The organism is Vibrio sp. C8, from assembly GCF_054051265.1.
In genome coordinates, this window is the sequence record NZ_JBPAOE010000004.1 from 82,571 (window position 1) to 140,241 (window position 57,671).

Below are 57,671 nucleotides of genomic sequence, written 5' to 3' on the forward strand. Positions count from 1 at the left end.
GAAGTTTCCGTTTCAGCCTGAGTTTCTTTTTCTTCAGGTGCCGATTCTTGCTGCGCTTTACGAGCTTTGGCACGGGCGATAGCTGCTGCAACGGCTGCTTTTTTTGGATCGTCAGAAGTTTCCGTTTCAGCCTGAGTTTCTTTTTCTTCAGGTGCCGATTCTTGCTGCGCTTTACGAGCTTTGGCACGGGCAATCGCTGCTGCTACTGCTGCTTTCTTCGGATCGTCAGAATAGTCCGTTTCAGCTTGAGTTTCTTCTTCAGTAGATGCCGATTCTTGCTGCGCTTTGCGGGCTTTGGCACGGGCAATCGCTTCAGCGACGGCTGCTTTTTTATCGCTAGCTGGAGCTTCAGATGTGTCGGTTTGCTGCTCTTTTTCCAGCTTACGTTCACGAGCCTGACGCTTGCGCTCTTCTCGCAGTTTGATCATCTCAGCGTTATCAGGTTCAGCTGCGCCTGTTTTTGCTGCTTCTGCTTGTTTTGCTTTCGCTTTGGCAATAGCGGCGGCAACGGCTGGTTTAACCGCAGAATCGGACGTCGCTGTTGCTTGTTCTTTTTGTGCTTTCACGCGCGCGATGGCAGCAGCAATCGCGTTTTCACCATCGCTGGTGGTCATCTCTTGACGACGGTTTTCTGCTGCGGCTTTAAAGCGATTTTCTCTTTCCGCTTTATCGCGTTCCATACGCTCTTTTTTCTCTTCGAAGCGAATTTTTGCGCGCTCAGCCGCTTCAGATTCCTGCTTGCGAATACGGATTTCTGCTTTGGCTTGGCGATAGTATTGAACCAGTGGAATTTCACTAGGGCAGACGTACGCACACGCGCCGCATTCAATACAATCTTTTAAGTGCAGTTCTTCACACTTGTCGAATTCTTCTGCTTTTGCATGCCATTGAAGCTGCTGTGGGAGAAGGGATGCAGGGCATACTTCAGCACATTGACCACAACGAATACACGCCATTTCATAGGATTGTGGCGCAATTTCCTGACGCGTCGGAGCGAGAATACAGTTAGATGTTTTGGTTACAGGCACATTGGCATGTGGCAGGGTAAAGCCCATCATAGGCCCCCCCATAATCAGGCGCGGCAGTTTCTTCTCAGCCTGATAACCAAATTCATCAAGCAATGCTTGAACGGGCGTGCCAAGCAGAGTCCAAACATTTTTCGGTTTTTTAAAACTGTTACCAGTGAGAGTGACGACTCGGCGAATTAGTGGCTCGCCATCGACAACGGAACGTTTAATGGCTTGCATAGAACCGACGTTCTGCACCATCAAGCCAATATCAGCAGGGATTCGACCGTTGGGTACTTCAAGATTAGTTAAGATCTTGATCAGTTGCTTTTCGCCACCTGACGGGTATTTGGTTGGAATAACACGAATAACGATGTCTTTATTCAGCGCCGCATTTTGCAGCGCCTCAATCGCTTTTGGTTTGTTATCTTCAATGCCAATAATGGTCAGCTTGGGTTTTAGAATGTGCTCGACAATGCTGATGCCTTGAATGATCTCTTGAGCGTTTTCCCTCATCAGAACATCGTCGGCGGTAATGTAAGGTTCACACTCTGCAGCATTAATGATCAGAATGTCAGTGCGTGACAGACCTGATTGAATTTTCTTTGCTGTCGGGAAGCCAGCACCACCCATACCTGAAACACCCGCTTGGCGGATGATTTCAATCAGCTCATCAGGTGAAGATTGAGTAAAATCTTCAATGCATGTTTTCTCAATCCACTCATCTTTTCCGTCAGTTTCAATAACGACGCACAATTCAGCAAGACCGGAAGGGTGTGCTGTTGTTCTCGGTTCGATCGCTTTCACTGTGCCAGATGTCGGAGCATGAATAGGCAGCATAAATGTCGAGGTATATTGAGTTAATGCCTGGCCTTTTTTAACGCTGTCGCCAACAGTGACCAGTAGATCGCCCGGCTTACCGATGTGCTGCTTAAGAGGCAGTACTAATTCACTTGGAATACTAGCCTGAGCTATAGCGGATTGATTCGATTGTTGTTTGTTTTCTGGTGGGTGAATGCCGCCCGGAAATATCCACAGGCTACCCGTTCTGATTTGTTCGATTAATGACAACATATGAATCCTTAATCCCCGCTGTTTTGCTGAGTGGTTGCAGCGTTTGTAACATCAACCACAGGAATCGCATTTAGCTGCCATTTCCAAGTCTCAGTGGTTGTTGCAACAGGGATCATTTCAATACAGTCTGTAGGGCACGGAGCAACACAGAGATCGCAACCTGTACACTCGTCTTTAATTACGGTATGAAGTGCTTTTGTACCACCTACAATCGCGTCAACAGGGCAAGCCTGAATACACTTGGTGCATCCGATACACATATCTTCATGAATAAAAGCAACGGTTTTGACTTTGCTATTGAGATCGTGTGCGGACTCTTGAACGTCAACGCCCATTAAGTCGGCTAATTTTTCGATCGTTTGCTGACCGCCCGGAGGGCATTTATTGATTTGGTCACCATTGGCAATCGCTTCTGCGTAAGGACGACAGCCTGGGTAGCCACATTGACCGCATTGGGTTTGTGGCAAAATAGCATCAATTTGGTCAACGATAGGATCGGCTTCAACTTTGAAGCGGATTGAAGCAAAGCCCAAAATAGCGCCAAAAACGGCAGCAAGTACCGCGATAGCTAATACAGCAATTAATATCGTACTCATTACAACTTCACCAATCCGGTAAAGCCCATAAAGGCAAGCGACATCAAACCAGCCGTGATCATGGCGATAGATGCGCCTTTAAATGGTGCCGGTACATCTGCTACATGAATACGTTCACGCATTGATGCAAACAGGATCAGTACCAGTGAAAAGCCCACAGCAGCGCCGAAGCCGTAGATGATCGACTGTATGAAATTATGGTTTTCGTTGATGTTAAGTAATGCCACACCTAAAACAGCACAGTTAGTGGTGATGAGAGGCAGGAAGATACCTAACAAACGATAGAGTGTCGGGCTGGTTTTGTGCACCACCATTTCGGTAAATTGAACCACCACCGCAATCACGAGGATAAAACTCATGGTGCGTAAGTATTCAATACCTAATGGCTTAAGGATGTAACTTTCTACAAGATACGAACATACGGAAGCCAAGGTTAAAACGAATGTTGTCGCTAACCCCATGCCAATTGCAGTTTCTAACTTTTTGGATACGCCCATGAAAGGACACAAGCCCAAAAACTTTACCAGTACAAAGTTGTTCACCAGCACAGTGCCGACTAACAACAAAAGATATTCGGTCATAATTATATAATGTCTTCGTTCCGATCTCGGTATTATCCTGCTTTGCGTAGGCAATAACAACCAACCAAAGATAAGGTTTTCAATTTAAGAATAAAAAAAGTTTAAACTTTACACTCTAGATTGAACTCGTAGCCCGAATTAGCGTAGAACTCTCAGTTATGATGTTCCTCTGTATTGCATGACGACATGTTCAGAAAACACTGATTGTTCTTTATGTGTGACTAAGGTGTAATTTAGGTTCATGTACTTACAGTGTAGGGTTATTTATTGTATTTACTGCAAATCATCTTATTTATCGGCAGGTTTTTATGATTGATAAAATTCGTCAGTTTTTTAATTTTTTAGTCAGAGTAAACCCGAACATTGGTCAGGAAACTGACGGCATCGTAAAAGCTGTAGGCGGACTAGAAAACATCGTCCATTCAGGGGCGTGTGCGACAAGATTAAGATTGCAACTTAATGATTCGGCTCTGGTTGATGTTGACTACTTAAAATGCAACGGAGCTTTTGGTGTCGTTCTGCTGGACAAAAGCAACGTGCAAATTATCTATGGAGTAAAGGCGAACAACTATGCTCAAGAGATAGATGCTCGCCTTCAAGTGCTATAGGTAAAGCTAATAGAGCGGAGCTTATTGCGCTCTGCCTACTGAGGAACGACGAACTAAAGTCGGCATAAACAGTTTGCACTCTGAGCGTTCAACATTCTCATTATTTGCCAGTTGCAAAGAAAGTTTCACCGCTTCGTTTGCCATTAATTGAATGGGATAACGAATAGTGGTGAGTCGCGGGTAAACAAAGCGAGCCATGTGTCCGTCATCAAACCCAATTACGGACATCTCTTCAGGAATACGAATGCCATTCTCTTGAAGCAGCACCAAACAACCCGCCGCCATATAATCGTTGTAGGTAGAGACAGCAGTAATGTCGGTATTTTTTGCCATCAGGTTGACCATTGCCTGCTCGCCGCCAAGCTCATCGGGCTCACCGTACTCCACATACTCATCTCTGGCTTCTATACCGTAATCGCGCAGTGCATCAAAGTAACCTGCTAGTCGGTCATGGGCATCATCAATATTATGGTTAGAGGCAATATAGCCGATGTGTTTATGACCATTTTTAATCAGATACTCTGTAGCGATATAAGCACCTTTACGGTTATCTAATGCAATACAGCGCGAAGCGATGTCAGCCACAACACGGTTGATCAGCACCATACCGGGTACTTCTTTCGCGAGTTTTGTCAGCTCCTGATCGCTCATGCCTTTGCTATGCAGTACAAGCGATTCACAGCGGCTGTTAATTAACAGATTGATAGCGTTGCGCTCTTTTTCTGCATCATGATAGCCGCTACCAACCAGTAGCTGCTTTTCCTGCTCACTGGCGATAGTATCAATAGCTTTCACCATGATGCCAAAAAAAGGCGCAGACACATCACTGACCAAAACGCCAATGGCATTGGAAGATTTGCTTACCAGTGCGCGAGCATTTGCATTCGGGCGATAGCCCAGCTTTTCCATTGCTGCTTTAACCGCAATGATGGCGGTTTCACTGGTGTGTGGGGCGTTATTAATGACGCGAGAAGTAGTCGCGATGGATACACCCGCTTCCCGTGCAACGTCTTTTATGGTCGCCATAGTGATATTTACCTTAGGTTTCTAAGAGAACGTTTAGTACTTATGCCATACAAGCTTAAGTTGTTTTGCTTAAGTGATTTCAGCGGCTCTCTGAAGATGATTCTACTGTTTGTGAAAATGTTTTCAGGTTCTAAGACCTTAGCTGGCACTCATTAAATATCGGTTATTTAGACAACTCAAGTGCTTAAAGCCTAACTACTGCGCAAGCTCAAGCTTTTAAGCTTGTTTATGGTCAGCATTTCCCAAACACCATACTTTCTAACAAAAATAGCGAAAGTTGTAGATGTATGGAAACGTTTCCATGATTATGGCTTTAATCACAGAAAGTTTTTCAGTTTTGCTTATGATATCGAAAATTAAAAGGTTTGAAGGGAACAGACAGTGACGGAGCCAGTATTAATTAACTTAACCGGTAAACAGAGCCAAATCATCGTTGAGGTCGGAGAGTTTGCAGAGATTCTCTATTGGGGTAAACCCGTTCAAGGTGCTTTGGAAAACTATAGGAAGAGTTTGTATCGTCCTGTGCCTTTTGGCCGCCTCGATAAAGATGTCTCAATGACATTAAGCCCAGAATTGGGCCGTGGTGTTTTCAGTAGTCCGGGTGTCGAAGGGCATCGCGACGGCTTGGACTGGGCTCCGGTCTTCGTTGTTAAGCAAATAGTAGAAATTGACACTGGGGTGCGTATTGAAAGCGTTGATGAACTAGCAGGTTTGTCGCTAACTACGGAACTGTGTTTAGACGCTGATGACGTGGTGAAAACTCGTCATACTTTAACCAATATAAAAGCGGGTGTTTATCAGGTTAATCGCTTAGCCAATACTTTACCTTTGCCTGCTAGAGCCAATGAACTGATGACATTTTTTGGCCGCTGGGTTCACGAGTTCCAGACTGCTCGCCAGCCTTTAATGCATGGTGGTTATCAGCAAGAAAACCGTCGTGGACGCACGTCTCATGAACACTATCCGGCATTGATTGCAGGCCAGCAGCATTTCGATGAATTGCAGGGTGATGTGTGGGGCTTCCATTTTGCTTGGAGCGGCAACCACCGCATGCGTGCGGATGTTAAGGCCGATGGGCGTCGTTTTGTGCAAGCTGAAGTGATTTATTTTGCTGGTGAAGTTTCATTGTCGCAGGGAGAAAGTGTCACATCGCCATGGCTGTATGCCAGCTACAGCGATAAAGGTCTGAACGGCATGAGTCAGCAGTTTCATGCTCATGTACGTCATCGTATTTTACCGAAAGAGTTTGTAGCAAAGCCTCGCCCAATTCATCTCAATACGTGGGAAGGTATCTATTTCAACCACGATCCTGAATACATTATGTCAATGGCAACTCAGGCGGCAGCCATGGGTGTCGAACGCTTTATTATTGATGACGGTTGGTTTAAAGGTCGAAATGACGATAAAGCTGCATTGGGTGACTGGTTCCTTGATGAAAGAAAATACCCTCAAGGTCTGACTCCAGTTGTTGAGCATGTTAATCAACTTGGTATGGAATTTGGTTTGTGGTTTGAACCGGAAATGATCAACAAAAATTCCGACCTCTACAGACAACACCCTGATTGGTTGCTGGCTGTGGACGGCTATGAGCAGCCTACAGGGCGAAATCAGTATGTGATTGATCTGCAAAACCAAGAGGCCTTTGATTATCTGTTTGAGCGACTTGACCATTTTCTTTCCACTTACAACATCGCTTACATCAAATGGGATATGAACAGGGAAGTGGTTCAGCCTGCTCATGGGGGAATGGCTGCTGCTCATAAGCAAACGCAGCGTTATTACCAGCTGGTGGATAAAGTTCGCGCCAAGCACCCGAATGTGGAAATTGAATCCTGCGCCGCAGGTGGTGGGCGTATTGATTACGAGGTGCTGACACGAACACAACGCTTCTGGGCATCTGATAACAACGATGCTTTAGAACGTCAAACCATTCAGCGAGGAATGAGCTATTTCTTCCCGCCAGAAGTGATGGGGAGTCATATCGGCGCTAGCCATTGCCACAGTACACGACGTCAGCACAGTATTGAATTCAGAGGCTTAACGGCTCTGTTTGGTCATATGGGTATTGAGCTAGACCCTGTAAAAGAAAGCCAAGAAGAGAAGCAAGGCTTTGAACACTATGTGAAGTTACACAAAGCGCTGCGCCCATTGCTACACAGCGGCACAACTTGGCGAATTCCAAGCGAGGATAAAGCGCATCAAGTTCATGCGGTGGTGTCGCAAGATAAATCACAAGCTGTGGTATTGGTTTCTCAGCTCGCTATGCCAACGTATTCATTAAGTGGTCATTTGCGTATTGTCGGATTAGACCCAGAATCAACTTACCAAGTATCAGTTATTGATAGGCCGGAGAACTTCAACCACATTGTGGCTTGCCAACCTGAATGGACGGTTTCTGGCTGTGAAATGTCTGGTGAGTGGTGTCAGAACGTCGGCCTAGCTATGCCAATTCTTGACGCAGAAAGCGCAATCTTGATTGAGCTGAAGCGCGTGAGTTAGACATTTCTATCGATAATCGATAAATAAAATAAGCCGAAAATAGGATTTATTTTCGGCTTAATCGCATCATGACTATTTAACTATCGAACTGTTTCATCACGCATTTCACTCATGTACTGCGTTAAAAGGGTGGCACAGCTCTCTGGCAGAGACAGCTTCTCAGCAAGGGTCGCCTGTGGAGAATCAGACAACTTCATCATGCGAGCAAGCACCCAGACTTGTCCGTTCATTCAGGTTTTGTCACCGCACCCTCAGAGACGGGGCTAACGCTATTCTCAACATAGGTTATGTGGCCATTCGAATCAGACGAAACCACATCTTCAAGGTTTTGCATTTTATAGTTCTTGTTCACCCAAACTTTATTCACTTTATCCCAAGGAATGGGTTTGTTTTTTGCCAAAGAGGGATCTTTAGGTGGAACTGTTTTTGTCGGCTTATATTCATCAATATAGGTATAATAGTCGCAACCTTTAAGCCATAATTTTGCACGCCCATCCGGTAATAAACCAAAAATAAAATCTGTCTGATAACAACTTTGTCCTTCAAACGAGCCACTCTGATACGTATATTCCATTACCATCGCTGCTTTGATTTGAGGGGTGACGTCGACAACGGTGGTGTAGTCCGTGGAGTTATTACGCCAGTAGACATATAACTGATCTGGAAGAGATTTTTTACCTTTCCCCAATTGGTTTGGGGTAAAGTTTAATGCCCCCGTTAAAGGAAGCACGTTTCCGTCATAGTCTGGGTAAGTGTAACGGCGGTAGTTCTCAATTGTCAGACGAGGCTCAAGTACAAGATTCCCATATGGCAACATCATACTGGCCCAATCTTCTTTCTCATTGATCCCATAGGCTTGTAATACCCCTGATGGAAATTCATAAGAAATTGCCGCCCCAATCCGCCACGCTTGAAAATGGTCGTCATCGGGGTAACCTTGGTCGGTACATGCTGTGGTACTGATAAGCGCCGTAATCGTTAATATGAGCATTTTGTTCACACGTTGCGCTTTCTCATGCAAGGTATGTGGACAAGAGGGATTAAGATTTTTCATCACACATTTCACTTATGTACTGCGTTAAAAGAGTGGCACAGCTCTCTGAGTAAGAGCCGCCAGTGGATAATCAGACAAAGTCATCATGTGAGCAAGCCCCAGATTTGTCCCTTGTCACATCTTCAGTCCATTCAGGTTTTGTCACTGGGGATCCTCAGTGACAGGGCTAACTCTATTCTCAACATAGGTTATACGGCCATTCGAATCAGACGAGACCACATTTTCAAGGTTTTGCATCTTATAGTTCTTGTTCACCCAAACTTTATTCACTTTATCCCAAGGAATGGGTTTGTTTTTTGCCAAAGAGGGATCTTTAGGTGGAACTGTTTTTGTCGGTTTATATTCATCAATATAGGTATAATAGTCGCAACCTTTAAGCCATAATTTTGCACGTCCATCCGGTAGCAGTCCAAAAATAAAGTCTGTTTGATAACAATTCCGACCTTCAAGCCAAGGATGTGGATAAGGTTTCACCATCGCAGCTTTGATTTGAGGGGTGACGTCGACAACGGTGGTGTAGTCCGTGGAGTTATTACGCCAGTAGACATATAACTGGTCTGGCAGAGACTTTTTGCCTTTCCCCAACTGGTTTGGGGTAAAATTTAATGCCCCCGTTAAAGGGAGAACGTTTCCGTCATAGTCTGGGTAAGTGTAACGGCGGTAGTTCTCAATTGTCAGACGAGGCTCAAGTACAAGATTTCCATATGGCAACATCATACTGGTCCAATCTTCTTTCTCATTGATCCCATAGGCTTGTAATACCCCTGATGGAAATTCATAAGAAATTGCGGCCCCAATCCGCCACGCCTGAAAATGGTCGTCATCGGGATAACCTTGGTCGGTACATGCTGTGGTACTAATAAGCGCCGTAATCGTTAATATGAGCATCTTGTTCACACGTTGGCCGTTCCCATTCAAGGCATATGGGCAAAAGGAACTAAGATTTTTCATCACACATTTCACTCATGTACTGCTTTAAAAGAGTGATGCTGCTCTCTGACAGGGACAGTTCCTCAGTAAGGGCAGTCAATGGATAATCAGACAGGGTCACTAAGCGAGCGAGCACCCAGACTTGCCTCTCGTCATCACTTAGCCCTTGCTGTTTCGCTTCAGTCCATGCCTGTCGTACCGTTGCACTATCATTATATTCGTTTGGTAGGGCACCCATTAACTTGGTCGCATTATTCCAGAGTAAACGCAGCAACTGATATTCATCTGAGCCATGCGATAACGTGACAGGTTTAGATTCGGGTTTATCCGCCCAGCAACGACTTTCAGGCTTTGTCACCGCACCCTCAGAGACCGGGCTAACTCTATTCTCAACATAGGTTATACGGCCATTCGAATCAGACGAGACCACATCTTCAAGGTTTTGCATCTTATAGTTCTTGTTCACCCAAACTTTATTCACTTTATCCCAAGGAATGGGTTTGTTTTTTGCCAAAGAGGGATCTTTAGGTGGAACTGTTTTTGTCGGTTTATATTCATCAATATAGGTATAATAGTCGCAACCTTTAAGCCATAATTTTGCACGCCCATCCGGTAATAGGCCGAATAAAAACTCTGTTTGATAACAATGCTGCCCTTCAAGCCAAGGATGCGGATAAGGTTTCACCATTGCTGCTTTGATTTGAGGGGTGACGTCGACAACGGTGGTGTATTGAACATAGTTATTTGATGACCACCAATAAACATACAAAGTATCAGGCAATGACTTTTTGCCTTTCCCTAATTGATTGGGTGTGAAATTAATCGCACCAGTTAACGGCAACACATAGCCATCGTATTCGGGATAGGTATAACGTCGCATATTTTCTATATTTAAGCGGCTAGCGCCAGTTAGATTGCCATAAGACAACATCATACTGGTCCAGTCTTCTTTTTCATTGACACCATAGGCTTCGCCGACCACTGCTGGAAATTCTTTGGAAATTGCGGCTCCAATCCGCCACGCTTGAAAATGGTCATCATTGGGATAACCTTGGTCAGTACAAGCCGTGGTACTAATAAGCGCCGTAATCGTTAATATGAGCATCTTGTTCACACGTTGCTCGTTCCCATGCAAGGCATGTGGGCAACAGGGATTAAGATTTTCATTACACGCCTCACTTATGTACTCAGATTAAGTAACGATTAAAAGCGCTTACGCTTCTACCGGCTTACGCCAGTCGTCTGAGCCCGATGTACCCGCGTTCACGTGGTCCCACGTAATTTTGCGGTAAGACATCGATACGGTGAGGTTTTGCGTAAAATCTGATTTTGATGGGTCCTGACAGTGAGGCATCTCACATCGGATATCAATAATGGAGGCGTTCTCTAGCTTAGTGGTGAAGAAGTTCTCTTGCTTACCTTCGATGGAGGTGCGATACCATTTGAGCGTCACTTCACTCATTTTCTCACCGGAAGACAATGCGTTGTACAAAAGCGGCACCGCTTTATTGAGTGACACGGTAAACTTAAACGCTTTATGAACACGCTGACCGGAAGGTTGACCGGATTGTGGGTCGGTTGGCACGGTAAGGTCATGAGAAAATGCTTGAACCAGCATTTCATCTTCATGACCTTCAACAAAAGAATCACCGATTGAATCTGCAGTACAAGCGCCAGCGGTGATAAGACCCTGGGTTTCACCGTTAATTGAGATATAACATGGAGTTGGCATAACTTTTCCTTTTTTCTAAATGAGTAAGTTACTTGATATATCAAGGCTCGTGCCAACTTTTATTTCATTAATTATCAATGATTTATGGTTTTTCTCAAACTGATTGAGCAAGAAGTTGCTTGAACTGAGCAAGAAGTTGCCTGAATCGAGCAAGAAGTTGCTCAGTGGGCAAAAAATTTGTCAAAAGCACAATTTAATTCTGAATGTGAGTCACCTGATAGCCGTTTATGTAGTCACTTTTTCCGAAGATTTCAGAGTATTTGTTTTAAATTCAGGCGAATCTTTAATTTATTTTTCTTATCTGTCCACGGCTCACTTCGTGACTGTATTAGTGGTTTCGATTTTTTGTCTTCATACAGGCCATCATTAAGATAGAAGATCGGGCGATGGAGAAAGATCAACTCTTATTTTGAAGCCATTGCAGTCGTGTTGAATGCGGATCTGGACATCTATCAAGCACGTATAGTACAAGCTGAGATGTTATTTGGTTAATGCATGTATGATAGTTATTACATATACATAAAGTTTGTATTAAACAGGTAGAGTTTGATCTAAGTCGTATAACTAGAAAGTATTAGAAACTACATTACACTTATCTTTACATTCCAAATTTAAGCGGTTCTAGATATGTCGATAAAAAAAAGATACGTCGCTTTGTTAATGCTGGTGGGCATAGGTATCGGTTGGTTAACCTTGGGCGGTAGTGCGGCGATTATGCATTACACCTCAGATACAGAATTTTGCCTTTCTTGCCACTCAATGGAAATTCCTTATAAAGAATACCAAGGTTCCGTTCATTTCAGTAATGCAAAAGGGATAAGAGCTGAATGCTCAGACTGCCACATCCCTACCGATACAATGGATTACTTGTTTACTAAGATTCGTGCAACTAAAGATATTTACCACGAGTTTATCACTGGCAAGATAGATACCCCTGAAAAATATGAAGCTCACAGAAAAGAGTTGGCTGAGATGGTTTGGCAACAATTCCGTGAGAATGATTCAGCGACATGCCGAAGCTGTCATAATGCTGATGCTATGGAGCCATTTGCCCAGTCTAGAGAATCTGCAAAAATGCACGCATACGGTATCGAAGAAAATCAAACCTGTATTGACTGCCACAAAGGGGTTGCTCACTTTGCTCCTGAAGTCGAACTGGATAGCAAAGCTTTCGATACATTGATGTCGTTTACCAAACAAACCCCAGCTGATGCGAAAATTGTCTATCCAGTTACGGAAATTGCGATTGCAGATTTGGGTAAACTGAATCCAACAGCAGAGTTAGATGTGATCGATGTTAATGGTGATGAGCGTACAGTCAAACTCGATGCCTACCAGATGAAAGGTGCTGAACAAGTGCTTTACATGGGTGAAGGTCAACGCGCGATTGTGGCGACATTGACAGAAAAAGGGCAACAAGCTCTACAAGCTGGGGAGTACAAAGCGGATGATTATGACAATGAATGGCGCAAAGTGTCGTTAACAGGGGTAATTAACTCTCCGGTTGTCAGTTCACTAGACCCTGTTTGGTCATACGCAGAAGAGTTGGATAACGTTTACTGTTCGACTTGTCATGCAAAAATACCTTCGAATCACTTTACGGTGAACGCATGGGGACCTGTAGCGAAGAGTATGGGTGATCGTACAGATATTTCTGTCGAAAACTTAGAAATTCTCACTAAGTTCTTCCAACACCACGCGAAAGATGTGGTTGGTCACTAAGGGTATAAGAGAAGGATAATATTATGACTAATTTGACTCGCCGTAATTTTTTAAAAGGTACTGGTATTACTGCTGGTGCTATCGCGTACAGCTCTTTCTCACCTCTTTCAGTAGCTGCGTTAAATAGCCGTGGAAGTGGCGTTTTAACTGCTGGCCGAATGGGGCCACTGTTATGTGAAGTGAAAGATGGTAAGTTGGTTTCCTCGAAAAATGCACTGGCTCAAACCATGCCGAATAGCCTCCAGAGTACAGGACCTGATCAGGTGTACACTAAGGCTCGGGTAAAATATCCGATGGTGCGTAAAGGTTTTCTTGCCAATCCTAGCTCTCCGCAAGGTGTGCGAGGCAGTGACGAGTTTGTTCGTGTTTCATGGGAGAAAGCGTACAAGCTTATCCATGAACAGCATATGCGCATTCGTAAGCAATATGGCGCTGCGTCCGTTTTTGCTGGCTCTTATGGTTGGCGTTCAAGTGGCGTGTTACACAAAGCTCAAACCCTATTGCAACGTTACATGAGTATGGCTGGTGGTTATTCAGGTCACCTAGGAGACTATTCTACTGGGGCCGCGCAAGTCATTATGCCGCATGTGATGGGTTCCATTGAAGTGTATGAACAACAGACGACTTATCCTGTGATTTTGGAGAGCAGTGAAGTAGTTGTTCTGTGGGGATTAAACCCTGTAAACACTCTAAAAATCGCGTGGAGTTCAACAGACTGCGCAGGGCTTGAGTTTTTCCATCAACTGAAGCAGTCCGGAAAAACCATCATTGCTATAGATCCTATTCGTTCAGAAACTATTGAGTTTTTTGGAGAGAATGCACAATGGATCGCGCCTCATCCAATGACCGATGTGGCGATGATGATTGGTATTGCTCATACCTTAGTGAAAAAAGGTAAGCACGATAAAGCTTTCTTAGATAAATACACCACGGGCTTTGATAAGTTCGAAGCTTATCTGATGGGGCAAGAAGACGGGGTAGAAAAAACGTCTCAATGGGCATCTGAGATCTGTGGCGTTCCTGCGGAGCAACTTGAATTGTTGGCGGATATTTTCATTCAGAATCGAACCATGTTGATGTCTGGATGGGGTATGCAGCGTCAACAATATGGTGAGCAGAGACATTGGATGATTGCTACTTTAGCGGCGATGCTTGGCCAAATTGGTTTACCTGGTGGAGGCTTTGGTCTTTCTTATCACTATTCAAACGGTGGTAACCCAACTCGCGATGCGGGTGTGCTTCCTGCGATTTCAGCTTCACTGGGTGGCGGCTCTTCTGCAGGCAACGACTGGGCGGTATCTGGTGCAACTGAAAGTTTCCCTGTCGCTCGTATCGTTGAAGCTCTGGAAAATCCGGGTAAGTCTTATATGCATAACGGGCATGAGCTTAAGTTCCCTAATATTAAGATGATTTGGTGGGCGGGTGGTGCTAACTTCACCCACCATCAAGATACAAACAGGTTAATTAGAGCCTGGCAAAAGCCTGAGCTGATAGTTATTTCTGAACCGTATTGGACAGCAGCGGCGAAGCATGCCGATATAGTGTTGCCAATAACAACATCGTTTGAACGTAATGATCTGACTATGACGGGTGACTACAGTAATCAACATCTAGTGCCAATGAAAAAAGTGGTGGAACCAGAAGGGGAGTCACGTAACGATTTCGATGTGTTTGCCGACATGTCTGAACGGTTAGCGCCGGGTGGACACGATGTGTATACCGAAGGCAAAACGGAAATGGAATGGCTTTACGGATTCTATACCGCCGCGCAACAGGGTGGTCGTAACGCAAGAGTGGCTATGCCGAACTTCAGTAAGTTCTGGGAAGACAACGAGCTTATTGAAATGAAGTGGAATGAAAAGAACGCTAAGTTTGTTCGCCACGCAGCATTTCGAGAGGATCCCGTTCTAAATCCATTAGGTACGCCAAGTGGTAGGATTGAAATTTATTCCAAAACGATTGAAGGTTATAACCTCAAGGACTGTCCTCCTCATCCAACTTGGTTGGCTCCGGATGAATATACAGGTAATGCCAAAGATGGAGAGCTGCAGCTAATGACTGCCCATGCGGCGCACCGTCTGCACAGTCAGTTCAACTACGCAGCAATTCGAGAGCAATATGCTATTGCTGACAGGGAGCCTATTTGGATTCACCCTCAAGATGCGGCTGAGCGCGGTATTAAAACTGGTGACCTTGTTCGTGCTTTTAACCAAAGAGGGCAGGTGCTGGTTGGTGCTGAAGTCACTGACAGAATCAAACAGGGTTCAGTCTGTATTCACGAAGGTGCATGGCCAGATTTTGATAAACAGACTGGTTTATGTAAGAACGGTGGTTGTAACGTTCTTACTCTGGATATTCCAACCTCTCGTTTGGCAAATGGCTGTGCTGCTAACTCGGCGCTGGTGCGTATTGAGAAATATACAGGTGAAGCACTCAAACTCACGGCTTTTGAACCGCCAATGATCAGTTAGGTCATTTGAGTAAAGATCTGTACTCCCAAAAAGACGTCTTAGGACGTCTTTTTTAATGGCATGTAACCTCGGTTAAGCATGCCAACCCAAGATACTGAAAGGGCAATTTTGATTGCGTTGAAGGGAGTAGCTAGGTTTCTATATAGATAAAAAAGCTAGATAAATAAACAAAGCCGAAAATAGAATTTATTTTCGGCTTAGTCACGTAATGGTTATTTAACTACTGAACAGTTTCATCTAGGAAGCTTGCAGCCCAGAAGAATGGAGCATTCCAGTTGATCGTAATTTCATTGAGCGTCCACGCACCGATATCATCTTTCCAACAAGTTTGTCCAATACACTTGCCTTTCATTGATGCTGCAACAGGATCACTGAAGTTGATAGAGTTAGGGCCGCCGGACATAACTCCTGGAGCTACCAATGGAGATTCATTGTCAGCGGAATGAGCCCAGAAACGGTGATGAGGATTAAGTAGTGGACGGCTACCATAGCCTGAAACATAAGACTGATCCAAAGCGTTGCGGCCTAAGATATAGTCCATCGCATCAACAATACCGTCTACGTATTTGGTATTGTTTGTGAAATCATAAGCAATTCCCAAGAAGATACTGCGATTCATTAAATTTGAATTTGAACCCCAAGGATATTCTTCTGTGCTGTAAGGAATTTGATAGCCTTCTTTTTCAATAGCTTGGTAATAAGCGTCTGCAGTTTTAATGATGTTAGCGCGCGCTTTTTCGATTTCTTGACTTGGTAAGTTATTCGGAACGATAGCAAGGGACAATGTTCCTGCTGCGCTCACTCCTTGCCAGTATAGATCGCCAGTCGCCTTAATATCTCCTTTCGGTGTAGTTAGATAGTAAGGTGAAGATTGAACGGCTTTTTTGTACTCTTCTTTACCAGTTGTGATGAATAATTCAGCGGCTGCCCAGTAAAATTCATCGTCTAGTTGGGTATCATCATATGGACCTGATCCAACAAAATTGTCGTACGCATAAACATTTTTGTGTTGATTAGCCGCTTTCCACGCTTTTTCTGCAGAAGTCAGACAACGCTGAGCATAGCTAGGATCCAGTTCTTGCCAAACTCTCGCACATTGAGCGGCAGTTGCAGCCAAATTGAGCGTAGCGGCTGTTGTTGGATAGCTTAGGAAACGCTCGCGTGGATCTTTGTGAGGAGGTAAAGGCATTCCCGTCCAAGCATCATCAGCAACTTTGTGAAAAGCCATACCACTTGCATTAATTTGAGTAAGTTTCAGATGATCGAGTTTGTTGGATTGATCACCTACAGGAACCCAAACTTTACTGTTTTCAGGAGCTTGCATTGACATCAAGAAATCCATCATCCAGCTAGATTCATCGAGAAGATCGTTGAATTTGTTCTTATTTTCTGGAAGTTGAACTTTACCATCCGAAAATGCGTTGCTACGTGCAGCCTGCTTATCTCTTTCGTAGTAGTTAGTCAGTGTCCACAACGAAATACCACCGTTTACAACGTATTTCCCATGATCTCCTGCATCATACCAGCCGCCGGTGGCATCTAATGATAAATCACATCCTGGCCACTGATTTCCCTTCGCATCGGTTTTATTGAAGCAAGTAACCGTTTCTGGTTTGTGTCCAGCAGGTCGAGCAAGATCGGCTCTTTGTACGTATTCAGGAAGAATATCAATACCGCTTCGTTGCTGATAAAAGAAAGAGAGCGCGTCATATTTCATCTTGCTATAGATGGCGTTATCAATGACAAATGGGTGACTTTGATGTCCGTCAACTTCTAAGATCGCTTTTTTCGTCGGAGTTTGCACACTACTAAAATCGATTAATTGGACATGTTCACCAGAGGCTTTATTTAAGCCAAATGGCTTTGTTTGACCTTTCGCGATTATTTTCTTGTTAGCGTCTAAGAGTGCCCAAGCCATTGGTGAAGTTTCTTTGGTGACGACCGTGGCATGTTTAGGCCCGTGGACAAAGTAGCCGACTTGGTTAACTCTAACGCTAGCAAGGTCGCTTTCTTTAACATATTGAGGTCCGGTTAAAGATGCATTTTTGACGCAGACTGTTGTTGGTGTTTCTGTTCCCATTTGAAATTGAAATTGAACACTATCGTCATCACCAGATGGCTTGAATGAAAACTCAAATGGTTTCAGCTCTTGATTGAGATAAATATCCTTAACAAAGTGGTTGGTGTATGGCGCGCCATTATGTTGTACGAGCGCTTTGACGTTTATTGACTGCTTCGCTAACGCACTAAATTTTAGATGGTAGTCTTCGCCCTTTTTCAAGGCTAGTCCCGATTGTCCAAGGATAACATCCCAAGGGTTACTTCCCTTTTTGGTAAACGTTATGCAGCCCATTTCATCGGTAGCCTGCAAATCAGCTCCTGCTGCCCACCAACCGTCTGTACCTTGTGAAAAGTTGCCATTAGTGATGAGCTCTTCTTGACCCATGATGGCATTATTGGCCGTAGTTTTCTCAACAGCACAGCCACTAAGTCCAATAAAACCACAACTAACTATAGCAACGACACCTAGCCGTTTTTTATTCATTTTAACCTCGTGAAATTTTATCAATACAAATAGAAATCTTTGTTCTCGCCGTGAACCCTTGTGGGGTGGAAATGTATTTTTAGCTTTTTAAATTCGGATTTTTATAACACGACATGTCAATGAATATTACAAGTGGTGTGTATGTGTATTTGGCAATAGATTTTCGCCTATATGTGTATTTTGTACGTCAGTTAAATAATTTAATTACTTCCAAGAAACTATTTCATGGCGGTGAAGGAATTGTGATAGCACCTGTTTATTTAAATTTTTATAAATGACTTATTTGAGGTTTTCATAGCTAGGTATGGACAATTTTCAAGAAATAACTCTAGAGTTTATTCCTGAAGAAAAAGAAGAAACAAAGATATTTTGCTGTTGTGCTTTTTTCTTGAAAACGATGAAGTTATACATCGGTTATATTAACCTAGCTAAGAGATCAACCATGAACATTATTCTATGAAACTGTAGTTATGCGGTGCTACTTAATATTTTGTTTGCTTCTTCCAGTTACGCCCTTAATTGGAGCGGGATGAACTGGCTAGTTTCTGATGGTTGGAGAAATGGGGGAAGTGAGTTTGATTGTACATGGAAAGCACAAAATATTTGGCGCGAAGCTGACTTATTAATTATGCATGCAAAGCCAGAGTCTTATGGAAAGAGTTGCTCTGAAATTCGAACCGATCAATATGTTAGACGTGGTCGCTATGAAGTCGAAATGCAGGCAGGTGCTGTACCTGGAACTATAAGTTCATTTTTTACCTATGCAGGAGAAGCGGGCACATACAGTCATTATGAAGTGGATATTGAGCTAATGGGCGGAACCAAATTACTGCACACCAACGTATGGGTTGGCGGTCAACAGTCTCCTTTAGATATTGACTTGGGGCAGTATGGTATGTCGATTTGGAGCATGGAAAAATATGCATTCACAATAGACCAGTATGGTGTGACTTGGGAAGTATTCAGCCGCTATCAGAATCGATGGGTTCAAGTTCGTAGAGTCAATAAACAAGTGTCAGACTATATGCAAATTTTTATTAATAACTGGATCAGTGCCAATCCACAATTTCCACCAAGTTATTATAATGGCTATCCTGTTTATGCTAAATATCGACAAGTTAGGTTTTTACCTTACGAATAATAAAATTAATTTTTGTATTTGAATAAGCTCTGCTTCTATATGGAAGTAAGGCTTATTTTATCTCTATTGTTGAATTTATATTTCATGACAGTGAGTGTTATAGGACAAATTATGAATTGTGGGATAAAGATAATCAGTGTGGTCTATGTTAGTCTCTTCACCGTCATCGGGTGCGGTTCGGGTTCCAACAATAACGAAAACAAAGAACAATCTGTGGTTCTAGAAAAAAGCTATTACACAGATATGTATCACTGGAATGAAAGCAAGGGGTTGAGCACCACGCTACTTGGACGGGGCATCAATATGGGAAATTATCTGGAATCTCCCACTTACGAAGGAGAATGGAATAGCAACCTGACCATTAAAGCGAGTGATTTTAGAAACATCAGTCAATCAGGTTTTTCAAGTGTAAGGATTCCCATCCGTTGGAGCGCGCATACACTGCCTAGCGATCCCAATACTATCGATGACGCTTTCATGTCACGGGTTCAAGAGGTGGTTGATCAAGCAATCCAAGAAAACTTGAAAGTAATTATTAATACCCATCATTTTAATGAACTATTTTATGACGATAGAGATTATAGCTATCAGCGTTCACGGCTATTAAAGTTCTGGCAGCAAATATCTAACCGTTTCCCTATCAGCCAATACGGTGAGGATCAGTTGATTTTTGAGTTTCTAAATGAACCTCACGAAGATGTTGGTGTGAGAGAATGGAATAGCCTAGTTGTAGACTTAACCAATCTTGTTTGGAACAAGAACGCTAAAACTCAAAACAACGCTCTTGGGCAACGCAAGGTCATGATTGGAACTGCGGATTGGGGCGGTGTGGTGAAACTGCCCTATCTTCGACTTCCGAGAGCAGCGAATCCCAAGAACACAATCATCACTGTACATTTCTACGAACCGTTTAAATTTACTCATCAGGGAGCTTCATGGGTTGAAGGCGCAGATGCTTGGATCGGTACTCGTTGGTTGGCGACACAATCCCAGCGTAAAGTGCTGCTCGATTACCTAAATGTTGTAGATAAATGGAACGCGGCACCAAATCGTGGCTTTGAGATAAATATTGGTGAGTTTGGTGTATACAGCCAATATGCTCCGCCAGAGGATCAGCAAGCTTGGACTGCATTCATTACAAGGGAAGCAGAAAAGAGAGGGTATAGCTGGAATTATTGGGAGTATAGCTCCGGTTTTGGTGCTTACGACCCACATTCCGGGCAGTGGCGAAAAGCACTACTTGGTGGATTAATACCAGAAGACGCGGATAGTCTTTGAGTTGCATTATTCAGATAGACTTCTGACGCTTACTATTTGACATCTTTGTTAGATTTTTAAAGATGTTATAAAGTCTAAGTGCTTTAAAAAGTTTGCTTTCGAAACGCGTAAAAAATCCGATATCAGATAACTAATATCGGATTTTAGTCTTACGTTTGAGTTAACGAACGATAATACCTAGCAAGATACCAATTGCGCCGAAATCGGCATCACTAAAGGTGGTGTTCGCAAAACCAAGGTCACCAAGAACAGGTAATAGGAATACCGGTAGGAATGTGATCAGTAGACCTTGAGCGAATGCACCTAAAATAGCACCGCGACGTCCACCTGTAGCATTACCGAATACACCTGCAGCTGCACCAACAAAGAAGTGCGGAACAACACCCGGAATAATGACTGTTAAGTTCATTACATAAAGTAGAAGCATACCAATAAGGCCTGCGGCAAAACTCGATAAGAAGCCAACCAATACTGCATTCGGCGCGTATGGGAATACAACAGGACAATCTAATGCAGGTTTTGCATTTGGTACCAATTTATCTGAGATACCTTTAAATGCTGGCACAATTTCAGCGATGATCATTCGAACACCTTGCAGAATGACGTAGACGCCACCAGCAAAGGTAATGGACTGCATCAATGCAAACATGAACCAGTGTTTGCCACCGCTCACTTCGCGAACATAGTCACCACCTGCAAACAGGCAAGTAATAATGAAAATAATGCCCATTGTGAAAGAGATAGCGACTGGAGTATCACGTAAGAACAGCAAGCTCTTTGGCACATCCATATCTTCAGTCGAGTGTTCTTTATTACCCAATTTGCTGCCGATAAATCCAGCTAACACATAAGATAGGGTAGAGAAATGACCGATTGCGACATCATCAGAGCCTGTTACTTGCTTCATATAACGGTGAGCAATCGCTGGGAAGAACACCATTACGGTACCTACAACGACGGAGCCCAATGCGATAAGTGGAACACCTTTCATTCCGCTAGTCGAAAGAATGGCAGCGACCATCATAGACATGAACAGAGTATGGTGACCTGTCAGGAATATAAATTTCCAAGGCGTAAAACGTGCAATTAAAATGTTAACCAGCATACCAAAGAACATAATCATCGCCATTTCGCGGCCAAATGCTTTTTGTGCAATAGATACGATGGCTTCATTGTTTGGTACTACGCCTGTGATGCCAAATGCATGTTGGAAAATGGTAGCAAAGTCTCCTAGAGAGCCGACAACCAAACCAGCCCCTGCGCCCAAGATGATGAAACCGAGAATAGTTTTTACCGTGCCTTTAATACATTCAGTCACCGATTTTTTCTGAGCGATTAAACCGATCAAAGCGATGAGACCAACCAGTACTGCTGGCTCTGAAAGGACATCATTCATCAAGAAATTAAAGAATTCCATATCCCCTCCTTATAAAGCGCCAAGCTCTTGAAGTGCTACTGACAAGCGCTCTTTCATCGACACTTTGTCGACCATATTGTTCAGAGCAACGATACGAGGCTCTACACCCAATGTGTTGAGCTGTTCAGCGATATCATTTGTACCGACAAAGATGTCGCAATCTGTTCCTTTTGCGGATCCTAAATCTACGTGGTCAACGGTTGCTTCAACATTAAGCTCTTTTACAATACTTTTTATGCTCATTTCCATCATAAGGCTGGTGCCAAGGCCGTTTCCGCACACAACGATAATCTTCATAATTTATACCTTTTGTATTTGTAGGGGTTACCCATCAGATGATGGGAATATCAGGAGGTAAAGTTAATATTTGCCAATGACATCAAGTACTTCATCTTTGTTTTTGGCATTACAAATCTGTGTAACGTGCTCTTCATTCATAAACAGTTCCGCAAGTTGAGCAATGGCTTCTACGTGGCTATTGCTGTCAGTTGCCGCTAGCGTAACGAGCATCTTAACTGGGTCATTTTCTTCAGCATGAAAAGTCACACCGTTCTGAATCACTGTAATTGCCAACGATAAGCGATTGACGCCATCTTCTGGCCTAGCGTGAGGCATCGCCATACCGGGACCAACAACATAGTAAGGGCCTATTTCTTCATGCGAGCGGCATATTGCATCGACATAACTAGGTTCTATTGCTTTGATTTCAAGCAGAGCTTCACAGGACTTGTGTATAGCGTCTTTCCAGTCAGTTGCATCTGGATAGATACGAATAACGTCAGAGGTAATCAGTTCACGTAGCATTGGTAGGTCCAATCAGTTTTATTATTTGTGGCTACTTTACCGATCAAAATGAGAGAAAAATTTGAATTAAGTCACAAATGATAGCGCTATCTGATAGCGCTATCATTTAGTGTGACGATGATAATACTTTTCATCATCTCTTGAGCTTTATTCGTTTGTGCAAGGAGCTTATGCGTTACTATCCCAAAACATTAGTAATGTGCAGTGGTATCTTGCCCTGCTGCAACATCAAGAAAGTTAAACTGGAACTATGAGCGAACCTCGTAAACGAAGAAGTACTGGCAGTGTCACGCTAGCCGATGTAGCAAAACAAGCGGGTGTTGGTACTATGACCGTATCACGCGCGCTACGAACACCAGAAATGGTGTCTGACAAACTGAGAGAGAAAATTCAGCAAGTAGTTGATGACCTTGGTTATATCCCTAATAAGGCGGCGGGTGCGCTGGCTTCAGCTCAAAGCTATTCCGTTGCTCTAATTATCCCTTCTCTATTTGAAAATTCCTGCGCATTTTTCTTACCAAGCTTTCAGCATGCTCTGAACAAGGCGGGCTATCAGTTGCTACTTGGTTATAGTGACTACTCTCCGGTTCAGGAAGAGAAATTACTCTCAACATTTTTAGAAAGCCGACCTTCAGGAGTTGTACTTTTTGGACGTGAACATAGCCAGCGTACTCATCAGTTGCTTGAGTCATCAAATGCTGTGGTTATAGAGATAGCTGAAAAAAGTTCAAAAGATGATTACCTGAATATTGGCTTTAATTATTTTGAGGCGGGTAAATCTTGTACCAAACATCTTATTGATCAAGGTTTTAAAAACATCGGTTTTATCGGAGCAAGAGGCGATCATTTTACGTTGCAACACCAGTTGCATGGTTGGCAAAGTGTTATGATAGAAAACTATTTAACGCCAGATCATTTTCTGACTACACCAGAGGCGCCATCATCTAAACTGGGTGCGGAAGGACTCGCGAAGCTATTGTTACGTGACTCAACACTCGATGCTTTGGTTTGTAGCCACGAGGATATTGCGATTGGTGCCTTATTTGAATGCCATCGTAGGTTGTTAAAAGTACCTGGGGATATCGCCATAGTATGTCTTGAAGGTTCAGGGATGGCGGAGCATGCATATCCGAGCCTAACGAGCGCTGAATTTGATTATGTCCGCATGGGAGAAAAAGCTGCGGAAATGTTATTGAACGCGATAGGTGGCGAAGAACTTGAAGCGTCAACTGTGCTTGAGTTTAAGCTTAAACGGAGAACGAGCACGGCAGTTTAGCTAGATTTAGATATAAAAAAAGACGTCCTAGGACGTCTTTTTTCTTGAATTTGGCTCCCCCTGCAAGACTTGAACTTGCGACATACGGATTAACAGTCCGCCGTTCTACCGACTGAACTAAGGGGGAATTGCTTAGTGCGGTGCGGATGTTACTTAGAGGGACGGGGAGTGTCAACCTTTACACTAAAAAATTCAGCTAATTTTTTTCAAAAAAAATAGTTTACTTTTCTGTACCCCTTATGGGTATTACGCTGGATTTACTTATCCACCAAATTTGTGGATAAGTGTGTTGATGAAACTTGAGCAATCATTTGAAGTGCTTCCATTTAAGTGAAAACTCTAAATGTAATCGATTGTACAATTTATCTAACTTAATGATTTTGCTTTTATAAATCTTGTTATCCACTGTTTTTTCTAACGATTCTAAACTGCGAGAGAAAGGTCAATTTAATGTCAAGATTGGAAATTTTGGGGAAAACCAGTGGATTATTATTTGGGTATTTTAGATGGGTATAGCTCGGTGGGGCACGATATTAACAAACTTTTTAGATTGATGCGAACGTTATTTTTTAGCCATGGTAGATCTGAAACACAAGTTCGATTCGTAGTTATGAAACTGTTTCATGAGAGCTTAACAATGAGGGAAAAACTCGTATATAAAGTTCTCACAATGGTAAATAACAATTATGACTTGCCATGCTGTAAGGCAAGCAGCGACAATAGTTCCTCGTTCAGACTGTAGGAAGAAAGCGTATGAGTAAGGCGTTTGAATTGGTATCACATTATCGCCCATCCGGCGATCAGCCTAAAGCCATAGAGCAGCTTTTAGAAGGAATTGAAGCAGGACTTGCGCATCAAACCCTGTTGGGTGTTACGGGTTCTGGTAAAACGTTTACCCTAGCGAATGTCATTGCTCGCTCACAACGACCGACGATTTTGCTTGCGCCGAATAAGACGCTTGCAGCGCAGCTTTATGGAGAGATGAAAGCTTTTTTCCCCAATAATGCCGTTGAATACTTTGTTTCCTACTACGACTATTATCAGCCTGAAGCTTATGTGCCGACGACGGATACTTTCATAGAGAAAGATTCATCTGTAAACGCTCATATCGAGCAAATGCGTCTTTCTGCTACTAAAGCGTTGCTGGAGCGCAAAGATGCCATCATCGTAGCTTCTGTTTCTGCGATTTACGGTCTGGGTGACCCTGATTCCTACTTGAAGATGATGCTTCATTTACGCCGGGGAGATGTGATCAATCAGCGTGATATGCTGCGTCGCTTGGCGGAGCTTCAGTATTCCCGCAATGATGTAGCGTTTGAGCGCGGTCAGTTCCGTGTGCGCGGTGAAGTGATTGATATTTTCCCTGCTGAATCTGACCAAGATGCGGTGCGCGTCGAGATGTTCGATGAAGAAGTCGAATGCATTAGCTTGTTTGATCCGCTTACTGGTGCGATAAAACAACGAGACTTGCCGCGTTTTACTGTCTACCCGAAAACTCACTATGTCACACCGCGTGAACGCATTCTCGAAGCGATTGAGAGTATTAAAGTTGAACTTGAGTCGCGCCGTAAGTATCTGCTTGAAAATAATAAGCTGCTGGAAGAGCAGCGTATTACTCAGCGTACGCAATTTGATATTGAAATGATGAACGAGCTAGGTTTCTGCTCGGGTATCGAAAACTACTCTCGATTCTTGAGTGGACGCAATGAGGGCGAGCCGCCACCGACTCTATTTGATTACTTGCCACATGATGGTTTGTTGGTGATTGATGAATCCCACGTTACTGTTCCGCAGATTGGCGCAATGTTTAAAGGTGACCGTTCACGTAAAGAGACGCTGGTGGAGTTTGGTTTCCGTTTACCTTCAGCTCTGGATAACCGACCGCTTAAATTTGAAGAATTCGAAGCACTGGCTCCGCAGACGATTTTTGTTTCTGCGACTCCGGGCAACTATGAGTTAGAGAAATCGGCTGGCGAGGTGGCTGATCAAGTGGTTCGCCCTACTGGATTATTGGATCCTGAGCTCGAAGTTCGCCCTGTTGCTACTCAGGTTGACGATCTGTTGTCTGAAATTCGTATCCGCTCTGCAAAAGATGAACGAGTACTTGTCACTACGTTGACTAAGCGTATGGCGGAAGACTTGACCGAATATCTCCATGAACATGGTGTTAAGGTGCGATATCTTCATTCAGATATCGATACAGTGGAAAGGGTCGAGATCATTCGAGATTTACGTTTAGGCGAATTTGACGTATTGGTCGGTATCAACTTGTTGCGAGAAGGTCTGGACATGCCAGAAGTGTCTTTGGTTGCGATTTTGGATGCGGACAAAGAAGGCTTCTTACGTTCAGAACGCTCTCTGATTCAGACCATTGGTCGTGCTGCTCGTAACCTTGAAGGTCGAGCGATTCTTTATGCTGACAGCATCACGAAGTCGATGAAGAAAGCAATGGATGAGACCAACCGCCGTCGCGAAAAACAACGTGCTTATAACGAGGCAATGGGACTTAAACCACAGGCGCTAAAACGTAATATCAAAGATATTATGGAAATCGGCGATATTGCTAAATCTCGCAAACAGAAATCAAGTAAAGTGGTTGCGCTGTCTAAAGTCGCAGAGGATGCTGCTAACTATGGGTCTTTAACTCCACAGCAATTGGATAAAGAGATCAGTAAGTTAGAAGGTCAAATGTACAAGTATGCACAAAACCTTGAGTTCGAGATGGCGGCGAAAACACGCGATCAGATTGAAGAGTTAAGAAAGCAATTTATTGCGAACTCTTAGTCATAAATTCTGAGCTATAGTCAGATAAAAAAATAGCCAATAGAAATCGTCTCTATTGGCTGTAATTTCGTGAATATCGTATTCACTAACAACGTCAGTTGGCTAGGTGACCCGTTAGGGTCAATTAGTACCAAGCATTTAGCGTGCCAAGTATAAAACACCAAATTTGTTCAATTCTCATACTGGTTGTATGGTTTATCCTCTGTTTATTTGCAAAATGCAACTTCTAATGCAATCATGAAGCAAAATGCAAAAATAAATGGCTAGGTTATGCAACATAATTACACACCACAAAAAGCAAAATACTTATTGATGGTGGAAGATACGGTGTCTGTAGCGGCATTGTATCGTTCTTATCTCACTCCACTTGAAATAGACATCAACATAGTAGGGACGGGGCGCGAAGCAATAGAAAGCATTGCCGCACGTGAGCCTGACTTAATTCTTCTTGACCTTCGATTACCAGATATGACTGGGATGGACGTTTTGCATGCCGTAAAACAGAAATCACCCGATGTACCAGTCATTTTCATGACTGCGCATGGTTCGATTGATACTGCGGTTGAAGCAATGCGCTACGGGGCTCAGGACTTCTTGATTAAGCCTTGTGAAGCGGATCGACTGCGTGTCACCGTGAACAACGCTATTCGTAAAGCCAGTAAGCTAAAAAATGATGCTGATGGTCTTAATAATCAGAATTATCAGGGCTTTATCGGAAGTAGTCAGACTATGCAGGCGGTTTATCGCACCATAGACTCAGCCGCGACCAGTAAAGCCAGCATTTTTATTACCGGAGAAAGTGGTACAGGTAAAGAAGTGTGTGCAGAGGCGATTCATGCGGCGAGTAAACGCGGTGACAAACCGTTTATCGCTATTAACTGTGCTGCGATTCCTAAAGACTTGATTGAAAGTGAGTTGTTTGGTCACGTGAAAGGTGCCTTTACAGGTGCCGCAGCTGACCGACAAGGCGCGGCTGAATTGGCAGATGGTGGAACTCTTTTTCTCGATGAGTTATGCGAGATGGATCTAGATTTGCAAACAAAACTGCTGCGCTTTATTCAGACGGGCACATTTCAAAAAGTCGGTTCTTCTAAGATGAAAAGCGTGGATGTACGATTCGTTTGTGCAACCAACCGTGATCCATGGAAAGAAGTGCAGGAAGGGCGTTTTAGGGAAGACTTATACTATCGTCTCTATGTTATCCCATTACATCTGCCGCCTTTGCGTGAACGCAGCGATGACGTCATAGAAATCGCTTATTCGCTGTTGGGTTATATGTCTAAAGAAGAAGGCAAAGGTTTTGTTCGTTTGTCTCCTGAAGTGGTAGAGCGCTTTAAGCGTTATGAGTGGCCGGGTAATGTCCGTCAGTTACAGAACGTATTGCGTAATGTAGTGGTTCTAAATGAGGGTAACGAGATCACTCAAGATATGCTGCCTCCACCGTTGAACTTACCTCAGGAGCGTGCTGAACCCGTTGACATGCCGATGGGCGGCCCTATCACCGTGCATGAAATTTTTCCTCTTTGGATGACAGAAAAACAGGCGATCGAAAAAGCGATAGAAGCTTGCGATGGCAACATTCCAAAAGCGGCAGGCTATTTGGATGTCAGCCCTTCAACGCTCTACAGAAAACTACAAACGTGGAATGAGAAAGAGAAGGAAAGTCGATAATTATGGACGTGTTAAACCAAAGCAAGATAGAGAAATTAGCAAGAGAAATTGGTGAAGAGAACGTACCAATGCTCCTTGAAATTTTTCTTGGTGAGCTAATAGCCTATCAGCAAAGTTTAACCAGCAATGAGGTAGTTGATAAAGCTCAATACCTTAAAGATATCAGCCATGCATTAAAGAGCAGTGCGGCGAGTTTTGGTGCAGATAGACTCTGTGCAAAGGCTGTCGATATTGACGCTAAGGCAAAATTGGGTGAGCAATTTGATGAAGAGGTAGAAACCGCGAACATGGTGGATATTCTTAACCAGACTCACGGCTACTATCAGCAGTTAATTGTCACGAGCAACTGTGACTAATCAGTGATTGTTAGTTGTCACCGATTATAGGTAGTTCGTTAGCACCACTGCGACCAACAATCGTAGCCGCAGTGGTGAACCATAAACCCAGTCAGCTAATTAACTGTTCAACTGCTCTTCAATTGCAAGGCGCAACTTGTCTCGATCATGACGCCAATCGCGGTTTGGTGATGCCAAATCGCGAGTCACGCAGTTCCAATTGTCTTTTAAATCTGGGTGTTCTTTCGGGCCGATCACCACATCAATCTTACGATTTTTACAAGCGCGTTCGCACCATTCCAGCTTCTGTTTCAGGGTCATACGACCCGCAGGACCGTATTCTGGAGATAAGTTCTCAATAAAAATCACCTTTGCCTTTTGGTTGTCAAAAATCGCTTGACCGATTTTAGGCAAAAGTAGTGGTGGCATTATGCTGGTAAGAAAACTGCCGGGACCAAGAATAATGGCATCGGCTGCCGCAATCGCCTCTACACCCTCGAAAGTTGCCGCTACCTTTGGCTCTAGGTCGAGTCGCAATAAGTCGTCTTCCATCTCATCTACGCTGGTTTCACCCGTTACCCATTTGCCGTTTGTTGCTAGTGCGGTGAGATCGGATGGATGTTCTGACATAGGAATAATGTTCACATCAACTTTCAGCATGGTGCGGATAAGATTGATTGCGTCTAGTGGACGAACTGAGAGGTTATCCAGTGCCGTTAGCATCAGGTTTCCGAGGTTGTGACCATCAAGCTCACCACTGCCTTTAAAGCGGTATTCAAACATCATCGAGCTGATGGAAGGGTCGGTAATCAACTGGTTAATACAGTTACGCGTATCACCCCAGGCAATTCCGCCTTGGCAGTGGCGAATTCGCCCGGTCGAACCGCCGTTGTCCGTTGTGGTAACAATACCTGTTGCATTAGAGCCGAAATGCTTTAACGCTGCCAAAATTCGTCCTAAACCGTGGCCGCCGCCAATAGCGACCACTTTTTTATCTTTGTATAAGTTCATCATCTTTATTCTTCTAATATTTGATAAAACCTTAGCCGATGGAAGTTGAGTTGTGGATGTACCGCCCATCAACAACCCCAAGAGGCTTGGGTGTACTAGAATGTATAGGATATTGAAAACGACATATACTTATTTAGAGGTAAATTAGGACTTTGGTTTTCTTTTGCAACTGATTTACTAGAAAGATGATGCGTTTTTCAGTATTTTACAGCCAGTAGTCGCTGATTAGATAAGTGTTTAGCTTTCTAGCCGGCTGCCATAACTCCGAGCTTTTTCATCTAAGTTACTTGAAACTATTGATAGTGATATGGTTAAGAAGCCAGTGGCATATTGTCACGAGGGCATAAGTGGAAATGTTTATGCCTCCCGTATTTGGAAAGGTGTTCCGTGGCGCAACAATTCGAAGATAAATTCCAGCGTAAATTTTATTATTTACGTCTGTCAGTTACCGATGTTTGTAACTTCAAATGTACTTATTGCCTGCCTGATGGTTATAAACCTTCGGGGAGCAAAAACTCATCTTTTTTAACCCTTCCTGAAATCCGTCGCGTGGTGAATGCTTTCGCTGATTGTGGTACATCCAAAATACGTATTACCGGTGGTGAGCCTACATTACGTAAAGATTTTACCGATATCATCCGCTTGGTTGCTGATAACTCAAATATTAAGAAAATAGCCACCACAACCAACGGTTACCGGATGGAAAAGGGGGTTGCAGATTGGAAAGACGCAGGCCTCACGCATATCAATGTTAGCGTCGATAGTTTAGACCCGAGAATGTTTCATCAAATCACGGGTGAAAACCGCTTTCATCAAGTCATGGCGGGCATCGACCGCGCGTTCGAAGTCGGCTATGAACAAGTTAAAGTAAATGTGGTGTTGATGAAAGACCGCAACCACCACGAACTTCCTTTGTTTCTTGAATGGATCAAACACCGTCCAATTCAGTTGCGTTTTATCGAACTGATGCAAACGGGTGAAATGGACGATTTGTTTGCTAAACATCATATCTCTGGAGTCACAATCCGTAATCAGCTTATTGCCAATGGCTGGATTCTAAAAGCAAGAGAAAACAATGATGGTCCCGCTCAGGTCTTTGTGCATGCAGATTATCAGGGCGAAATTGGCCTTATCATGCCTTACGAAAAGAACTTCTGTGAGAGTTGCAATCGGCTAAGAGTTTCTGCTTTGGGCAAACTGCATCTTTGTCTGTTTGGCGAACAAGGGCTTGAGCTCAGAGATTTGCTTCAGGAAGACGCACAGGAAGCCGAGTTGATCGAACGTATTCAAATGCAGCTACAGAACAAATCCGTCAGCCATTTTCTTCAGGAAGGAAATACAGGCATGACTCCGCATTTAGCGTCTATTGGTGGTTAAGGCCATTTCGAAGGCCAGAAATCATCATGGTTAATCAGATTTAAATTAACGAATAATAATTGAATTAAGGTGAACAAATGGGTCACGCAGAAAGCAAATTTCAACCAGCGAACATCGCAGTGTTAACCGTTTCAGATACACGTACAGAAGAAAATGATACTTCAGGTCGCTACCTTGCTGAGCAGCTTCAGGAAGCAGGGCATCACCTAGCAGACAAGCAAATCGTTATTGACGATATGTACAAAATTCGTGCAGTGGTTTCAAGGTGGATTGCGGATGAAAAGGTTCAGGCGGTATTAATCACAGGTGGTACTGGCTTTACTTCGCGCGATAGCACCCCTGAAGCGTTAAAGCCTTTGTTTGATAAAGAAGTAGAAGGTTTCGGAGAGCTGTTCCGCATGGTTTCTTATGAAGAAATTGGCACTTCTACTATTCAGTCTCGCGCTGTGGCTGGTTTCGCAAACCATACGGTTATTTTTGCGATGCCTGGCTCAACAGGTGCTTGCCGTACTGGCTGGACGAAGATCATCAAACAGCAGTTAGATGCCAGCCATCGTCCATGTAACTTTATGCCGCATCTATAAGAGTGAGGGACAATGACTCAATTCACTCACATTAACGCTTCTGGCGAAGCAAACATGGTTGATGTTTCTGCAAAGGCAGAAACGGTAAGAGAAGCGCGCGCAGAAGCTTTTGTTCACATGGCACCAGAAACGCTGCAACTAATCGTATCAGGTCAGCACCATAAAGGTGATGTGTTTGCCACTGCGCGTATTGCCGGAATTCAAGCAGCAAAGAAAACATGGGATTTAATTCCGCTTTGTCACCCGTTATTGCTTTCAAAAGTCGAAGTTCAGCTAGAAGCGATTGAATCGGAAAACAAGGTTCGTATCGAATCAGTATGTAAACTCGCTGGCAAAACCGGTGTTGAAATGGAAGCGCTAACCGCGGCTTCAGTTGCAGCACTGACGATTTACGACATGTGTAAAGCGGTGCAGAAAGATATGGTAATCGGGCAAATTCGCTTGTTAGAGAAGACGGGCGGTAAATCGGGTCATTTTAAGGTAGATGTATGATTAGTGTTTTGTTTTTTGCCCAAACAAGAGAATTAGTGGACTGCGATGGTTTGTCACTTGAGCATGAGTTTGATTCGGTTGAAGCATTGCGAGCACATCTTGCGGCTCAATCGGACAAATGGGCGCTGGCATTAGAATCCGGCAAATTGTTGGCTGCGGTTAACCAATCAATTGTACCGATGGAATCTGAACTTAAAGATGGCGATGAAGTGGCTTTCTTCCCACCGGTAACTGGAGGTTAATATGAACAGCTATGTATCGGTTCAGGTAGACGATTTCAGTGTCGCTCAAGAGTATGAAGCGCTTTCATCGGGTACAGATGCGGGTGCGGTCGTGACTTTCATAGGTAAAGTTCGTGACATGAACTTAGGTGACCATGTGACAGGGCTGCATTTAGAGCATTATCCGGGTATGACGGAGAAATCTCTTAACGAAATCTGTGATGAAGCGAAATCACGCTGGCCATTATTGCAGTTGAGATTAATTCACCGTATTGGTGATTTAGATATCGGCGATCAAGTTGTCTTCGTCGGTGTTAGCAGCGCTCATCGCTCGGCTTCTTTTGAAGCGTGTGAATTTGTCATGGACTATTTAAAGACCAAAGCCCCTTTTTGGAAAAAGGAGCGCACAACCGATGGCACTCGCTGGATTGATTCAAGAGATTCAGATGCCAAAGCTGCTCAGCGTTGGGTGAAGTAGAGTTATCGCTGTTCCAAAGGTAAGAACGATAGAGATTTTTACATAGTCACAGGTTGCAACAATCAAAAAATTGGTGAATCCCATTTAGTAAAATCAAGAAATTAGTCAACACTTAGATTAACAGCTACCTTTAAATAAGGAACCTAAGGAGACTGAAATGGATTCACTAAAAGTAAAAGATTACATGACCGTTAAAGCGGTGACCTTTACTCCTGATATGCCTTTGTCTGCTGCGCTCGATAAAGTGATTCGTTCCGATCACTTGGGTGGGCCTGTTATTGATGATAAAGAACGCGTAATTGGCTTCCTTTCAGAACAGGACTTGCTCGATAAACTGGTCAAAGTGAGTTACTTCTGTCAGGACACACATATTGTCAGTGACTGCATGTATAAAGAAGTGCTCTCTGTCTCTCCGGAAATGTCGATCATTGAGTTGGCCGATATGATGAAAGTCGGAAAGCCTAAAGTTTACCCTGTTATTGATAATGGCAAGCTGGTAGGGATTATTACGCGGCGTGATGTGTTAAGAGCAATAGGTAAAAACTTAGCCAATTGTTTTAAACATCAAGTTTAAAAAGCAACCTACTCATTCCATACCATCAATGTGATTTTCTCTCCCCAAAGCACAGTTAAGCGCTGTGCTTTTGAGTTTTCCCATCAGCGCACATATTAGCCATTTATTAGATAACGAGTGATATGTGTCACTTAAATGTGAAACAGATACCCATATTGCTTTTAATGATGTGACTCTTATCACTCTATGGCTTTTAATACTGAGCTAAAGTTGTCCTGTACCTATTTATATTTATGAGCTGAATAAGCCGCATGAAGGAGCAACCTATGTCTCAAGCAGTATTCCACCTTGGTGTTACCGAAGCTGATCTTAATGGCGCAACGTTAGCGATCATTCCTGGTGATCCAGCGCGTGTACAAAAAATTGCAGAGTTAATGGATAACCCAGTATTTCTTGCAAGCCACCGTGAATACACGCTTTATCGCGCAGAGCTTGATGGCAAGTCGGTTGTAGTTTGTTCTACTGGTATCGGTGGCCCTTCAACTTCTATTGCTGTAGAAGAGTTAGCTCAGCTAGGTGTTCGTAGCTTCTTGCGTGTAGGCACAACAGGTGCAATTCAACCACACGTTAATGTTGGTGACATGATTGTAACCACTGGTTCTGTTCGTCTTGATGGCGCAAGCCTTCACTTTGCTCCAATGGAGTTCCCAGCTGTTCCTGATTTTGATGTTGCCATTGCGATGAAACAAGCAGCGGAAGAGAGCGGAGCGACAGTTCACATGGGCATTACTGCTTCAAGCGATACTTTCTACCCTGGCCAAGAACGTTATGACACATTCACAGGTCGTGTTGTTAAGCGTTTCCAAGGTTCAATGAAAGAATGGCAGGAAATGGGCGTACTAAACTTTGAAATGGAATCAGCAACTCTGCTTACTATGTGTGCAAGTTCTGGTTTGAAAGCAGGTTGTGTCGCTGGTGTTATCATCAACCGTACTCAAAAAGAAATTCCAGATCATGCAACTTTGAAAGAGACAGAAGCTCGTTCAATCAAAGTGGTCGTAGAAGCTGCTCGTAAGATGCTTTAATTCTCTTTATTCGCAGCTTAACTGCGTAGAGAATGCTTGAATTTAAACGCCATACTGTTCGCAGTATGGCGTTTTCGTTTATTAAGCGACGACCAGTTTAGGCAAAGGGATGTAAAGACTCTCACTGACATCCGCCAGCATTTGGTCATAAACGTGCGCAATGCTCAGCGAGACATCTGAAGTCAGTTGATATAGCTGCTCCTGAGGAATATCAAAGGCTGGATTCTCGTGCAGCTCGCTTAGTATATGCATTGCTTTTGAACAGGCCGGTGATGCAATGGACAACGGGCTGATCAACGCCAATTGATTCAGTTTGCGGCGTAATAGGTCACAGTAATGACGCAAACGCGCTGAACCATCTTGAGTATGCATATCTTCAATTGAAATACGTAGCTGGGTTAGAGTATCCATAGAGTCAATCACTTGCTGCCAATTCATATGGTACTCATCACTCAAATCCTCTCGGCTTGACTCTACCAACCAAGCCAACATTACTTCGTCCATCAAAAACATACAGTGTCGAATAGCTTTGCCGTGCATCATTTGGTTGCGTGCAATGCTTCTGTCCTGCCAGTTATTCATCAGAGCTTTCAATTTAAGTTGCAGTACTCGATACATAGGTTTGTTATCGAAATGCGATGTTGAAATCAGATGGTTCGATTTCTCATGCAGTAAATCCTGCAAATGACTAAGCTCTGCTTCTCTTTTCTCTCCGAACATCAGTGCATGATGGGTAGCACTGCGGTGCTGTCGGCTTAAATATAACAGTTGGCGAAGATCGATCAGAAGTTCGTACTTGCGCTGCAAAGTCGATTCCCTTTGCTTAGAAAAGTAGAACATCAAACCAAGTATGCCGATAGAGATCAGCATTGAGACAATGACAAACATAACCAACTCCTTGTTGCTACCTTATCGTTGAGACGTAACAGCTGTAACTGTGCGTCAACCAGTGAAAGGATTTTATTATTTACAAAAGGAATTGCAGCTTTAATGCCAAGGTATATTGTTTTTTAAATCAATTGGTTAGGTTTTTATTGATTGGAATTACGCACCATGGAAGTGCAAGTTGAACTAAAAGTGTGAACTGGTTCATAAAAAAAAGCCCCAACGTTTATTACGTTAGGGCTTTCTTAAAGCTGATTTTCTGAGTGATTACATCACACGCATGCCAGGCTGAGCGCCTTCGTGTGGCTCAAGGATCCATAGTTCGCTGCCACCAGGGCCAGCAGCGAGGATCATGCCTTCGGACATACCGAACTTCATCTTACGAGGCTTAAGGTTTGCAACGACAACCGTTAGCTTACCCACTAAGTCTTCTGGTTTGTAAGCAGCTTTGATGCCTGAGAATACTTGGCGCATTTCACCACCGATATCCAATTGGAATTTCAGTAGTTTGTCGGCTTTTGGCACAGCTTCGCATGAAACGATTTTGGCGATACGCAGGTCAATTTTTGCAAAGTCGTCAAATTCGATTTCTTCTGCAATCGGATCTTTGCTTAGTTCAGTTGCTTGTGCCGCTTCTGCTTTTTGTTTCGCAGCTACTTCAGCGGCTGCGTCTTCTTTCGACGCTTCGACCATCGCTTCGATGTTCTTAGGATCGATACGGTTGAACAGTGCCTTAAACGCTGTGATTTCATGGCCAGTTAGCGGAGTAGCGATACCTTCCCAAGTCAAATCTTGGTTTAGGAATGCTTCTGTACGCGCTGAGAGTTCAGGCATGACAGGTTTCAGGTAAGTCATCAGCACGCGGAACAGGTTGATACCCACTGAACAGATATCTTGCAGTTCTTGATCTTGACCTTCTTGTTTTGCCACAACCCAAGGTGCTTTTTCATCTACGTATTGGTTTGCTTTGTCTGCCAGTGCCGTGATTTCACGGATTGCGCGACCAAACTCACGAGCTTCGAATTGCTCTGCAATGCGGTCAGCGGCTGCTACGAACTCGTTATAAAGCTCAGGTTCAACAAAGTTGTCTGAAAGCTTGCCATTAAAACGCTTAGCGATGAAACCTGCGTTACGAGAAGCAAGGTTCACGATCTTGTTTACTACGTCAGCGTTAACACGTTGAGTGAAGTCTTCAAGGTTCAGGTCTAGGTCATCGATACGACTGTTTAGTTTCGCAGCGTAATAGTAACGTAGACACTCAGGATCTAAATGTTCTAGGTAAGTACTCGCTTTGATGAAAGTACCTTTAGATTTAGACATCTTCGCGCCGTTAACGGTTACATAGCCGTGAACGAAAACGTTGTTTGGCTTACGGAAACCAGAACCTTCTAGCATCGCTGGCCAGAATAGGCTGTGGAAGTAAACGATGTCTTTACCGATGAAGTGGTAAAGTTCTGTCTTACTGTCTTTGTTCCAGTATTCGTCGAAATCTAGGTCATCACGCTTGTTACATAGGTTTTTGAATGAACCCATATAGCCGATCGGTGCGTCTAGCCAAACGTAGAAGAATTTATCTTTTTCGCCCGGAATTTCAAAACCGAAGTAAGGTGCATCGCGTGAGATATCCCACTGTTGCAGACCAGACTCAAACCACTCTTGCATCTTGTTTGCAGTTTCAGCTTGAAGAGAACCAGAACGAGTCCACTCTTTTAGCATGCTTTCAAACTGAGGCAGGTCGAAGAAGAAGTGCTCAGAATCTTTCATGATTGGCGTAGCGCCAGAGACTGCAGATTTCGGATTGATTAGCTCTGTTGGGCTGTATGTCTCACCACATGCATCACAGTTGTCGCCGTATTGATCTTCTGACTTACACTTAGGGCAAGTACCTTTTACGAAACGGTCTGGCAAGAACATCTCTTTCTCAGGATCGAAAAGCTGAGAAATAGTACGGCTAGAGATAAAGCCATTCTTTTTCAGTTCTAGATAGATGTGTGAAGCCAGCTCACGGTTCTCATCAGAGTGCGTGCTGTGGTAGTTGTCAAAGCTGATATCAAAGCCAGCGAAGTCTTTTTGGTGCTCTTCACTAACAGCGGCGATCATCTCTTCTGGTGTCATACCCATCTGTTGAGCTTTAAGCATAATTGGCGTGCCGTGGGCATCGTCAGCACAGATGAAGTTTACAGTGTTGCCGCGTAGACGCTGGTAGCGAACCCAGATGTCAGCTTGGATATGTTCAAGCATGTGACCTAAGTGGATTGAACCGTTAGCGTAAGGAAGGGCACAAGTTACCAGCAATTTCCTTGCGGTAGAGAGTCTTGGATCGTTTGCCATACTTAATATTCGCTTTCTTGATAGGTATAAAAATTTTGATGGGTAATACTACCCCATGAGCCATCTAACTCCAAGGTGTCAAAGGTGTGATTGCCTTAGTTTTTTCGGGGTTCTGTACAGGCTTAGCTGGTGGTAGCATAGGGCGTATACCTAAGTGACTTCAAGATACAGGATTCAGAGCTTCATCAACGAGTTCAAGCCAAGGTTAATAACGGCTGGAATGGTCATTCCCTTTCAACGTTATTGAGCGCCGGAATGGACTCGTTGATGAGCTCCCGAAGGGCGAGTTTTATTCGCTCTTATACTGCGTTACTGATTTTCTACGTAGAATAACTATGTCTTCAAATCAATGCCTTGCCTAAGAGCGAATAAATTCTCGCTGAACCAGTATCTTGAGGTTACTTAGGTATATAAGGAGGACCTATGCGTCAATTCAGTTCAAAGCAAGATTTTTGTGATTGGTTAAACCAATTTCAGCATCCTTTTCTTATTCAAGATTGGGCTTCGCAACCAAATATTGTTTCAGTGGAAGCTCAAGGCTTTAAGATAACACTCCCTTTTGCCGCACTCTCTTTGCCTGAAGAACTTTCAAGCTGGATTGCCCAACAGCAGCAGTCAGGTGAAGTCCCTTCTTTCCACTATGATGTTGCTGTTAGTCCTAAAGCACTGGAGACTCACGTCGCTTCAGAAGTGCGTGGCGTGAAAAACATTATTGCCGTTACATCTGCTAAAGGCGGGGTAGGTAAGTCAACTACGGCGGTCAACCTTGCATTAGCGATTGCAAAATGTGGTGCGAAAGTTGGTTTGCTTGATGCTGATATTTATGGTCCTTCAGTGCCTATGATGCTGGGGCAGTTGGATGCAAAACCAGAAGTTCGTGACAACAAATGGATGCAACCGATATCTGCACATGGCATTTACACTCATTCTATCGGTTATCTGGTGGATAAATCAGACGCGACTATCTGGCGTGGTCCAATGGCATCAAAAGCATTGGCTCAGCTTCTTACTGAGACAGAGTGGCCTGAACTGGATTATCTGGTTATTGATATGCCACCGGGTACGGGTGACATCCAGTTGACGCTTTCTCAGCAAATACCAGTGACCGGAGCACTTATCGTCACGACGCCTCAAGATCTGGCGTTGGCGGATGCTCGTAAAGGTGCGGCAATGTTTGAGAAAGTAGATGTGCCTGTGATTGGCATGGTTGAGAACATGAGCTATCACATCTGTAGTCATTGTGGTGAGAAAGAACATATCTTTGGTCATGGTGGTGCACAGGCGCTAGCGAACGAGTTCGGCTTGTCACTGCTTGCTCAAATTCCGCTCCACATCAGCATGCGCGAAGATATTGATGCTGGTAAACCAACGGTCGCCGCTCGCCCAGACAGTGAGCATGCCGCTGTTTATATTCAACTGGCTGAACGTGTTTGCGCATCGATGTACTGGCAAGGAAAGGCGAAACCTGAGTCAATCATGTTTACCATGGTTGAGTAAGTTTGGTCATTTTCTGAGATTTAAAAGACGATCGAAATGAATGGTCACTGAGTCAGGGTAGATGTAATCGTTTACTCTGACTTTTTATTGTTCAACATCAGAAATTACTGTCATTTAACGTGAATGCAAACTGGTATAACCCTTTTTAACTCCCTATAATCAGGCGGTTTAACTTAATTCCCAAAATACACGTATCGAGTGCACATACATGTCTGATAATAATCAATGCGTCATCGTTGGTATCGCCGGCGCATCAGCTTCTGGTAAAAGTCTTATAGCCAGCACAATTTACAATGAACTGAGTGCGAAAGTTGGTGACCACCAAATAGGTGTGATTACGGAAGATTGCTATTACAAAGACCAAAGCCATCTGAGCATGGAAGAGCGTGTTAAAACGAATTACGATCACCCAAGTGCATTGGATCATGATTTACTGTGTGAACACTTAACACAGTTAATGAACGGTCACGCTGTTGAAGTACCAGAGTATAGCTACACAGAGCATACTCGTACCGCTAACACCACCACAATGACACCTAAAAAAGTCATCATTTTAGAAGGTATTCTGCTGTTGACTGACCCACGTCTACGTGAGCTTATGCAAGTAACGGTATTTATGGATACTCCATTAGATATCTGTTTGCTGCGCCGCGTGAAGCGTGATGTAGAAGATCGTGGTCGCACAATGGATTCAGTGCTGAAGCAATATCAAAAAACGGTTCGCCCTATGTTCCTCCAGTTTATTGAACCGTCAAAACAATATGCTGACATCATCGTACCTCGTGGCGGTAAAAACCGTATCGCGATCGATGTGTTAAAAGCACACATTGCGAAATTGCTAAAATCGTAATTTTGACTAATGCTTGGCATTAGCCGACTTTATTTTTTAACTGAAAAGTGGCACTTTAAGTGTCACTTTTTTTATATCTATATCATTGATTAATTGATTGAAAATCATCGGTTAATCACAGGTGTTGATGTTTTCAAGCAAGGATTAAACAGATGAAAAAACTGTTGCTCTTGGTTGCTGTACTTTTGGTCGTCGTTTTAGGCGCAGTTGCAGCACTTGTTTTATTCGTGAACCCAAACCAGTTCAAGCCTTTAATTGTTGAACAAACGAAGAAACAAACCGGATTAGATTTAATGATTGAAGGCGACATTGGCTGGAAATTCTTCCCTTCAATTGGCTTTGAAATTGGCAAAACCGAACTGAACAACCCGCAGGGATTCGCTAACCCAAATATGTTCAAAGTGGACAACGTTGGGGTGGATGTCTCCGTGATGCCTTTGTTGGATAAACAACTCGTTATTGGCAATGTTCAGCTTGATGGTGCTGAAATTTATTTAGAAACATTGAAAGATGGTCGAACGAACTTAGACAGTTTGACTAAAGCGAAAACCTCACAAGAAGTTGCTGGCACGCAAGCACCAGCAGAAAGCAAAAGTCCTTCGCCAACTCCAGAGCAAACCGGCGGTGTTCAGGATTGGACTATTCAACTGGCTGGCGTCACTGTCAACAATGCGTTGTTGGATATTCAGGATCGTAAAGCAGGAACGCAAACCAAACTCTACGATGTTCAGTTAAAAGTGGACGAGTTCGAAGCAGAGAAGTGGACCTTAGTGAGCTTCGCTGCAAAAGGACGCAATGAGCAGCAAAAAAACAATCCGCAGAACTTTGCAGCTTCAGGCAATGCTGAAGTCAAACTGTCGAGTGATTTTGCGCAATATGCGTTACGCAATATCAACGTGGACGCAAGCTTTAGCGACCAAGCAAACAACATTGAGTCTGCAAAGTTAGCGCTGGCGACATTCGATTTTGATAAACCAAATGCGTTAGAGTTTTCTGTAAAAGGTAAAGCTGCAGATATGATGTTAGAGGCGAAAGGCTCTAGCTCGCTAGTGGTGAATAAAGAGATCACTAAAGTCGCGGCAAACGGATTTACTCTGGAAGCAAATCTGCAGGGCGCAGCTTTACCTCAGTCACCGATGAAGGTTGGCATGCAATCGGATATTGCTTTTGATATCAGCAAAAACACGCTCAATGTCGTTCTTGAGAAGTTAACGGCTAACGCATTGCAGTTTGACGGCAAACTCGATGTGGTGTTAGCGGATATTCCGAAAGTAAGATTCAGCCTGCATAGCCCAGATATTGATGTGGATGCCTTCCTTGGTAACGAGAAAGCGGTTGCAGCAAGTTCTTCAGAAACGGCTTCTGAGAAGCCTGCGTCGACAGAGACCAAACCTGCAACCACAAGCAAACAAGAGGTGGAGCCTGATCTATCTGCATTGCAAACACTCGACGTTGCTGGCGACATTACTATCGATAAGCTAAAAGCGAACAATGCAAAAATGCAGAACGTGAAAGCGGATGTTGTCGTGAACCGAGGTTTGGTGACACTGAAATCCTTTACTGCCAACTTGTATCAAGGTTCAGTTTCCGCATCAGCGCTAGTGGATACCAGAAAAACACCTGCCACTTATACGGTGAAGAAATCAGTTAAAGGTGTGAAGGTACAACCTATGCTGATGGATGTGCTTGATAACGATATGCTTGAAGGCACGGGCAATATAGAAGTTAACGCACAGGGTAAAAGCTTAACGCCTACAGGTATCCAAAAGAACCTTGTTGGTACTGTTGCAATCAACTTCGCTGATGGCGCTGTCAATGGTATCAACGTTGCCCACTTACTACGCACGAACTATGCAAAAATAACCGGCGGTGATGTCACTCAAGCGGACCATGTTAAGAAAACCGATTTCAGTGCGATGACAGCAACGCTCAAACTCGATAAGGGCAATGTCACGACCGATGATCTGCATATGCAGTCACCAGCTCTTCGCATCAGAGGGCAGGGTAAAGCGAACTATTTAGATGAAACGGTAGACTTTACACTCAGCACTTCAGTTGTGGGTTCTTTGAAAGGCCAAGGCGGTAAAGATGTTGATGAGCTGCGCGATGTGACGATTCCGGTCAACATCTCAGGGAAATGGTCAGAGCCTAAATACAAACTTGTGTTTGATGATGTACTCAAACAGAAAGCGAAAAAAGAAGTAGACCGAGGTATCGAGAAATTGAGCGACAAGATCAAGGACGAAGATACTAAGAAAGCGGTTGATAGCTTACTGAAAGGTCTGTTTAACTAGGTTTTATTCTTCTAAGAAACAAAAAAGCGAGCTGATGTAATGTCCGCTCGCTTTCTTTTATATGAAGAAAATGACTTCAACTAGAGCTTTACCAGTCGATACCTTGCAGAGCTTTAACACCTGCTTCAAATGCGTGTTTGGTGTTCTTTACTTCGGAAACCGTATCTGCCATTTCAATTAAGGTTCGGTGTGCTGCGCGCCCAGTAATAATGACAGACTGCATGTGTGGACGCTGGCTTAGCGCTTCAACCACTTCGTCTAAATCTATGTAGCCGTAGTTGACCATGTAGGTTAGTTCGTCGAACAGAATGACATCGATAGATTCATCTTTTAGCATTCGCTTGCACTCTTGCCATACAAGTTGCGCCGCAGCCGTGTCGCTCTTTTTATTCTGAGTATCCCAGGTGAACCCAGTTGCCATTATTTGGAATTCAACGCCTAACTTTTCAAGCAAGTTACGTTCACCATTATCCCAAGTTCCTTTGATGAACTGTGCGACAGCACATTTTTTGTTGTGTCCAACAGCGCGGGCAATAGTACCAAAACCGGAAGTAGACTTACCCTTACCATTACCAGTAATAACCAACAATAGCCCTTTAACTTCCTGAGCGGCTGCGACTCGCGCATCGACCTGTTCTTTCACTTTTTGCTGGCGAGCTTTGTGGCGCTCTTGTTTTACGTCATCGCTAGACATGACAATTCCTTTTTCAATCGGATTCTAGTGACTATGATAACTTAATGATGCTTTGGTAAACACAGACCAAAAACAAGGAATTACAATGACAAAAATTTTAGTGGTTTGCATGGGGAATATTTGTCGTTCACCAACCGGAGAAGCGGTTTTAAGAAACAAGGCAGAACAACTAGGTATAGATGTTGAAGTGGATTCGGCAGGTACGATGGGCTATCACCAAGGAGCACTTCCGGATAAACGAGCGAGAGCCGCTGGAGAGCGAAGAGGTTATTCATTTTCTGGAATTTTGGCACGTAAAGTAACCAAAAGAGATTTTGAGGATTTTGACTACATACTGGCAGCCGATCATGACAATTTGGAAGATCTTATGCTCATGTGCCCTAAGCAATTGCAGTACAAATTGTCGTTATTTCTGAGTCACGGTGAATCCAACTATGAAGAGATTCCCGATCCGTATTACGGCGGAGATCAAGGTTTTGAGTTGGTATTGGATTTAATAGAAGAGGCCAGTGAACAGTTTCTATTGTTCCTAAAAGAAAGAGGCCAGTGATAAACACTGGCCTGATTGAATAAACAATATTTTTTAGAACTAGTGGTTAGAAACGGTAGCTCGCTTGAACACCTAACAACCAAACACTACCAGTCGTTTGACCTGTGAATGTGCCGCCAACTGCTGCTGCTTTATCATCTGATTCATAACCACGAGATTCTTTGGTTGATGCATCTTTAGCTAAGATATAAGTAAAGCCTGCGTCAACAGTGAACTGTTCGGTAACGTCGTAGCCTGCACCAATGCTTAACCAGATACGGTCTGTTTCTGGAATCGTAATCGTTCGGTTTTGATCACTAACCGCACCCATGTCGTAAGCCACACCGCTACGTAGAGCAAGCTTTGAATCTAACTGGTAAGTAGCGCCGAGAGCGAAACGGTAGTTATCTTTCCAGTTTTCTTCTTTAACCATCTGTGTGCCTAACTTGTCTAACTCAGCTTCAAGTTTTTCGAAGCTGCTCCAGTCAGTCCAGTTGATACTGCCGTGTAAGGAAAGTTTGTCTGTTACTTGATGGAAGCTGGCAATTTCCGCTGTTGCAGGCATGGTTAGAACCATGTATCCCGTGTCATTGAATACAGTTGTACCAGTGAAAATTTTTGCTGTGCCAGAGAGCTTAAGATCCACTTCTGATTTATAGGTTAAACCAACACGGTTACTCGGGTTGATTTGCCATGCAGCACCTGCTTGCCAGCCCCATGCAGTATCTTCTCCTTCCATATACTTAAGAGTGGTACCTTGAGGCAAAGAGTAAGCATTAGTTGCAGGAGCTTTCGCACCGAAGTGGCCTTCACCGATAACGTAGCTAACACCACCACCGATGCTAACAGCGTCTGTCAATTGATAACCAAGGTTGGCATTCGCTTCCATGGTTTTTACCATCGCTTCATCACCAAAGTGACTTGCTGCGAAGTCAGAGCTGAGTTCGGTCTCCATACCATAGTTAGTGCCTAGAGCAAGGCCGGCAACTAGTTTTTCATTGATTTGATGAGAGAGATAAAAGTTAGGAATAACAGCATCGTTTGCATAGTCATTCGTTTCAGCTCTGCTTGAAGAGCCACCTAAAGTTACATCACCATGTACATCAACATTTGGGTTTACATAAATTGCACCCGTTGAAATTTGAGTACCGTCTAGGTAAGTAAGCATTGCAGGGTTGCGCCACTGTGCGCTGGCATTATCTGCCATCGCGGCTTCACCTGCGTAGGCGCGGCCTAGGCCAGTTGCTGAGTATTCGGCAAGTTGAAAACCTGCTGCATGAGAAAGAGTTGGTACGCTAGCCAAACTAGCAGCCACCGCTAGAGTAAGGAGAGTCTTATTTGTTTTCATTTTAATTTTATGTTCGCTGAAATTTGAAAAAACTGAACGGTAAAGTCTAAGAACTAAAATCAGCCATGAAAAATGAAAACCAACTTTTAATTGATATACAAAATAAAATTCCAAAAAAGTTTCATATATAAGATATATGACTGCTTAATTTTTTCCGTGAATGTATTTTCAGCGTACACGTGTAGGGGGTAAGGAGGGTTTTAAGACACAGCTGTGCGCTTAAAATAAAATGATTATTCGGAAAGGTGTAAAAAAGGGCTGGTAAACCAGCCCCTTAGCGATTGTGTTGTTTCTAACTATTGATTAGAAAGAACGGCTGTATTGTAAGCCTACTAAGATTGCATCAGCGTGCGTTGTTGCTGTCAAAGTAGTACCTGCTGAATTCTCAGTTACAGCTACATCGTCACCTAGTAGATACGTAAAGCCAAAGTCTACGTTAGATGCTTGGTCAATAGCGTAGGTAAAGCCTGCTGAGAACCATTGGCGGTCTGAATCAGGTACTGAAATTGATGTTACTGAGTCCTGAGCACTTGTGTCATACATATAACCAGCACGTAGAGTCCAGTCGCTGTTTAGGTAGTAAGTACCACCCAGTGAATAGTGCCAGCCATCTTGCCATTCATATGGTTTGTCGTAGTTTGTTCCAGCTAGTGAACCAGATTTTAGGTTACGCATTTCAATTTTGTCGAATGATGACCAACCAATCCATTGCACACTATAATGTACTGCGAATGATGTATCTTCGATTTTGTGGAAACCAGAGAACTCTGCGATATCTGGAAGAGGCAAAGTAATTTCTTGGCCATAGTCATCTTTCGCTTTGAAGTCTGGACTATAGTGATAGCCAAAACCGAAACGGTTGTTTTCATCTAGTTCATACACAGTACCTACGTTGAAACCAACAGCCCAACCATCGGCTCCATCGATATTAACAAGAGCTGTACCAGCTGGAACCGCAGTAGTCGATGCTCCGTTTGTAAGTTTATACGAAGCCAGCGCAGCTGATGAACTACTTGCATAGCGCTGTAGAGTACCTTGACCATAGATTAAATCTATACCGGCACCAAAGCTTAGTTGTTCATCTAAACGATATGAACCAGCCAAACCGAAGTTAATGCTCTTAACATCTGTAACACCGCCGTATTCCGAAGCGGTGTAACTGCTAGAAAATTCTGTACGTGTTCCGAAGTTAGTGTATGCGTTAACGCCAACCGCAAACTTCTCATCTATAGGTACGATTAAATGGATATTGGGAGCTACTGATGTGCTACCTACATCATCAGTGTCTGCAATAGAAGTTGATGTACCTAAAGGACTTGAGTATTTAGCATCTTTTACTTCGATCATGGTAGTAATCGACTCGAAACCCAGGGATAACTCAGTTTTGTCGAATAGTGCCATTGCTGCAGGGTTACGCGCCATCACTGAAGCGTTATCTGCGATTACGGCATCACCAGCAAATGCACGGCCTAGGCCCGTTGCTGATTGAGCGTTGAGCTGGAAGCCAGCAGCCATTGCTTGCTGCGTAGCTAGTGTTACTGTTACTGCTAATAGTGAACGTTTAAACAGACGCGTCTTGTTCATGTGTTTTTCCTTTTTTGTATAGCCTCTAGTGGGCTTTTTTGAGCAATTGCTCAGTTGGGGCTGATCCTAGTACCTAGTCTACAATATAGAAATCCGACCATTGTCTAATTGGACGAGAAAATTGCAGAAATGGTGGATAACTGACATGAATTTGTAAGAAATAATGATTTATTAGAGTTTTAACTCTATTAAAAATGCAATAAGCCCACATTGTTTGTGAGCTTATTGTCTATTCAGGTTGGCTATTTCTGAGGGCTAAGTAAAGGAAGAAGATTGTCTGCAATTTTACGTATGTTTTCGCTACTATTACCGACGAGAATCAGACTTTTATCGCCGACTGACTCGACCATTCCGGACATTCCATCTTTATCAAAGTGTCCATTGATGTCGCTCTGAACACCTGCGAGAAACAAAGTAACTTTGCCACTATCACCTTGGAAAACCATATGCAGAGCGTTAGATTTGCCAAATCCACAGTGATTTAGGTAATAAACATGGTACGGGAAGTTCTCGGTGAACTTATAGGCAAAAGGCTGTAACTTTGCATTGATCTGTCTAGAGCTGACTTGTTCGTCAATGTTGGACACAAAGCCTTCTTCATCGACCACATGTTTAATGGCGATATCAACCAAACTTGCTTGTGCTGGTGGAACGATAAGTTTCCCCCAGTTGACCTGTCCTACGATTAAGCCAAATACAAAAGCGATAGATGCTGCCATTGCCATTGCTCTACGAGCAAAGTTAACGGTAGTGACATTATCATCCGCGTGTGAACTTTGATTGAACAAAATTCTGTCGGCTAACCCTTCAGGCACATCAACTTTCATCGCATCAGCGATTTGTGCGTCGAGCTTTAACACATCATCTAAGAACTTTTGGTTAGCCTCTTTGGATAATGCACCAGCGTATTCGCTGTTTTTCTGTTTCGGTTCCGACATGACGCGGCGGCGAAATTCTAAATCATCCATTTTGCTGCCCTCTAAAGTTTTCGGAAGAATCCAACATTTCTTTTAATTGATTACGAGCTCGGAAAAGGCGAGTCATAACGGTATTTTGATTGAGTTCGAGAATCTCGCTTATCTCTTCACCGCTAAAACCGCCAATGATCTGTAAGAACAGCGGTTCGCGATACTCATCTTCCAATTTCATGATCTGTTTTTGCAACCATTCTCTCTGGTGGTGAGCATCGTCTGAAACCTTTGCTTCATTTCCGTGTGTCTCAATATCAACTAAATCAAACTGTTTGCGCTCAAAGCGGCGCGCATTCTCTCGCCTCAGTATTGTAATGAGCCAAGACTTAGCGGCTTTTTCATCTTGCAAGCTTTCGAGTGATTTCCACGCTCGTAAGCAAGTTTCTTGCACCAAATCTTCAGCCACACTTTGGTCTTTGCATAACCAGTAAGCGTAACGATAGAGATCGGTGTGATAAGCACGCACAAGCGCTTCGTATTTTCTTTGTCTATCCATACCGTTATTGACCGGATGGTTAGCCGATTTCTTTCCAAATATTTTAATTATTGACACTCGAGTCTCCGATGGCTTCGTAGTGTGATATTTCAATTCATTCCAAATTCGAAACTAAGGTGAGCACTTAGCAACTTAAATGGGTATTCAGGCTCTTTTGAGTAACGATGTTTTCGCATTGATGTGGAAAATTATGCTCAAAACAACTTTTCGACGAAATTAATTTCGTTCTTCTCAATAAATCACATTAAAATTGATCTATTTCAAAATCTATTGCTCAGGAGCAGTTATAGTTGTTCACGTCATCTAGTTAGTCCTTGTGACTAGCATGTTGAGCAAGATGACACTTCCTTTTGAAGGCTGACTTTACTTTCTCCTAATCAGGAAACTGATTATTTTCAATTGGCGTAAGTTAATTGTTTTACTATATATTCCGACCACACAGATTTGTGTGGTTTTTTTTTGCTTTCAATTCCTCTTTTTGAAAATATTTATTTCCTTTCTCACTCTTCAATCACTTTTAGACCATTCAAGACAAGCTGATATAGCTGATATAGCTGATATAGCTGATATAGCTGATATAGCTGATATAAAGGTTAGCAGAGCTTAAGCAGGAATACTTGTTTCGCTGCTGATATCACGTTTTCTAAACGCTTGTTTGATTGTATTAACAATCTCGTTACAATGAGCAGGTCAGACCTCTTATTCTAAGGAAAAGTAATGGGTAAACAGGAAGTCAAAACGCGTTCGGGTGAACGTGTCGCTATCGTCGCAGGTCTAAGAACCCCTTTTGCACGTCAAAGTACAGAGTTCAGCCAAGTTCCCGCAGTTGATCTTGGAAAGATGGTGGTAAGTGAATTACTTGCTCGTACGAATATCGATCCCAAGTTGATCGAACAGGTTGTGTTTGGGCAAGTTGTTCAAATGCCAGCGGCGCCAAATATTGCGCGAGAAATTGTACTTGGTACCGGTATGGATATTAATACGGATGCTTACAGTGTGACGAGAGCATGTGCAACCAGCTTTCAATCAGCAGTGAACGTTGCAGAAAGTATTATGACTGGCACGATCGACATCGGTATTGCGGGTGGTGCGGATTCTTCATCGGTACTGCCAATTGGCGTTTCAAGAAATTTAGCAGCGAGTTTATTGGCTTTAAGTAAAACCAAAACAATCGGCCAAAAACTCAAAGTACTGAAATCACTATCGCTCAAAGACTTAATGCCTGTACCGCCAGCCGTTGCGGAGTATTCAACTGGGCTTTCCATGGGACAAACCGCCGAGCAAATGGCAAAAACCCACGGGATTTCTCGCGCTGATCAAGATGCATTGGCACATCGCTCACATACACTCGCTTCAACTGCTTGGAGTGAAGGCAAAATTCAGGGCGAAGTAATGACAGCGTTTCCTGAACCTTATAGAAAGTGGATCGAACAAGACAACAACATTCGCCATGATTCGACTTTGGAAGGGTACGCCAAATTGCGCCCTGCCTTTGACCGTCAATATGGCACAGTAACCGCAGCCAACAGTACTCCTCTTACTGACGGCGCAGCAGCCATTATCTTGATGCGTGAAGGTAAAGCGAAAGAGTTGGGGCTGGAGATCATGGGTTACATCCGTTCTTACGCGTTTTCCGCTATTGGTGTTCAACAAGACATGCTTATGGGGCCATCCCATGCAACACCTATCGCTTTAGACAGAGCTGGCATTACGCTCTCTGATCTTACCTTGATTGATATGCACGAAGCTTTTGCCGCTCAGACTTTGGCGAACTTAAAAATGTTTGCCAGCGAGAAATTTGCCCAAGAAGTGTTGGGTCGCAGCCAAGCGATTGGTGAAGTGGACATGGATAAATTTAACGTGCTTGGTGGATCCATTGCCTATGGTCACCCATTTGCGGCGACAGGGGCACGGATGATCACTCAAACACTTCGCGAGTTAAAACGCCGTGGTGGTGGTCTTGCATTGAACACGGCGTGTGCCGCAGGCGGACTGGGTGCAGCTATGATTTTGGAGGTTGAGTAATGAGTGAGTCGAAAGCGTTCCATCTTAGAATTGATGAAGACAGTATTGCTTGGCTTGCCATCGATGTTCCGGGAGAAAAAATGAATACTCTGCAATCTGCGTTTGCCGCGGAAATGCAAGAGGTGTTCACGGAACTGAATCAGTCAAAGAATCAAGTAAAAGGTCTGATCATCCACTCTTTGAAGCCAGACAACTTTATTGCCGGCGCCGATGTTCGAATGTTGGATTCTTGCACTTCTGCAAAAGAAGCGCAGGAGTTGGCGACCCAAGGTCAGCAGATGTTCCAGCAACTGTCTGATCTCCCATTCCCTGTTATCGCTGCGATTCATGGCCCATGTTTGGGTGGCGGTTTAGAGCTCGCTTTAGCGTGTGATTACCGTGTGTGTAGTGATGATGACAAAACGCGTTTGGGCTTGCCGGAAGTGATGTTGGGTTTACTTCCAGGATCTGGCGGTACACAGCGTTTGCCTCGACTGATTGGCTTACTGCCATCACTAGATCTGATTCTTACAGGTAAACAATTACGTGCAGCGAAAGCGAAAAAGCTAGGTGTTGTTGATGCTTGCGTACCAAACAGTGTGTTACTGGATGTCGCAAAGCGTTTTGTGAATGAAAAGAGTAAAAAGCGCAGCAAAGGCAAACTGACGACGAAAGAAAGACTGATATCGCGAACTCATATTGGCCGTAAGCTTGTGTTCGAACAGGCGTCTAAGAAGACAGAACAAAAGACGCGCGGGAACTATCCTGCGGCGAAAGCGATATTGGAAGTCATTCAATATGGCTTAGAAAAAGGCATGAAAGCAGGGCTTCAGTTAGAAGCGGAAAGATTTGGTGAATTAGTGATGACGTCCGAATCGAAAGCTCTGCGCTCTATCTTCTTTGCGACTACGGAAATGAAGAAAGAAAACGGTAGCGATGCTGAGCCAAGAAAAGTCGAGCGAGTGGGTGTATTAGGTGGTGGTTTGATGGGCGCGGGTATCAGCCACGTCAGCGCATCAAAAGCAAAAGTGCCGGTTCGCATTAAAGATGTCTCGAATGACGGAGTGCTCAATGCGCTCAAATATAACTACGGATTGTTCGAGAAGCAGCGTAAGCGCCGCATTCTGAGCAAAGCTCAGGTTCAGCACGAGATGATGAAGTTGTCTGGAGGCACTGACTTTACTGCGTTCAACTTGACTGACGTGGTGATAGAAGCGGTGTTTGAAGACTTGGAACTCAAGCAATCCATGGTTTCAGACATTGAAACGCATGCTAAGCCAACGACAATTTTTGCGACCAATACATCCTCGTTACCGATTCATCAAATCGCTGAAAAAGCCGCTCGTCCTGAAAATGTGGTTGGTTTGCATTACTTTAGCCCAGTCGAAAAGATGCCTTTGGTTGAGGTGATACCGCATGCAACTACTTCTGATGAAACAGTATCAACTGTAGTGGCACTTGCTCGCAAACAGGGTAAAACGCCGATAGTTGTTAAAGATAAAGCAGGCTTTTACGTTAACCGTATTCTTGCTCCATACATGAATGAGTCAGCACAAATTCTAATGGCAGGTGTGCCGATAGAAGAGATTGATACTGCGTTGCTGAACGCAGGCTTCCCTGTTGGACCTATTACCTTGTTGGATGAAGTCGGTATCGATATTGGCGCGAAAATTATGCCGATATTGGTTAAAGAACTTGGCCCTCGTTTCCAAGGCCCTGAGGTTTTCGATAAGTTGCTTAACGACAACCGCAAAGGTCGTAAGTCTGGCAAAGGCTTCTATATCTACAAAGGCAGCAAGAAAAAAGAGGTTGATAAATCAGTCTATAAGCTACTGAATTTGAAACCAGAGTCACACCTCAAGGAGAGTGAAATATCATTGCGCTGCATGCTGCCGATGTTAAATGAAGCAGTACGCTGTTTAGATGAAGGCATCATTCGTAGTCCAAGAGATGGCGATATTGGCGCAATATTTGGCATTGGTTTCCCGCCGTTTTTAGGTGGACCTTTCCGCTATATGGACCATATTGGTCTGCCTAAACTGGTGGAAATGATGAATCAGCATGCCGAGAAATATGGCGACAGATTTGCGCCTTGTGATGGTTTGCTAACTCGCGCAGGAACTGGTGAGACTTTTTATTCATAACGTCTTCTATCTATAGACCTTCTATTTATAAGAAGGAAAAACAACGTTGGTGAAGCAAAAACAGAAAGTGAGGTGAAAACCTCACTTTTTGCATTGATGAGAATAAAAATTTCTATGCTAGGATTGGTTTAAATTTATATCTTCAACAAATTAAGCACTTAAGAAGGACTTATCATGGATGCTCTTGAACTGCTGCTCAATCGCCGCTCTATGGCCAAGCTTGTTGCTCCGGCTCCGGAAGGCAAAGCTTTGGAAAACATTATCCGTGCTGGGTTACGCGCACCGGATCACGCAAATCTGACACCTTGGCGTTTTGTGATCGCACAGGGCAGTGGTCTTCATAAACTTTCGGATGTGTTGGTTAAAGCCGCGATTGCTGACAACAATGATGAAGCCGCAGTCGCTAAGATGAAAAATGCACCTTTCCGAGCACCTATGGTAATTACCGTGATTGCCAAAGTGACACCGCATGAAAAAGTACCTGCGTTTGAACAGCATTTATCAGCGGGTTGCGCTGTGCAAGCTATGCAAATGGCGGCGGTTGCACAAGGGTTTCAGGGAATATGGCGTTCAGGTAATTTGATGTTTCATCCAGAAGTGCGAAACGCTTTTGGTTTAGAAGGGGAAGACCACGTAGTCGGTTTCCTTTATCTGGGTACTCCAGAAGGCAGTACGATGAAAGTGCCTGAGCGAGAACTCAGTAAGTTTGTCGAGTTTCTTTAATCGTTGATAACAGAAAGTAGAGATAAGCAAAAAGGGCCGAATGGCCCTTTTTTAATGCAATTGTTTTAATGCAATTGTTTTAATGCAGGTGGTAGGCGATAACAAAATCGATAAAGAGACGCACTTTTTCTGGAAGGTGGTCTTTATGGTTATACAGCATATAGATATCGCGCGGATTCGCACTCCACTGATCAAGTACTCGAACTAGACTGCCTTCGGCAATGTATTCGGTAATCATGACGTTAGGCATCAGTGTAATACCTAACCCTTCAGAGCAAGCAATGCGTACCACATCTAGAGTGTTGGCTTGGAAACGACCTTTATCTAAGTTAATAACCGTTTCGCCTTCGGTGTTGGTGAGTTGCCATTTCAGTAAAGGGTGCCCTTTAAGCAATGAATGTCGGCTCAGCTCTTCCGCATGTTTAGGTGCAGGGTTCTTAGCTAAATAAGTCGGGCTTGCAACCAAAATATCTTTCACTTCACTGATTTTACGAGCAATTAAGCTTGAGTCGCGTTGCGGACCAATTCTGAAAATGACATCCCACTCCGTTGGGTCTAGTTGGTCTGCTTGATTGCTAGTTGTCAGTTCAATATTAATTTCTGGGTACTGCTTCATAAACTCATTGAACATCGGCATCATCAAACGCTTCGTCAGGTTTGAAGGTGAAGAGATCTTAAGTTTGCCAGATGCGCCACGGCACTCGTCAGTGATCTCTTCCGCCATTGAAGCCAAACGGTGTAACAGAGGAGAACAATCTTTGAAGAAACGTTCCCCAGCTTCTGTAAGAGAGAGTTTACGAGCGTGGCGATTAAGAAGTCTCAAGTTCAATGAGTCTTCGAGTGCTTGAATGCGTCGAGTGATCGTAGCAACTGGAATCATCGTTTTGCGAGAAGTTGCCGTGTAACTTCCATTCTCGACCACCAGTCGAAAGAGATTTAGATCGTCTAGTTTCATTTTTCCTGACACATTATTTTACGAATTTGCTTAAGTTATACGGATATCTGAAAGCAAAGGTTGAGTCATGTCAACTTGTTTGACGATTTTGAGACATTGCGTACATATAGTATGCAACAAGACCTGAAAGTGGAATATTTGTATAAATCCTTTTTACTGACTACTTTTTAAATAACGAATTCACCTGCTTTGAAGTCAACGTCATTGCATATAACAAACGCATAGTGGAGTTAGGCTATGTACAAAACTCATCCTCGTATGGATCCGCAACCGATGGCGGAGTCGATACACAAGAAGTTAATTATGTTGGTTGATGATGACCCCATTTTCCGACGTATCACAAGTGGCTACTTGTCGGCGCAGGGTTATGACGTGATGGAAGCTGAAAATGGTCTGGATGGCCTTAGAAAGCTAAGAACTGTCGAACCTGATTTGGTTTTGTGTGATTTATCTATGCCAGTGTTAGACGGCATAGAGTTTGTGGAAGAAGTCAGTTTAGAGTACCCGTCGTTACCATTGATTGTTGTTTCAGCGACTGATGAGATGTCTGATGTGGCAAGAGCCTTACGTTATGGGATTAAAGATTTTCTGGCGAAGCCGATTGGTAACCACGCTCACTTAGGTTGTGCAATAGAAAGCACTTTAGAAGATTCCAACAACCACATTGTTGACCAACGTGATTTTTCCAGCCAATGGTTCCGTGTTGACGGCGGTGGCGATGTGCCCGAAGAGCAAGAGTTGCATTGGCATTTGGACTTTCTACGTTCAAACCCAAATGCAGCCCGTGATTTGTTGCACGCTCTGTTGCCTGAAAACGACACTTCACAAGGGGTGTGGAAGTGCAGTTATCGTCTTCTTCAGTCTACGGATACAATGCCGTTAGTCTTTGACTATGCGTGGCTGATGAATGGTCAGTTTGCTTTCTATTTGGTTGACTCTGCAACGAACGATGAAGACAACGTTGCCAGTACATTATTGGTGAGAGCGTTATTTCATGATTACTTGCGTAACTTGCGTAGTTTCAGCGCGGATCTCAAAGACTTGGCTGACATCTTAGAAAAAGGGCTAGAGTGTTCACCTTGTGCGCAACCAGTGTCGGCGCTGTTTGGTCTGGCAGACTTAACGGACGGAACACTGTCCATTTTGCCCGCAGGGTTAGATAGCCAGTGGTCAAATGGCTATATGACGCAACATATTTCTGCTGGCGTGAATCTTGGTGAAAACTGCATGAAAAATTTTATTACCAAAGATCTTCTGATTCACGGAGGATGCCAGCTTTCTTTGGGTAAGATTGGGGTAAGTAGTTTTTCTCTTGATATTCATCGTGGTGCCGAAGCATAAGGCTTCGGTCGCTTCAATCAGTTATAGTTGCTTACACTTACGCAGAGTGTGAGCCTTGTATCTACCTGTCAATAACCACACAATTACTCTGTGTTTAAGTTGAATTGTTTGAGGTATAGTCTGCGCCGAAAACAATGATGCATCAATTCGTTTACTTGTCATTAACGAGATGCAATAACAAGACTCAACACACAAGCTCAGAGACGTACCCATGGCAGACAAAGACTTTAAAGAACCATATAACGTTTTATATTTTTTAGGTTTCATTGCAGCCCTATTGATCCCAACGCTTCCAGCAACATTAACTTGGATTCGCGTATTTAGTGGCTACGAGGGTTTCTAATAATTCAGAGGTTTCACCATCAGTATTCGTCGTTACACCTATAATATTGTTGGTGCTGTGAGTGTATGCCTAGGCATTCTGGGCATCATCCTTCCTCTGCTACCAACTACCCCATTTATCTTGTTAGCCAGTGCTTGCTTCGTCAGAGGTAGCCCACGCTTTCATAGTTGGTTGCATCAACACGCCTTATTCGGCCCTATTTTAGAAAATTGGCAACAGAACCGAGCGGTTTCCAGAAAAGTGAAGATTCGTGGAACCCTATTTATCATCGCCAGTTTTTCATTCTCTATCTGGTTTGTGCCTCATATTTGGTTAAAACTTCTACTGTTTTTTGGGCTTGTGGTATTGATCACTGGGTTTCAGCGCATACCTACCTACGAGCTGGTTGCTAACCAGCAAGAAAATCACTAGCATTAGCGGGAAGTGTGCCCACTCTTCGTAGTGGGCGTTTGTTTTTTCGGCGCTATGAAATATTAATTTAGGGTGTGCCGGAATTTTAATACCAGTACATAGATTCATGTACTGAATGAACCGAAGTTAATTTAGTTATGACAACCGAAACTCTTTCACTGATCAAATCAAGCATCAAATCAATTCAAGACTATCCAAAGCCAGGAATCTTGTTCCGTGACGTAACGAGTCTGTTGGAAGATGCTCAAGCATATCAAGCAACTATTCAGTTATTGGTTGATAAGTACAAGGATATGGGATTTACCAAGGTTGTAGGTACAGAAGCTCGTGGTTTCCTTTTCGGTGCACCACTAGCTCTAGAACTAGGCGTAGGTTTTGTACCAGTGCGTAAGCCGGGTAAACTTCCTCGTCAAACCATCGCGCAATCTTATGAATTGGAATACGGTACAGATGTACTGGAAATTCATGTAGATGCTATTAAATCTGGTGACAAAGTACTTGTTGTTGATGACCTGCTAGCGACAGGCGGTACTATCGAAGCGACAACTCTTCTGATTCGCCAACTTGGCGGTGAAGTAGAACACGCAGCATTTGTTATCAACCTACCAGAAATTGGTGGTGACAAGCGTTTAGAAGGTTTAGGCTTAAACGTTTACAGCATTTGTGAATTTGAAGGCCACTAATACCTTTTCAGTTGTCGGACAGTTTGGTTTCTAACAGTCCAGTGGCTGAATAGACTAATTAGGTATAAACATCTACAACGGAAGGTTTCATGAGTTATCTTGCCTTAGCGCGTAAATGGCGTCCTACCAAGTTTAAAGAAGTGGTAGGGCAGGCCCATGTATTAACAGCTTTAGAAAATGCTTTGGCTCACAATCAGCTTCACCATGCGTACCTGTTCAGTGGTACTCGTGGTGTAGGTAAAACGACGATTGGACGACTTTTTGCGAAAGGGCTCAATTGTGAAACAGGTATAACATCAACGCCTTGTGGCGAGTGTGCAACCTGTAAAGAAATTGACCAAGGACGTTTTGTTGATTTATTAGAAATCGATGCGGCGTCGCGCACCAAAGTTGAAGATACTCGTGAGCTTCTCGATAACGTCCAGTATAAGCCAGCGCGTGGTCGCTTTAAGGTTTATCTGATAGACGAAGTTCACATGCTGTCGCGCCACAGTTTCAATGCATTATTGAAAACGTTGGAAGAACCGCCTGAGTATGTGAAGTTCCTGCTTGCGACCACCGATCCTCAGAAGCTGCCGATGACGATTTTATCTCGTTGTCTTCAGTTTCATCTAAAGCCGATCAGTATCGAAAATATCCAGCAACAACTGGAGCATGTTCTTACTGAAGAAAGCGTCGCATTTGAGCACAAGGCGTTAGGTCTTATTGCTCATGCCGCTGATGGCAGTATGCGTGACGCGTTGAGCTTAACCGATCAGGCGATTGCGCTAGGTAACAATCATGTGAGCAACGATATTGTGTCGCACATGTTAGGTACACTTGATACTGACCAAGCGCTTCACCTGTTGCAATCAATCAGCTCCAAACAACCTCAAATGGTAATGGAATCGATTGAGACATTTGCGCAGAATGGTGTTGAATGGGATGGACTGCTTCAGCAGTTGGCGAGCCAATTGCACCGCGTCGCCATGTTTCAGGCACTACCTGCCAGCTTAGATAAATCGGCTCCAGATGCTGACAAAATTGAATGGTTAGCGAAGTCTCTGACACCTCAGGATGTGCAGCTTTACTATCAAATTGCGTTGAAAGGCAGAACTGACCTTGCTGCTTCGCCGACTGGGCGTATCGGTATGGAAATGATCGCTTTGAGAATGATGGCATTCAGACCATCTCAAGTGTCGTTGACCTCAGCAATATCGACGCAAAGTGAACCTGCAACACCAGCCACAGTAGCTCAGCCAGCCACTCAAGCACCTGTAGCTCCGAGACCTCATG

Annotated in this window: 50 protein-coding genes, 1 tRNA gene and 1 riboswitch (1 of these 52 cut by a window edge); of the genes, 28 read left to right on the top strand and 23 right to left on the bottom strand. The window is 43.7% G+C overall.

Annotated features, from left to right (window positions below; all coding sequences use genetic code 11):
* The 3 genes from rsxC to rsxA all read right to left on the bottom strand — a co-directional run.
* Positions 1–2,081: electron transport complex subunit RsxC (rsxC, locus tag ACRQQK_RS02695; protein WP_457509956.1), on the bottom strand; the 2,081-nt coding region annotated here is incomplete at its 3' end.
* 8 nt (positions 2,082–2,089) lie between these two features.
* Positions 2,090–2,677, bottom strand: a complete 588-nt coding sequence (gene rsxB / locus ACRQQK_RS02700; RefSeq protein ID WP_457509957.1) for an electron transport complex subunit RsxB — start codon at positions 2,675–2,677, stop codon at positions 2,090–2,092.
* Positions 2,677–3,258 (bottom strand): electron transport complex subunit RsxA, encoded by a 582-nt coding sequence (rsxA, locus tag ACRQQK_RS02705; protein WP_042486237.1) that lies wholly within the window; start codon positions 3,256–3,258, stop codon positions 2,677–2,679. The genes rsxB and rsxA overlap by 1 nt, the downstream gene beginning before the upstream one ends.
* Positions 3,259–3,566: 308 nt before the next feature.
* Between rsxA and ACRQQK_RS02710 the strand changes: the two genes are divergently transcribed.
* On the top strand, positions 3,567–3,866 hold the full coding sequence (locus tag ACRQQK_RS02710; protein WP_171138422.1) for a PTS transporter subunit EIIB: 300 nt from the start codon (positions 3,567–3,569) through the stop codon (positions 3,864–3,866).
* A 21-nt stretch (positions 3,867–3,887) separates the two neighbouring features.
* Here the strand turns inward: ACRQQK_RS02710 and ACRQQK_RS02715 are convergent, their stop codons facing one another.
* Complete coding sequence (locus tag ACRQQK_RS02715; protein WP_457509958.1) at positions 3,888–4,892, bottom strand: substrate-binding domain-containing protein; 1,005 nt, start codon at positions 4,890–4,892, stop codon at positions 3,888–3,890.
* Positions 4,893–5,273: 381 nt separating this feature from the next.
* Here ACRQQK_RS02715 and ACRQQK_RS02720 point away from each other — a divergent pair, with 381 nt between their 5' ends.
* Complete coding sequence (locus ACRQQK_RS02720; protein ID WP_457509959.1) at positions 5,274–7,391, top strand: alpha-galactosidase; 2,118 nt, start codon at positions 5,274–5,276, stop codon at positions 7,389–7,391.
* A gap of 80 nt (positions 7,392–7,471) precedes the next feature.
* Here ACRQQK_RS02720 and ACRQQK_RS02725 read toward each other — a convergent pair whose 3' ends face one another.
* The 5 genes from ACRQQK_RS02725 to ACRQQK_RS02745 form a co-directional block, all read right to left on the bottom strand.
* Positions 7,472–7,621 carry a hypothetical protein gene (locus tag ACRQQK_RS02725; protein ID WP_457509960.1) on the bottom strand — a complete coding sequence of 50 codons (150 nt, stop codon included), beginning with the start codon at positions 7,619–7,621 and terminating at the stop codon, positions 7,472–7,474.
* Positions 7,618–8,445 (bottom strand): DUF2931 family protein, encoded by an 828-nt coding sequence (locus tag ACRQQK_RS02730; protein WP_457509999.1) that lies wholly within the window; start codon positions 8,443–8,445, stop codon positions 7,618–7,620. Before ACRQQK_RS02730 ends, ACRQQK_RS02725 begins: the two co-directional genes overlap by 4 nt.
* Before the next feature lie 141 nt (positions 8,446–8,586).
* Positions 8,587–9,333, bottom strand: coding sequence for a DUF2931 family protein (locus ACRQQK_RS02735; RefSeq protein WP_457509961.1), 747 nt, complete (start codon positions 9,331–9,333; stop codon positions 8,587–8,589).
* Positions 9,334–9,382: 49 nt separating this feature from the next.
* On the bottom strand, positions 9,383–10,480 hold the full coding sequence (locus ACRQQK_RS02740; RefSeq protein ID WP_457510000.1) for a DUF2931 family protein: 1,098 nt from the start codon (positions 10,478–10,480) through the stop codon (positions 9,383–9,385).
* A 108-nt stretch (positions 10,481–10,588) separates the two neighbouring features.
* The gene (locus ACRQQK_RS02745) at positions 10,589–11,107 is read right to left on the bottom strand and encodes an Hcp family type VI secretion system effector (RefSeq protein WP_457509962.1); all 519 of its coding nucleotides are present in this window, start codon (positions 11,105–11,107) and stop codon (positions 10,589–10,591) included.
* A gap of 627 nt (positions 11,108–11,734) precedes the next feature.
* Here ACRQQK_RS02745 and ACRQQK_RS02750 point away from each other — a divergent pair.
* Entirely contained in the window at positions 11,735–12,829 is a 1,095-nt protein-coding gene (locus ACRQQK_RS02750; RefSeq protein ID WP_457509963.1) for a NapC/NirT family cytochrome c, read from the top strand.
* Positions 12,830–12,852: 23 nt separating this feature from the next.
* The gene (locus ACRQQK_RS02755; protein ID WP_457509964.1) at positions 12,853–15,300 is read left to right on the top strand and encodes a molybdopterin guanine dinucleotide-containing S/N-oxide reductase; all 2,448 of its coding nucleotides are present in this window, start codon (positions 12,853–12,855) and stop codon (positions 15,298–15,300) included.
* A 220-nt stretch (positions 15,301–15,520) separates the two neighbouring features.
* On the opposite strand, the gene ACRQQK_RS02760 is transcribed toward ACRQQK_RS02755, so the two are convergent.
* Positions 15,521–17,845 (bottom strand): glycoside hydrolase family 9 protein, encoded by a 2,325-nt coding sequence (locus tag ACRQQK_RS02760; RefSeq protein ID WP_457509965.1) that lies wholly within the window; start codon positions 17,843–17,845, stop codon positions 15,521–15,523.
* A gap of 529 nt (positions 17,846–18,374) precedes the next feature.
* Between ACRQQK_RS02760 and ACRQQK_RS02765 the strand changes: the two genes are divergently transcribed.
* Positions 18,375–18,986, top strand: coding sequence for a family 16 glycosylhydrolase (locus ACRQQK_RS02765; RefSeq protein ID WP_457509966.1), 612 nt, complete (start codon positions 18,375–18,377; stop codon positions 18,984–18,986).
* Positions 18,987–19,097: 111 nt separating this feature from the next.
* Positions 19,098–20,264 carry a glycoside hydrolase family 5 protein gene (locus ACRQQK_RS02770; protein ID WP_457509967.1) on the top strand — a complete coding sequence of 389 codons (1,167 nt, stop codon included), beginning with the start codon at positions 19,098–19,100 and terminating at the stop codon, positions 20,262–20,264.
* Between the two features lie 160 nt (positions 20,265–20,424).
* Here ACRQQK_RS02770 and ACRQQK_RS02775 read toward each other — a convergent pair whose 3' ends face one another.
* From ACRQQK_RS02775 to ACRQQK_RS02785, 3 genes are all read right to left on the bottom strand, one after another.
* Complete coding sequence (locus ACRQQK_RS02775; protein ID WP_457509968.1) at positions 20,425–21,681, bottom strand: PTS ascorbate transporter subunit IIC; 1,257 nt, start codon at positions 21,679–21,681, stop codon at positions 20,425–20,427.
* Between the two features lie 9 nt (positions 21,682–21,690).
* Entirely contained in the window at positions 21,691–21,978 is a 288-nt protein-coding gene (locus ACRQQK_RS02780) for a PTS sugar transporter subunit IIB (RefSeq protein ID WP_457509969.1), read from the bottom strand.
* Positions 21,979–22,041: 63 nt separating this feature from the next.
* Positions 22,042–22,485 (bottom strand): PTS sugar transporter subunit IIA, encoded by a 444-nt coding sequence (locus ACRQQK_RS02785; RefSeq protein ID WP_457509970.1) that lies wholly within the window; start codon positions 22,483–22,485, stop codon positions 22,042–22,044.
* A 250-nt stretch (positions 22,486–22,735) separates the two neighbouring features.
* Here ACRQQK_RS02785 and ACRQQK_RS02790 point away from each other — a divergent pair, with 250 nt between their 5' ends.
* The gene (locus ACRQQK_RS02790; protein ID WP_457509971.1) at positions 22,736–23,761 is read left to right on the top strand and encodes a LacI family DNA-binding transcriptional regulator; all 1,026 of its coding nucleotides are present in this window, start codon (positions 22,736–22,738) and stop codon (positions 23,759–23,761) included.
* A gap of 51 nt (positions 23,762–23,812) precedes the next feature.
* Here ACRQQK_RS02790 and ACRQQK_RS02795 read toward each other — a convergent pair.
* A tRNA-Asn gene (locus ACRQQK_RS02795) sits at positions 23,813–23,888 on the bottom strand.
* A 626-nt stretch (positions 23,889–24,514) separates the two neighbouring features.
* On the opposite strand from ACRQQK_RS02795, the gene uvrB reads away from it, so the two are divergent.
* The 3 genes from uvrB to luxU all read left to right on the top strand — a co-directional run bounded on the left by uvrB (position 24,515) and on the right by luxU (position 28,572).
* Positions 24,515–26,545 (top strand): excinuclease ABC subunit UvrB, encoded by a 2,031-nt coding sequence (gene uvrB, locus ACRQQK_RS02800; RefSeq protein WP_457509972.1) that lies wholly within the window; start codon positions 24,515–24,517, stop codon positions 26,543–26,545.
* Positions 26,546–26,815: 270 nt separating this feature from the next.
* Positions 26,816–28,216, top strand: a complete 1,401-nt coding sequence (gene luxO / locus ACRQQK_RS02805) for a quorum-sensing sigma-54 dependent transcriptional regulator LuxO (RefSeq protein WP_457509973.1) — start codon at positions 26,816–26,818, stop codon at positions 28,214–28,216.
* 2 nt (positions 28,217–28,218) lie between these two features.
* Positions 28,219–28,572, top strand: coding sequence for a quorum-sensing phosphorelay protein LuxU (gene luxU, locus ACRQQK_RS02810; RefSeq protein WP_457509974.1), 354 nt, complete (start codon positions 28,219–28,221; stop codon positions 28,570–28,572).
* Between the two features lie 99 nt (positions 28,573–28,671).
* Here luxU and yvcK read toward each other — a convergent pair whose 3' ends face one another.
* Complete coding sequence (yvcK, locus tag ACRQQK_RS02815; RefSeq protein WP_457510001.1) at positions 28,672–29,562, bottom strand: uridine diphosphate-N-acetylglucosamine-binding protein YvcK; 891 nt, start codon at positions 29,560–29,562, stop codon at positions 28,672–28,674.
* Between the two features lie 250 nt (positions 29,563–29,812).
* A riboswitch (molybdenum cofactor riboswitch) is annotated at positions 29,813–29,962 on the top strand.
* Between yvcK and moaA the strand changes: the two genes are divergently transcribed.
* From moaA to udp, 7 genes are all read left to right on the top strand, one after another.
* Positions 29,950–30,939 (top strand): GTP 3',8-cyclase MoaA, encoded by a 990-nt coding sequence (moaA, locus tag ACRQQK_RS02820; RefSeq protein WP_457509975.1) that lies wholly within the window; start codon positions 29,950–29,952, stop codon positions 30,937–30,939. It overlaps the preceding riboswitch by 13 nt.
* Before the next feature lie 77 nt (positions 30,940–31,016).
* Entirely contained in the window at positions 31,017–31,523 is a 507-nt protein-coding gene (gene moaB / locus ACRQQK_RS02825; RefSeq protein ID WP_457509976.1) for a molybdenum cofactor biosynthesis protein B, read from the top strand.
* Between the two features lie 12 nt (positions 31,524–31,535).
* Positions 31,536–32,015: a cyclic pyranopterin monophosphate synthase MoaC gene (moaC, locus tag ACRQQK_RS02830; protein ID WP_102962741.1), complete on the top strand. Its 480-nt coding sequence runs from the start codon at positions 31,536–31,538 to the stop codon at positions 32,013–32,015.
* Positions 32,012–32,257, top strand: coding sequence for a molybdopterin synthase sulfur carrier subunit (moaD, locus tag ACRQQK_RS02835; RefSeq protein WP_457509977.1), 246 nt, complete (start codon positions 32,012–32,014; stop codon positions 32,255–32,257). Before moaC ends, moaD begins: the two co-directional genes overlap by 4 nt.
* 1 nt (position 32,258) lies before the next feature.
* Positions 32,259–32,714, top strand: coding sequence for a molybdopterin synthase catalytic subunit MoaE (gene moaE, locus ACRQQK_RS02840; RefSeq protein WP_269349408.1), 456 nt, complete (start codon positions 32,259–32,261; stop codon positions 32,712–32,714).
* A 157-nt stretch (positions 32,715–32,871) separates the two neighbouring features.
* Entirely contained in the window at positions 32,872–33,288 is a 417-nt protein-coding gene (locus ACRQQK_RS02845; protein ID WP_042486187.1) for a CBS domain-containing protein, read from the top strand.
* A 266-nt stretch (positions 33,289–33,554) separates the two neighbouring features.
* Positions 33,555–34,313 carry a uridine phosphorylase gene (udp, locus tag ACRQQK_RS02850; protein ID WP_042486185.1) on the top strand — a complete coding sequence of 253 codons (759 nt, stop codon included), beginning with the start codon at positions 33,555–33,557 and terminating at the stop codon, positions 34,311–34,313.
* An 81-nt stretch (positions 34,314–34,394) separates the two neighbouring features.
* Here the strand turns inward: udp and ACRQQK_RS02855 are convergent, their stop codons facing one another.
* Together ACRQQK_RS02855 and metG are read right to left on the bottom strand one after the other, a co-directional pair.
* Positions 34,395–35,201, bottom strand: coding sequence for a hypothetical protein (locus tag ACRQQK_RS02855; protein WP_457509978.1), 807 nt, complete (start codon positions 35,199–35,201; stop codon positions 34,395–34,397).
* A gap of 264 nt (positions 35,202–35,465) precedes the next feature.
* On the bottom strand, positions 35,466–37,529 hold the full coding sequence (metG, locus tag ACRQQK_RS02860) for a methionine--tRNA ligase (protein ID WP_457509979.1): 2,064 nt from the start codon (positions 37,527–37,529) through the stop codon (positions 35,466–35,468).
* A gap of 423 nt (positions 37,530–37,952) precedes the next feature.
* On the opposite strand from metG, the gene apbC reads away from it, so the two are divergent.
* The 3 genes from apbC to ACRQQK_RS02875 all read left to right on the top strand — a co-directional run bounded on the left by apbC (position 37,953) and on the right by ACRQQK_RS02875 (position 42,170).
* Entirely contained in the window at positions 37,953–39,026 is a 1,074-nt protein-coding gene (gene apbC / locus ACRQQK_RS02865) for an iron-sulfur cluster carrier protein ApbC (RefSeq protein ID WP_457509980.1), read from the top strand.
* Positions 39,027–39,234: 208 nt separating this feature from the next.
* On the top strand, positions 39,235–39,876 hold the full coding sequence (gene udk / locus ACRQQK_RS02870) for a uridine kinase (protein ID WP_042486176.1): 642 nt from the start codon (positions 39,235–39,237) through the stop codon (positions 39,874–39,876).
* A 152-nt stretch (positions 39,877–40,028) separates the two neighbouring features.
* Positions 40,029–42,170: an AsmA family protein gene (locus ACRQQK_RS02875; protein ID WP_457509981.1), complete on the top strand. Its 2,142-nt coding sequence runs from the start codon at positions 40,029–40,031 to the stop codon at positions 42,168–42,170.
* 88 nt (positions 42,171–42,258) lie between these two features.
* Here the strand turns inward: ACRQQK_RS02875 and cobO are convergent, their stop codons facing one another.
* Positions 42,259–42,864 carry a cob(I)yrinic acid a,c-diamide adenosyltransferase gene (cobO, locus tag ACRQQK_RS02880; RefSeq protein ID WP_457509982.1) on the bottom strand — a complete coding sequence of 202 codons (606 nt, stop codon included), beginning with the start codon at positions 42,862–42,864 and terminating at the stop codon, positions 42,259–42,261.
* An 85-nt stretch (positions 42,865–42,949) separates the two neighbouring features.
* On the opposite strand from cobO, the gene ACRQQK_RS02885 reads away from it, so the two are divergent.
* A complete protein-coding gene (locus ACRQQK_RS02885) occupies positions 42,950–43,414 on the top strand; it encodes a low molecular weight protein-tyrosine-phosphatase (protein ID WP_457509983.1) in 465 nt (154 codons plus the stop codon).
* Positions 43,415–43,460: 46 nt separating this feature from the next.
* Here ACRQQK_RS02885 and ACRQQK_RS02890 read toward each other — a convergent pair whose 3' ends face one another.
* The 4 genes from ACRQQK_RS02890 to ACRQQK_RS02905 all read right to left on the bottom strand — a co-directional run bounded on the left by ACRQQK_RS02890 (position 43,461) and on the right by ACRQQK_RS02905 (position 47,849).
* Positions 43,461–44,741, bottom strand: a complete 1,281-nt coding sequence (locus ACRQQK_RS02890) for an outer membrane protein transport protein (protein WP_457509984.1) — start codon at positions 44,739–44,741, stop codon at positions 43,461–43,463.
* Between the two features lie 303 nt (positions 44,742–45,044).
* The gene (locus tag ACRQQK_RS02895; RefSeq protein ID WP_102940148.1) at positions 45,045–46,325 is read right to left on the bottom strand and encodes an outer membrane protein transport protein; all 1,281 of its coding nucleotides are present in this window, start codon (positions 46,323–46,325) and stop codon (positions 45,045–45,047) included.
* Between the two features lie 242 nt (positions 46,326–46,567).
* Positions 46,568–47,293, bottom strand: a complete 726-nt coding sequence (locus tag ACRQQK_RS02900) for a DUF3379 family protein (protein WP_457509985.1) — start codon at positions 47,291–47,293, stop codon at positions 46,568–46,570.
* The gene (locus tag ACRQQK_RS02905) at positions 47,286–47,849 is read right to left on the bottom strand and encodes a sigma-70 family RNA polymerase sigma factor (RefSeq protein ID WP_042486160.1); all 564 of its coding nucleotides are present in this window, start codon (positions 47,847–47,849) and stop codon (positions 47,286–47,288) included. Before ACRQQK_RS02905 ends, ACRQQK_RS02900 begins: the two co-directional genes overlap by 8 nt.
* 660 nt (positions 47,850–48,509) lie before the next feature.
* Here ACRQQK_RS02905 and fadI point away from each other — a divergent pair.
* From fadI to ACRQQK_RS02920, 3 genes are all read left to right on the top strand, one after another.
* A complete protein-coding gene (gene fadI / locus ACRQQK_RS02910) occupies positions 48,510–49,817 on the top strand; it encodes an acetyl-CoA C-acyltransferase FadI (RefSeq protein ID WP_457509986.1) in 1,308 nt (435 codons plus the stop codon).
* Entirely contained in the window at positions 49,817–51,940 is a 2,124-nt protein-coding gene (gene fadJ / locus ACRQQK_RS02915; protein WP_457509987.1) for a fatty acid oxidation complex subunit alpha FadJ, read from the top strand. Before fadI ends, fadJ begins: the two co-directional genes overlap by 1 nt.
* A gap of 174 nt (positions 51,941–52,114) precedes the next feature.
* A complete protein-coding gene (locus ACRQQK_RS02920; protein WP_188234124.1) occupies positions 52,115–52,663 on the top strand; it encodes an NAD(P)H nitroreductase in 549 nt (182 codons plus the stop codon).
* A 79-nt stretch (positions 52,664–52,742) separates the two neighbouring features.
* Here the strand turns inward: ACRQQK_RS02920 and ACRQQK_RS02925 are convergent, their stop codons facing one another.
* Complete coding sequence (locus ACRQQK_RS02925) at positions 52,743–53,618, bottom strand: LysR family transcriptional regulator (protein WP_042486152.1); 876 nt, start codon at positions 53,616–53,618, stop codon at positions 52,743–52,745.
* Positions 53,619–53,855: 237 nt separating this feature from the next.
* Between ACRQQK_RS02925 and ACRQQK_RS02930 the strand changes: the two genes are divergently transcribed.
* From ACRQQK_RS02930 to dnaX, 4 genes are all read left to right on the top strand, one after another.
* On the top strand, positions 53,856–54,959 hold the full coding sequence (locus ACRQQK_RS02930; RefSeq protein ID WP_457509988.1) for a response regulator: 1,104 nt from the start codon (positions 53,856–53,858) through the stop codon (positions 54,957–54,959).
* Between the two features lie 361 nt (positions 54,960–55,320).
* On the top strand, positions 55,321–55,713 hold the full coding sequence (locus ACRQQK_RS02935; protein WP_457510002.1) for a YbaN family protein: 393 nt from the start codon (positions 55,321–55,323) through the stop codon (positions 55,711–55,713).
* 137 nt (positions 55,714–55,850) lie between these two features.
* Complete coding sequence (gene apt / locus ACRQQK_RS02940) at positions 55,851–56,396, top strand: adenine phosphoribosyltransferase (RefSeq protein ID WP_042486144.1); 546 nt, start codon at positions 55,851–55,853, stop codon at positions 56,394–56,396.
* 89 nt (positions 56,397–56,485) lie between these two features.
* Positions 56,486–57,671: the 5' portion of a DNA polymerase III subunit gamma/tau gene (gene dnaX / locus ACRQQK_RS02945; RefSeq protein ID WP_457509989.1), read on the top strand. 986 nt of this gene lie beyond the right edge of the window; the window shows 1,186 of its 2,172 coding nt (coding positions 1–1,186); its start codon is at positions 56,486–56,488; its stop codon lies off the right edge, out of view.

Bases quoted from the DNA above. Each gene is read 5' to 3' on its own strand.
- rsxB (WP_457509957.1), bottom strand. From the start codon at position 2,677: ATGAGTACGATATTAATTGCTGTATTAGCTATCGCGGTACTTGCTGCC.
- rsxA (WP_042486237.1), bottom strand. From the start codon at position 3,258: ATGACCGAATATCTTTTGTTGTTAGTCGGCACTGTGCTGGTGAACAAC.
- ACRQQK_RS02710 (WP_171138422.1), top strand. From the start codon at position 3,567: ATGATTGATAAAATTCGTCAGTTTTTTAATTTTTTAGTCAGAGTAAAC.
- ACRQQK_RS02715 (WP_457509958.1), bottom strand. From the start codon at position 4,892: ATGGCGACCATAAAAGACGTTGCACGGGAAGCGGGTGTATCCATCGCG.
- ACRQQK_RS02725 (WP_457509960.1), bottom strand. From the start codon at position 7,621: ATGAACGGACAAGTCTGGGTGCTTGCTCGCATGATGAAGTTGTCTGAT.
- ACRQQK_RS02730 (WP_457509999.1), bottom strand. From the start codon at position 8,445: ATGAAAAATCTTAATCCCTCTTGTCCACATACCTTGCATGAGAAAGCG.
- ACRQQK_RS02735 (WP_457509961.1), bottom strand. From the start codon at position 9,333: ATGCTCATATTAACGATTACGGCGCTTATTAGTACCACAGCATGTACC.
- ACRQQK_RS02740 (WP_457510000.1), bottom strand. From the start codon at position 10,480: ATGCTCATATTAACGATTACGGCGCTTATTAGTACCACGGCTTGTACT.
- ACRQQK_RS02745 (WP_457509962.1), bottom strand. From the start codon at position 11,107: ATGCCAACTCCATGTTATATCTCAATTAACGGTGAAACCCAGGGTCTT.
- ACRQQK_RS02750 (WP_457509963.1), top strand. From the start codon at position 11,735: ATGTCGATAAAAAAAAGATACGTCGCTTTGTTAATGCTGGTGGGCATA.
- ACRQQK_RS02755 (WP_457509964.1), top strand. From the start codon at position 12,853: ATGACTAATTTGACTCGCCGTAATTTTTTAAAAGGTACTGGTATTACT.
- ACRQQK_RS02760 (WP_457509965.1), bottom strand. From the start codon at position 17,845: ATGAATAAAAAACGGCTAGGTGTCGTTGCTATAGTTAGTTGTGGTTTT.
- ACRQQK_RS02765 (WP_457509966.1), top strand. From the start codon at position 18,375: ATGAACTGGCTAGTTTCTGATGGTTGGAGAAATGGGGGAAGTGAGTTT.
- ACRQQK_RS02770 (WP_457509967.1), top strand. From the start codon at position 19,098: ATGAATTGTGGGATAAAGATAATCAGTGTGGTCTATGTTAGTCTCTTC.
- ACRQQK_RS02775 (WP_457509968.1), bottom strand. From the start codon at position 21,681: ATGGAATTCTTTAATTTCTTGATGAATGATGTCCTTTCAGAGCCAGCA.
- ACRQQK_RS02780 (WP_457509969.1), bottom strand. From the start codon at position 21,978: ATGAAGATTATCGTTGTGTGCGGAAACGGCCTTGGCACCAGCCTTATG.
- ACRQQK_RS02785 (WP_457509970.1), bottom strand. From the start codon at position 22,485: ATGCTACGTGAACTGATTACCTCTGACGTTATTCGTATCTATCCAGAT.
- ACRQQK_RS02790 (WP_457509971.1), top strand. From the start codon at position 22,736: ATGAGCGAACCTCGTAAACGAAGAAGTACTGGCAGTGTCACGCTAGCC.
- uvrB (WP_457509972.1), top strand. From the start codon at position 24,515: ATGAGTAAGGCGTTTGAATTGGTATCACATTATCGCCCATCCGGCGAT.
- luxO (WP_457509973.1), top strand. From the start codon at position 26,816: ATGCAACATAATTACACACCACAAAAAGCAAAATACTTATTGATGGTG.
- luxU (WP_457509974.1), top strand. From the start codon at position 28,219: ATGGACGTGTTAAACCAAAGCAAGATAGAGAAATTAGCAAGAGAAATT.
- yvcK (WP_457510001.1), bottom strand. From the start codon at position 29,562: ATGAACTTATACAAAGATAAAAAAGTGGTCGCTATTGGCGGCGGCCAC.
- moaB (WP_457509976.1), top strand. From the start codon at position 31,017: ATGGGTCACGCAGAAAGCAAATTTCAACCAGCGAACATCGCAGTGTTA.
- moaC (WP_102962741.1), top strand. From the start codon at position 31,536: ATGACTCAATTCACTCACATTAACGCTTCTGGCGAAGCAAACATGGTT.
- moaD (WP_457509977.1), top strand. From the start codon at position 32,012: ATGATTAGTGTTTTGTTTTTTGCCCAAACAAGAGAATTAGTGGACTGC.
- moaE (WP_269349408.1), top strand. From the start codon at position 32,259: ATGAACAGCTATGTATCGGTTCAGGTAGACGATTTCAGTGTCGCTCAA.
- ACRQQK_RS02845 (WP_042486187.1), top strand. From the start codon at position 32,872: ATGGATTCACTAAAAGTAAAAGATTACATGACCGTTAAAGCGGTGACC.
- udp (WP_042486185.1), top strand. From the start codon at position 33,555: ATGTCTCAAGCAGTATTCCACCTTGGTGTTACCGAAGCTGATCTTAAT.
- ACRQQK_RS02855 (WP_457509978.1), bottom strand. From the start codon at position 35,201: ATGTTTGTCATTGTCTCAATGCTGATCTCTATCGGCATACTTGGTTTG.
- metG (WP_457509979.1), bottom strand. From the start codon at position 37,529: ATGGCAAACGATCCAAGACTCTCTACCGCAAGGAAATTGCTGGTAACT.
- apbC (WP_457509980.1), top strand. From the start codon at position 37,953: ATGCGTCAATTCAGTTCAAAGCAAGATTTTTGTGATTGGTTAAACCAA.
- udk (WP_042486176.1), top strand. From the start codon at position 39,235: ATGTCTGATAATAATCAATGCGTCATCGTTGGTATCGCCGGCGCATCA.
- ACRQQK_RS02875 (WP_457509981.1), top strand. From the start codon at position 40,029: ATGAAAAAACTGTTGCTCTTGGTTGCTGTACTTTTGGTCGTCGTTTTA.
- cobO (WP_457509982.1), bottom strand. From the start codon at position 42,864: ATGTCTAGCGATGACGTAAAACAAGAGCGCCACAAAGCTCGCCAGCAA.
- ACRQQK_RS02885 (WP_457509983.1), top strand. From the start codon at position 42,950: ATGACAAAAATTTTAGTGGTTTGCATGGGGAATATTTGTCGTTCACCA.
- ACRQQK_RS02890 (WP_457509984.1), bottom strand. From the start codon at position 44,741: ATGAAAACAAATAAGACTCTCCTTACTCTAGCGGTGGCTGCTAGTTTG.
- ACRQQK_RS02895 (WP_102940148.1), bottom strand. From the start codon at position 46,325: ATGAACAAGACGCGTCTGTTTAAACGTTCACTATTAGCAGTAACAGTA.
- ACRQQK_RS02900 (WP_457509985.1), bottom strand. From the start codon at position 47,293: ATGGATGATTTAGAATTTCGCCGCCGCGTCATGTCGGAACCGAAACAG.
- fadI (WP_457509986.1), top strand. From the start codon at position 48,510: ATGGGTAAACAGGAAGTCAAAACGCGTTCGGGTGAACGTGTCGCTATC.
- fadJ (WP_457509987.1), top strand. From the start codon at position 49,817: ATGAGTGAGTCGAAAGCGTTCCATCTTAGAATTGATGAAGACAGTATT.
- ACRQQK_RS02920 (WP_188234124.1), top strand. From the start codon at position 52,115: ATGGATGCTCTTGAACTGCTGCTCAATCGCCGCTCTATGGCCAAGCTT.
- ACRQQK_RS02925 (WP_042486152.1), bottom strand. From the start codon at position 53,618: ATGAAACTAGACGATCTAAATCTCTTTCGACTGGTGGTCGAGAATGGA.
- ACRQQK_RS02930 (WP_457509988.1), top strand. From the start codon at position 53,856: ATGTACAAAACTCATCCTCGTATGGATCCGCAACCGATGGCGGAGTCG.
- apt (WP_042486144.1), top strand. From the start codon at position 55,851: ATGACAACCGAAACTCTTTCACTGATCAAATCAAGCATCAAATCAATT.